At 58.2% G+C, this 56,958-nt stretch carries 50 protein-coding genes, 3 tRNA genes and 2 pseudogenes; 26 read left to right on the forward strand and 29 right to left on the reverse strand.

What is annotated here, in order from left to right:
• Positions 1-25: 25 nt before the first annotated feature.
• The 5 genes from AC1Q6I_RS28230 (at position 26) to AC1Q6I_RS28250 (ending at position 4,534) form a co-directional block, all read left to right on the forward strand.
• A complete protein-coding gene (locus AC1Q6I_RS28230) occupies positions 26-232 on the forward strand; it encodes a helix-turn-helix domain-containing protein (protein WP_256581293.1) in 207 nt (68 codons plus the stop codon).
• A gap of 105 nt (positions 233-337) precedes the next feature.
• A complete protein-coding gene (locus tag AC1Q6I_RS28235; RefSeq protein WP_102624942.1) occupies positions 338-1,294 on the forward strand; it encodes a TIGR03756 family integrating conjugative element protein in 957 nt (318 codons plus the stop codon).
• On the forward strand, positions 1,291-2,673 hold the full coding sequence (locus AC1Q6I_RS28240) for an integrating conjugative element protein (RefSeq protein ID WP_102624943.1): 1,383 nt from the start codon (positions 1,291-1,293) through the stop codon (positions 2,671-2,673). The genes AC1Q6I_RS28235 and AC1Q6I_RS28240 overlap by 4 nt, the downstream gene beginning before the upstream one ends.
• A gap of 3 nt (positions 2,674-2,676) precedes the next feature.
• Positions 2,677-2,985: a hypothetical protein gene (locus AC1Q6I_RS28245; protein WP_102624944.1), complete on the forward strand. Its 309-nt coding sequence runs from the start codon at positions 2,677-2,679 to the stop codon at positions 2,983-2,985.
• A 10-nt stretch (positions 2,986-2,995) separates the two neighbouring features.
• Positions 2,996-4,534 (forward strand): conjugal transfer protein TraG N-terminal domain-containing protein, encoded by a 1,539-nt coding sequence (locus AC1Q6I_RS28250; protein WP_102624945.1) that lies wholly within the window; start codon positions 2,996-2,998, stop codon positions 4,532-4,534.
• On the opposite strand, the gene AC1Q6I_RS28255 is transcribed toward AC1Q6I_RS28250, so the two are convergent.
• The gene (locus AC1Q6I_RS28255; protein ID WP_102624946.1) at positions 4,527-4,934 is read right to left on the reverse strand and encodes a DUF3742 family protein; all 408 of its coding nucleotides are present in this window, start codon (positions 4,932-4,934) and stop codon (positions 4,527-4,529) included. The two genes, AC1Q6I_RS28250 and AC1Q6I_RS28255, sit on opposite strands and share 8 nt — an antisense overlap.
• 156 nt (positions 4,935-5,090) lie before the next feature.
• On the opposite strand from AC1Q6I_RS28255, the gene AC1Q6I_RS28260 reads away from it, so the two are divergent.
• On the forward strand, positions 5,091-5,753 hold the full coding sequence (locus tag AC1Q6I_RS28260) for a DUF3085 domain-containing protein (protein ID WP_371858351.1): 663 nt from the start codon (positions 5,091-5,093) through the stop codon (positions 5,751-5,753).
• A gap of 368 nt (positions 5,754-6,121) precedes the next feature.
• On the opposite strand, the gene AC1Q6I_RS28265 is transcribed toward AC1Q6I_RS28260, so the two are convergent.
• Genes AC1Q6I_RS28265 through AC1Q6I_RS28275 form a run of 3 tightly spaced genes read right to left on the reverse strand, consistent with a single transcriptional unit; the run spans position 6,122 to position 9,127 of the window.
• Positions 6,122-7,153, reverse strand: coding sequence for an isopenicillin N synthase family dioxygenase (locus AC1Q6I_RS28265; RefSeq protein ID WP_102624947.1), 1,032 nt, complete (start codon positions 7,151-7,153; stop codon positions 6,122-6,124).
• 40 nt (positions 7,154-7,193) lie between these two features.
• Positions 7,194-8,249 carry a putative urea ABC transporter substrate-binding protein gene (locus AC1Q6I_RS28270; RefSeq protein WP_102624969.1) on the reverse strand — a complete coding sequence of 352 codons (1,056 nt, stop codon included), beginning with the start codon at positions 8,247-8,249 and terminating at the stop codon, positions 7,194-7,196.
• An 8-nt stretch (positions 8,250-8,257) separates the two neighbouring features.
• Positions 8,258-9,127, reverse strand: coding sequence for a sugar phosphate isomerase/epimerase family protein (locus AC1Q6I_RS28275; RefSeq protein WP_102624948.1), 870 nt, complete (start codon positions 9,125-9,127; stop codon positions 8,258-8,260).
• Between the two features lie 211 nt (positions 9,128-9,338).
• On the opposite strand from AC1Q6I_RS28275, the gene AC1Q6I_RS28280 reads away from it, so the two are divergent.
• The 3 genes from AC1Q6I_RS28280 to AC1Q6I_RS28290 all read left to right on the forward strand — a co-directional run bounded on the left by AC1Q6I_RS28280 (position 9,339) and on the right by AC1Q6I_RS28290 (position 11,587).
• Entirely contained in the window at positions 9,339-9,710 is a 372-nt protein-coding gene (locus tag AC1Q6I_RS28280) for a helix-turn-helix domain-containing protein (RefSeq protein WP_102624949.1), read from the forward strand.
• Between the two features lie 457 nt (positions 9,711-10,167).
• Positions 10,168-10,497, forward strand: a complete 330-nt coding sequence (locus tag AC1Q6I_RS28285) for a hypothetical protein (RefSeq protein ID WP_102624950.1) — start codon at positions 10,168-10,170, stop codon at positions 10,495-10,497.
• Between the two features lie 130 nt (positions 10,498-10,627).
• Positions 10,628-11,587 carry an ArdC family protein gene (locus AC1Q6I_RS28290; protein WP_102624951.1) on the forward strand — a complete coding sequence of 320 codons (960 nt, stop codon included), beginning with the start codon at positions 10,628-10,630 and terminating at the stop codon, positions 11,585-11,587.
• Between the two features lie 130 nt (positions 11,588-11,717).
• Here AC1Q6I_RS28290 and AC1Q6I_RS28295 read toward each other — a convergent pair whose 3' ends face one another.
• Positions 11,718-11,915, reverse strand: coding sequence for a DUF7740 domain-containing protein (locus AC1Q6I_RS28295; RefSeq protein ID WP_007901093.1), 198 nt, complete (start codon positions 11,913-11,915; stop codon positions 11,718-11,720).
• 321 nt (positions 11,916-12,236) lie between these two features.
• The gene (gene adhP / locus AC1Q6I_RS28300) at positions 12,237-13,247 is read right to left on the reverse strand and encodes an alcohol dehydrogenase AdhP (protein ID WP_102624952.1); all 1,011 of its coding nucleotides are present in this window, start codon (positions 13,245-13,247) and stop codon (positions 12,237-12,239) included.
• 489 nt (positions 13,248-13,736) lie between these two features.
• Between adhP and AC1Q6I_RS28305 the strand changes: the two genes are divergently transcribed.
• The gene (locus tag AC1Q6I_RS28305; protein WP_102624953.1) at positions 13,737-15,128 is read left to right on the forward strand and encodes an NAD-dependent succinate-semialdehyde dehydrogenase; all 1,392 of its coding nucleotides are present in this window, start codon (positions 13,737-13,739) and stop codon (positions 15,126-15,128) included.
• Between the two features lie 50 nt (positions 15,129-15,178).
• Complete coding sequence (locus tag AC1Q6I_RS28310; protein ID WP_102624954.1) at positions 15,179-15,634, forward strand: VOC family protein; 456 nt, start codon at positions 15,179-15,181, stop codon at positions 15,632-15,634.
• 153 nt (positions 15,635-15,787) lie between these two features.
• Here AC1Q6I_RS28310 and AC1Q6I_RS28315 read toward each other — a convergent pair.
• Positions 15,788-15,957 (reverse strand): annotated as a pseudogene (locus AC1Q6I_RS28315) (DUF7740 domain-containing protein); the annotation flags it as partial.
• 223 nt (positions 15,958-16,180) lie between these two features.
• Between AC1Q6I_RS28315 and mobH the strand changes: the two are divergent.
• Positions 16,181-17,905 carry a MobH family relaxase gene (mobH, locus tag AC1Q6I_RS28320; RefSeq protein ID WP_102624955.1) on the forward strand — a complete coding sequence of 575 codons (1,725 nt, stop codon included), beginning with the start codon at positions 16,181-16,183 and terminating at the stop codon, positions 17,903-17,905.
• A gap of 51 nt (positions 17,906-17,956) precedes the next feature.
• On the opposite strand, the gene AC1Q6I_RS28325 is transcribed toward mobH, so the two are convergent.
• The 10 genes from AC1Q6I_RS28325 to AC1Q6I_RS28370 form a co-directional block, all read right to left on the reverse strand.
• The gene (locus AC1Q6I_RS28325) at positions 17,957-18,214 is read right to left on the reverse strand and encodes a hypothetical protein (protein WP_046481738.1); all 258 of its coding nucleotides are present in this window, start codon (positions 18,212-18,214) and stop codon (positions 17,957-17,959) included.
• 91 nt (positions 18,215-18,305) lie between these two features.
• Positions 18,306-19,079, reverse strand: a complete 774-nt coding sequence (gene qatD / locus AC1Q6I_RS28330; protein WP_102624956.1) for a Qat anti-phage system TatD family nuclease QatD — start codon at positions 19,077-19,079, stop codon at positions 18,306-18,308.
• On the reverse strand, positions 19,079-20,446 hold the full coding sequence (gene qatC / locus AC1Q6I_RS28335) for a Qat anti-phage system QueC-like protein QatC (RefSeq protein WP_102624957.1): 1,368 nt from the start codon (positions 20,444-20,446) through the stop codon (positions 19,079-19,081). The genes qatD and qatC overlap by 1 nt, the downstream gene beginning before the upstream one ends.
• Positions 20,443-21,306: a Qat anti-phage system associated protein QatB gene (qatB, locus tag AC1Q6I_RS28340; RefSeq protein ID WP_102624958.1), complete on the reverse strand. Its 864-nt coding sequence runs from the start codon at positions 21,304-21,306 to the stop codon at positions 20,443-20,445. Before qatB ends, qatC begins: the two co-directional genes overlap by 4 nt.
• Positions 21,306-23,270 carry a Qat anti-phage system ATPase QatA gene (gene qatA, locus AC1Q6I_RS28345; RefSeq protein WP_102624959.1) on the reverse strand — a complete coding sequence of 655 codons (1,965 nt, stop codon included), beginning with the start codon at positions 23,268-23,270 and terminating at the stop codon, positions 21,306-21,308. Before qatA ends, qatB begins: the two co-directional genes overlap by 1 nt.
• A gap of 368 nt (positions 23,271-23,638) precedes the next feature.
• Positions 23,639-25,078, reverse strand: coding sequence for a UvrD-helicase domain-containing protein (locus AC1Q6I_RS28350; RefSeq protein WP_102624960.1), 1,440 nt, complete (start codon positions 25,076-25,078; stop codon positions 23,639-23,641).
• Positions 25,071-26,798, reverse strand: a complete 1,728-nt coding sequence (locus AC1Q6I_RS28355) for an ATP-dependent nuclease (RefSeq protein ID WP_102624961.1) — start codon at positions 26,796-26,798, stop codon at positions 25,071-25,073. Before AC1Q6I_RS28355 ends, AC1Q6I_RS28350 begins: the two co-directional genes overlap by 8 nt.
• Positions 26,799-27,298: 500 nt before the next feature.
• Positions 27,299-28,612 (reverse strand): tyrosine-type recombinase/integrase, encoded by a 1,314-nt coding sequence (locus tag AC1Q6I_RS28360; protein WP_102624963.1) that lies wholly within the window; start codon positions 28,610-28,612, stop codon positions 27,299-27,301.
• A gap of 233 nt (positions 28,613-28,845) precedes the next feature.
• A tRNA-Asp gene (locus AC1Q6I_RS28365) sits at positions 28,846-28,922 on the reverse strand.
• Positions 28,923-28,941: 19 nt separating this feature from the next.
• Positions 28,942-29,017: transfer RNA gene (locus AC1Q6I_RS28370), tRNA-Val, on the reverse strand.
• 159 nt (positions 29,018-29,176) lie between these two features.
• Here AC1Q6I_RS28370 and rdgC point away from each other — a divergent pair.
• The 3 genes from rdgC to sugE all read left to right on the forward strand — a co-directional run bounded on the left by rdgC (position 29,177) and on the right by sugE (position 31,590).
• On the forward strand, positions 29,177-30,097 hold the full coding sequence (gene rdgC / locus AC1Q6I_RS28375; RefSeq protein WP_069075603.1) for a recombination-associated protein RdgC: 921 nt from the start codon (positions 29,177-29,179) through the stop codon (positions 30,095-30,097).
• A gap of 107 nt (positions 30,098-30,204) precedes the next feature.
• Positions 30,205-31,170 (forward strand): bile acid:sodium symporter family protein, encoded by a 966-nt coding sequence (locus tag AC1Q6I_RS28380; RefSeq protein WP_102625525.1) that lies wholly within the window; start codon positions 30,205-30,207, stop codon positions 31,168-31,170.
• A gap of 105 nt (positions 31,171-31,275) precedes the next feature.
• Positions 31,276-31,590: a quaternary ammonium compound efflux SMR transporter SugE gene (sugE, locus tag AC1Q6I_RS28385; RefSeq protein ID WP_102625526.1), complete on the forward strand. Its 315-nt coding sequence runs from the start codon at positions 31,276-31,278 to the stop codon at positions 31,588-31,590.
• A 130-nt stretch (positions 31,591-31,720) separates the two neighbouring features.
• Here the strand turns inward: sugE and AC1Q6I_RS28390 are convergent, their stop codons facing one another.
• The 4 genes from AC1Q6I_RS28390 to AC1Q6I_RS28405 form a co-directional block, all read right to left on the reverse strand.
• Positions 31,721-33,589, reverse strand: coding sequence for an MFS transporter (locus AC1Q6I_RS28390; protein ID WP_102625527.1), 1,869 nt, complete (start codon positions 33,587-33,589; stop codon positions 31,721-31,723).
• A 57-nt stretch (positions 33,590-33,646) separates the two neighbouring features.
• Complete coding sequence (locus AC1Q6I_RS28395) at positions 33,647-34,795, reverse strand: TDT family transporter (RefSeq protein ID WP_024074361.1); 1,149 nt, start codon at positions 34,793-34,795, stop codon at positions 33,647-33,649.
• 107 nt (positions 34,796-34,902) lie between these two features.
• Positions 34,903-35,214, reverse strand: coding sequence for a cupin domain-containing protein (locus AC1Q6I_RS28400; protein WP_024074360.1), 312 nt, complete (start codon positions 35,212-35,214; stop codon positions 34,903-34,905).
• Between the two features lie 43 nt (positions 35,215-35,257).
• Positions 35,258-36,451 carry an MFS transporter gene (locus AC1Q6I_RS28405; protein WP_069075600.1) on the reverse strand — a complete coding sequence of 398 codons (1,194 nt, stop codon included), beginning with the start codon at positions 36,449-36,451 and terminating at the stop codon, positions 35,258-35,260.
• A gap of 91 nt (positions 36,452-36,542) precedes the next feature.
• On the opposite strand from AC1Q6I_RS28405, the gene AC1Q6I_RS28410 reads away from it, so the two are divergent.
• Positions 36,543-37,088: a TetR/AcrR family transcriptional regulator gene (locus AC1Q6I_RS28410; RefSeq protein ID WP_102625528.1), complete on the forward strand. Its 546-nt coding sequence runs from the start codon at positions 36,543-36,545 to the stop codon at positions 37,086-37,088.
• Between the two features lie 128 nt (positions 37,089-37,216).
• Here AC1Q6I_RS28410 and AC1Q6I_RS28415 read toward each other — a convergent pair whose 3' ends face one another.
• From AC1Q6I_RS28415 to AC1Q6I_RS28430, 4 genes are all read right to left on the reverse strand, one after another.
• The gene (locus AC1Q6I_RS28415; protein ID WP_024074357.1) at positions 37,217-37,996 is read right to left on the reverse strand and encodes an ABC transporter permease; all 780 of its coding nucleotides are present in this window, start codon (positions 37,994-37,996) and stop codon (positions 37,217-37,219) included.
• Positions 37,993-38,925, reverse strand: coding sequence for an ABC transporter ATP-binding protein (locus AC1Q6I_RS28420; protein WP_024074356.1), 933 nt, complete (start codon positions 38,923-38,925; stop codon positions 37,993-37,995). Before AC1Q6I_RS28420 ends, AC1Q6I_RS28415 begins: the two co-directional genes overlap by 4 nt.
• Positions 38,926-39,059: 134 nt before the next feature.
• Positions 39,060-39,677 (reverse strand): glutathione S-transferase family protein, encoded by a 618-nt coding sequence (locus AC1Q6I_RS28425; RefSeq protein ID WP_102625529.1) that lies wholly within the window; start codon positions 39,675-39,677, stop codon positions 39,060-39,062.
• A gap of 56 nt (positions 39,678-39,733) precedes the next feature.
• Complete coding sequence (locus AC1Q6I_RS28430; protein ID WP_024074354.1) at positions 39,734-40,393, reverse strand: transglutaminase-like domain-containing protein; 660 nt, start codon at positions 40,391-40,393, stop codon at positions 39,734-39,736.
• A gap of 201 nt (positions 40,394-40,594) precedes the next feature.
• On the opposite strand from AC1Q6I_RS28430, the gene AC1Q6I_RS28435 reads away from it, so the two are divergent.
• Both AC1Q6I_RS28435 and AC1Q6I_RS28440 read left to right on the forward strand, forming a co-directional pair.
• Positions 40,595-43,042 (forward strand): acyl-CoA dehydrogenase, encoded by a 2,448-nt coding sequence (locus tag AC1Q6I_RS28435; protein WP_102625530.1) that lies wholly within the window; start codon positions 40,595-40,597, stop codon positions 43,040-43,042.
• Positions 43,043-43,117: 75 nt separating this feature from the next.
• Positions 43,118-43,525: a PA2817 family protein gene (locus AC1Q6I_RS28440; protein ID WP_010567536.1), complete on the forward strand. Its 408-nt coding sequence runs from the start codon at positions 43,118-43,120 to the stop codon at positions 43,523-43,525.
• Positions 43,526-43,875: 350 nt separating this feature from the next.
• Here AC1Q6I_RS28440 and AC1Q6I_RS28445 read toward each other — a convergent pair whose 3' ends face one another.
• A complete protein-coding gene (locus tag AC1Q6I_RS28445; RefSeq protein WP_041161134.1) occupies positions 43,876-44,808 on the reverse strand; it encodes a LysR family transcriptional regulator in 933 nt (310 codons plus the stop codon).
• An 89-nt stretch (positions 44,809-44,897) separates the two neighbouring features.
• Here AC1Q6I_RS28445 and AC1Q6I_RS28450 point away from each other — a divergent pair, with 89 nt between their 5' ends.
• Entirely contained in the window at positions 44,898-45,524 is a 627-nt protein-coding gene (locus AC1Q6I_RS28450; RefSeq protein WP_024074351.1) for a serine-tRNA(Ala) deacylase AlaX, read from the forward strand.
• A 40-nt stretch (positions 45,525-45,564) separates the two neighbouring features.
• Here the strand turns inward: AC1Q6I_RS28450 and AC1Q6I_RS28455 are convergent, their stop codons facing one another.
• Together AC1Q6I_RS28455 and AC1Q6I_RS28460 are read right to left on the reverse strand one after the other, a co-directional pair.
• Positions 45,565-47,139 (reverse strand): alkaline phosphatase D family protein, encoded by a 1,575-nt coding sequence (locus AC1Q6I_RS28455; protein ID WP_102624114.1) that lies wholly within the window; start codon positions 47,137-47,139, stop codon positions 45,565-45,567.
• Between the two features lie 11 nt (positions 47,140-47,150).
• Positions 47,151-47,450, reverse strand: a pseudogene (locus tag AC1Q6I_RS28460) (GNAT family N-acetyltransferase); the annotation flags it as partial.
• A 190-nt stretch (positions 47,451-47,640) separates the two neighbouring features.
• Between AC1Q6I_RS28460 and AC1Q6I_RS28465 the strand changes: the two are divergent.
• The 7 genes from AC1Q6I_RS28465 to AC1Q6I_RS28495 all read left to right on the forward strand — a co-directional run bounded on the left by AC1Q6I_RS28465 (position 47,641) and on the right by AC1Q6I_RS28495 (position 56,781).
• Positions 47,641-48,048, forward strand: coding sequence for an ExbD/TolR family protein (locus AC1Q6I_RS28465; RefSeq protein WP_017254317.1), 408 nt, complete (start codon positions 47,641-47,643; stop codon positions 48,046-48,048).
• A gap of 2 nt (positions 48,049-48,050) precedes the next feature.
• Positions 48,051-48,755: an energy transducer TonB family protein gene (locus tag AC1Q6I_RS28470; protein ID WP_024074348.1), complete on the forward strand. Its 705-nt coding sequence runs from the start codon at positions 48,051-48,053 to the stop codon at positions 48,753-48,755.
• A 24-nt stretch (positions 48,756-48,779) separates the two neighbouring features.
• On the forward strand, positions 48,780-51,059 hold the full coding sequence (locus AC1Q6I_RS28475; protein WP_024074347.1) for a TonB-dependent receptor: 2,280 nt from the start codon (positions 48,780-48,782) through the stop codon (positions 51,057-51,059).
• A 17-nt stretch (positions 51,060-51,076) separates the two neighbouring features.
• Positions 51,077-51,724 (forward strand): MotA/TolQ/ExbB proton channel family protein, encoded by a 648-nt coding sequence (locus AC1Q6I_RS28480; protein WP_069075596.1) that lies wholly within the window; start codon positions 51,077-51,079, stop codon positions 51,722-51,724.
• Positions 51,725-51,778: 54 nt separating this feature from the next.
• On the forward strand, positions 51,779-52,996 hold the full coding sequence (locus AC1Q6I_RS28485) for a phospholipase D-like domain-containing protein (RefSeq protein WP_102624113.1): 1,218 nt from the start codon (positions 51,779-51,781) through the stop codon (positions 52,994-52,996).
• Positions 52,997-53,091: 95 nt separating this feature from the next.
• Positions 53,092-54,831: a dipeptidase gene (locus AC1Q6I_RS28490; RefSeq protein WP_102624112.1), complete on the forward strand. Its 1,740-nt coding sequence runs from the start codon at positions 53,092-53,094 to the stop codon at positions 54,829-54,831.
• A 213-nt stretch (positions 54,832-55,044) separates the two neighbouring features.
• Positions 55,045-56,781, forward strand: coding sequence for a dipeptidase (locus tag AC1Q6I_RS28495; protein WP_102624111.1), 1,737 nt, complete (start codon positions 55,045-55,047; stop codon positions 56,779-56,781).
• 100 nt (positions 56,782-56,881) lie between these two features.
• On the opposite strand, the gene AC1Q6I_RS28500 is transcribed toward AC1Q6I_RS28495, so the two are convergent.
• Positions 56,882-56,957: transfer RNA gene (locus AC1Q6I_RS28500), tRNA-Gly, on the reverse strand.
• Position 56,958: the final 1 nt, after the last annotated feature.

A 56,958-nucleotide genomic window follows, 5' to 3' on the forward strand; every position in this document is an offset into this window, starting at 1 on the left:
GCAGGTTTCTTTTTGGTTGGCATACATGCACCTCTTACTCATGTTATGCCCGAACACAAAATTTCTGACACCCCCGGCCGAGGTGGATCGCACCTACGTCAGTCAAATCGAACGATGCACGGGCAATCCGTCGCTGTTGGTCCTGTGCAAGCTCGCAAATACTCTCGAAATCACCACAGATCAGCTACTTGCAGAACCCGGTACCCTGCGCAGCGCCCTTCACGTCAAATAATAGTCTCACAACTCACAAATCCGATAGATCCGCCTTCATAATTTCCACTGACAGTCTTCAATCCGTAACCGAACCTGCCCAGGCCATACACCGAGAGCCTGGATCATGCCTATTGCCTGCTCGTCAATCCCGCCCACAAAGCTACGGCCTTTGGCGCTATGCATCCTGCTAGCGTGCGGCCCAAGCATGGCGCTGGATACCGGCAGCATCACCGCCTCTGTGCTTTCGCCAAATTGCCTCGCATACAAGGTCGTCGGCATTTGTTTCTGGCTGCTCTGCACGCCCTTCGGCTGCACAGTCAAAACCTCAACCAAGGTTCGTCATTTCATTCCTGAGCTCGTGGTCTCGAGCTACGCTACCACCGGTGGCAATCCCTGGACCGAGATGGCTGCCATCTCCGCTCCCATCAGCGGCGCGGAGGGTGGCGGGAACCTGATCACGCCGAACACCCGCCGCGAAAACCTGCCCCGCTTCAAGAACGTCGACGGGATCGGCCACCCCGGTGGCTGGGCCGCCACGCAACTGGCTTCGCAGTCCGGCTACGCCTGTGCCAGCGGTGCAACGGCGTTCATGCCCTACTACCTAAGTACCCTGGACTCACTGGCCTGGCGCCAGGGCATCCCGGAAAGTTTCTATCCCGAATCCCTCATGCCAGGCGTTCGCGAAATCGGTCGGCAGGCTTCGGGAAACATGTGGGGCAACGTCTATCCCCGGCAGGGCTTTCTGGTGCAGCTCGACGACTTCAAGGCGGCCGCCGTCATGGCGCAACGGGCCGGCGATGTGATGACCCGCAACTGGCAGCCGCATGTGTATGTACCGCTCACTCCCATACCACGCGACGGCTACTGGCCGCCTGGCCCGATCGTTGAAAACGACGCTTCGACCCACAAATGGCAATTGCTCTACCCCCAGGTTCAGCCCACGTGCGCCATCTTCCCCAGCGATCCAGTACAGAGCGCGGATGGCGGCTACGCATGGTCGTTGTGGCGTCCCTACAGCTGCTGCAAGCGCGAGGGGCAGACCTTTCTGTTCAGCATCGACTTCGAAGGCGGTGCGTCATGAGTCGGCTTCGCGCGCGCCCCTGGTTGGGCACGATGAGTCTGGTGTTCTACGGACTGCTCGCCGTGGCCGCTCATGCCCATGCCGCCGAGGGCGATTACCGCTTGGGCACCCAAGGCGAAGTGCTCGACGACCGAGTGATGTACACCATCGGTGGCGGCTCGGCAGTCGGCTCACCGAGTTCGCTCTACCGACCCAGTGGTCTCGGTGTCGGCGGCTCCTGGCGAGCGAACATGATGTGCGGAAACATGAGCCTCACCAACACCCTGCAAAACCAGCTGAACGGCGTCACTGAAGGTTTCCAGCAGATCATGGGCAGCATCGTACAGAACGCGACCCAAGCGGTGATGTCGCTGCCGGCGTTGATCATCCAGCGCGCCAACCCCGGTCTCTATGAGTTGTTAAGCAACGGGGTGATGCAGGGCCGTATCGACTTTGATCGTTCCAAACTCACCTGCCAAGCCATGGCCGAAAAAATGGCGGACAAGGTCGGTCAAGCCGGCTGGGGTGCGCTGGCCAAGAACCAGGAGATGCAGGGCAACCTCGAACAAACGGGTGGTGATGCGGTGGCCGCGGTGAAAAACACCGAGGCCCATAACGGCAACAATGGGGTGTCTTGGGTCGGCGGGCATAAGGCTGGAGGTAGCGGACAGACGCCCATCCGTGTGACCTCCGACGTAGTGCGAGCAGGCTACAACCTGCTGCATAACCGGTCGGTGGATGACAGTGCCTCGATCAGTAGCAGTGATTGCCTGGGCGGGGCTATTTGCCAGACCTGGGCTTCGCCCCAGGAGGAATCCGAATGGGCCGTCCGCGTGTTGGGCGAGACCGAAGTTGCGACTTGCGACACCTGCGAAACCCTGCGTGCGACCGCTGGCAGCGGATTGACGCCGCTGATCCAAGAGGCCTACAGCGAACGCCTCAAGGCCTTGCAAGGGTTGCTGTCTGGCTCCCTACCACCTACATCTGACAATCTGGCTAAAGCCTCCAGCCCGATGCTGCCGGTGACCCGGGCCGTGATCGAAGCCTTGCGCGACGATCCCGACCAGGATCTGCTGGCGCGACGCCTATCCAGCGAGACGGCCCTGTCCAGCGTTCTCGACAAGGCACTCCTGCTACTGCGCACGATGCTGGCAGGCAGTCACGAACCGAACATCGCCTCCGCCGAGCCGGCCCAGACCGCCTTGACGAAAAATATCGACGCCCTGGAGCGCGAAATCCGCCTGCTACAAACCGAGCTGCAGGTCCGGCAGATGCTGGCCACCAACACCGCCAGCCTGGTGCTCGATCGGCATGCCGGTGGTGCCGATGCTTCGCGTACCGTCGAGCAAGGTGACCCTGAGCCGGGTCGACTCAATGATGCTGACGCCCGGCGCAAGTGAGCCATGAAACGCTCACTGCTATTCACTTTGCTTTCGAGCCTGGGGATTGCCGCGGTGATCGTCCTGACCGCCGCACTGGTCGCCTGGATCGGCCGCACTGCGCTGGGTAGTTTCGAGGCCTGGCAGCAGGCATTCGAATCCGCACGACCTTGTCTGCAGTGGTGGCGGGTCCTGCTCTACAGCGCCCTCTTTGCGCTCTGGTGGGACCTACTTCGGCGCTACCGACATCGACCACAGGATCGACTGCGCGTGAAACGCATCGGGACATTAGGGCTCGTGCTCTTTACCTGCGTCGAGCTCACCCGACTGTGAGGTCACCACCATGCTCATGAGCACCAACAGCTATCTAGAGTTTTACCTCTCCCTGCTGGCCTGGATCATCAACAACGGCCTCTGGAGCGTCCTGTCCGACACTGGGCTGTTCGCCGCGCCCTTCGGCGCGATCATCTTGCAAGAGTGGTTGTCGGCCCGTCAGCAAGGTGCGGATGAGGGCAACAAGGGACTGCTCTCGGTGCCGCGGATCGAGAACCGGTTGTGGCTGGCCTACATCGTCGTGTTGTTCGGTTGCGCGCCGGTCTTTCCGTTGAGCCTCTCGTCAATGACGTTCGATGATGCGGCGAGCCAGCGCTGCGGCGTCAGTGTGGCCAAACCGACGGAAACCGCCTGGGGTGCCACTTTCAATACCATCGGCGAACGCTCTGCCAACGTACCGATCTGGTGGTTTCTGGTGCATGCCGTGAGCAAAGGTGTGACCGCCGCCGCCACCGCCTCCATCCCTTGCACACCGGATATCCGGCAAATGCGCATGGAGATCGACAGTTCGCGCATCGACAGCCAGGTCCTGCTGCAGGAAGTCGCCGACTTCACCCGCGACTGCTATGGCTATTCCCGTTCTCGGTTGTTTACCAATCGCCCGCAACTGGACAAGGCACAAAGTCACGACGCGTCCTGGATCGGCTCAAGCTATCTTCTCGACACGCCTGGCTACTACGATACGGATCGCTCACGCACACCGCGAGTCAGCTGGCCGTATGACGACAACCGCGATGTTTCCTTGCCGCGACTGGAGAATGGCGCGGGCTACCCCACCTGCAAGCAGTGGTGGAGCGACAGCGGTGTCGGCTTGCGCGAGCGCTTGATCGAGCAGGTCGATCCTTCGCTGCTGACTCAGCTGAAAGGTTGGTTGACTGGTCATTCGAGCAACGAGATCGAGGATGCCACCCTGCGCGAACTGGTCAGTCCGCGCCAGCAATCGATGTCCATGTCGCCCGGACAGGTGTACCAGGATTATGGCTCCAGCGCGCGCGGCGGTTCGATCAATCAGGGGCTCAATAACCTGGCCACCAATACCGGATTGGCACTGGGTTCCTTCAGTAATTTCCCCGCAATGAATGCGCCACGCGCCGCCTTGCCGATGGTGCAGGCTTTCCTGATCATGGGCATCATCATCAGCTTGCCGCTGATCTTGCTGGTCAGTACCTATCAGTTGAAGACCGTCATGACGGTGACGTTCGCGCTGTTCACCTTACACATGCTGAGCTTCTGGTGGGAGTTAGCACGCTGGGTCGACTCCAGCATGCTCGATACCTTGTACAACCAAGTGTCGGTGTCCAATCAAGTGCTGTTGTCGCTGCCCACATCCGGGTTTATGGATGGGACTGTCACCGCGCAGGTGATCGAGTATGTGATGGGGGCGATGTTCTTGGTGCTGCCTGGACTGTTTTTGGTCGCCATGAGCTGGGCTGGCTACTCAATCGGCAACAGCCTTGAGGGGATGCTAGGTGGTGCAAGCAAAGCCGCGCATGGTGCAGCGGGCAAAGGAACGGATCAGTTGATGGGTGCTACGAAGAAACTTATCTGACGTCATCAGATGATTTGAAATAACCTATGTAATGGCCACTGTCATCGTAGTTGCCAAGATAGGAGTTAGCCCCAAGGTAGTCAGGACCTGGATTCTCCTCTTCAAAATCCGTGTCGATGACAGCCTTGGACTGCAGAAGGGCAATCACAGCGATCACCACCACAACAGAAGCGACCAGCCAGAAACCGATGAAGAGCAGCCCTCCGACCAACGCCAACTTGGCAGTCAGAAAACTCCCGCGAACAAGTAATTTGCCTGCGGGCATTCCTACCGTCACCGCACGCTCAGCCACGCGGGACTCAAACGTTTTCAACTTACGGTAACCACGCTTCACCGACATACCACAGGCGTACGCCCAGCGGTGGGCACGTGAACTCTGAACAGGTTGCTGAGTCGGCATGGTCTCGCCCTCTTCTGAGCGTTTTCATGGTTAAGACAAGAGTAATAGCCTACTACTGAAAACGGCCCGTGCCTGACCGCTTATCAGTTTTCCCAGCCGAAAAATCTTCACTGGAAGTCAGAAGACAGTCCCAGTGAAACAGCGTCTTTACAGAGATTGACCCATATCAGTCATCCGGCTAAATACAAGGTACGGATCGCTGTTATCGACAGCACTTTCCCAGGTAGCCAGAACCTTCAAGGCTATGTCACTTCGGTGATGGCTCTCCCCAAGTGCGATGAGCGTTCGGTGGCTCGCACGATGACCGTTGCTACGGTGATGAACGCCTACTGCTCTTCTGAGCGCCTTTCGAGCACTGCTCGCCAGGCAAACCTTCTTGTTTTCTTCAACCCACCGCGGGGAAATCTTTCCCGCACGGGGACAGATTTCTTCGCACTGTCACCGGAGATATCAATCATGCTGCAATTTGCAGGCGTTGAACTACGGGCCGTCTTGTCCGAAGCCCTAGCAAACGATTGTCGAATCATTCTGGTCAAGGATCATGGGGTGTACCTCATGTCCGAGGTCGGTGAGACAAATACCGACGGCGGTCGCAAGGTCCTTGTTTATGCGATTGGCTGCAACCCGGACCTCGATGAGTTCGAGCAATGGTGGAACGTCGCTATCAGCGAATTAGGAGGAGACGACTTTAGCGAGTACTTGGACGTCAATGATGGACTGCTTACCGAGCTATTGGAGACAGGTGATGACTTGATTATTCGCGCGACCGACACGCACCTTTACCTGGAAGTATTGAAACCAAAAACGGGCATGCGATAAGGACCAGCAATCTTGCCACGACATACTGAATGCCTGATCAAGGCAGTTACCTGTGTCATATCCTGATCGATATCCTGACGGGAAATCCGTTCATAGCCCCTCCAACGAGGGGCTTTTTCTTTCAGATATAAGCAGCATTTTCGCATTCAGGTTGACCAGCACATATCGGCAGTGTCAGTTCTACAGTGGAGAAACAGTAGGAAGGAACCCACAATGTGTCCATTTCACAAACCGAAAAATCACCGCATCTTCTGCCTGACCGCCTACCAGATGTACATGCACTGATCTGGACGTGCATGCACATCGAGCCCTACGCCGCCAAGACATGCTGCATCTTTGTCTAAGACTCAGAAATTTGTGCCCAGGCGTTACCGATGCACAGCGTCCGCTTCGCGACCCAGAGAGTAATAGGGTAATGCGCCCTCAGGTAGAGTCACCTCTCCCTTTTTTACCCGGTCGAGCATATAGCGGAAGCTCTGCATGGTTTGCGCCCGCAGGTGCTCTCCCGATACCAGTGGCTTGGGGTCACCATCTTTTTTGAACTGCTCAAGTGGGGCGACCTCTGTGTCGTAGTCAACGGTAAAAAACAGCGGAAACGCATAGCGCTCTTCCTTGACCTTTTTCACCCGATGGCTAGTTGCTACGTAGTAACCATTGGTCCAAAGCTCGAGCAGGTCACCGATATTCAGTACCAGCGCTTGTGGATTGTACAAGACCGGAATCCACTCACCGGCGGTATTGAAGACCTCCAGTCCCGGTGCGGTCGGCTTGAGCAGGGTGAAACACTCGTAATCGGTGTGCTCGCCTATACCCGGCCGATCAACGACGGCTTCGTTGAGAGGATAATGCAACAGCCGTAGTTGCGACGGGGGAATGGTCACATAGCGCAAGAACAGCTCAGGGTCTTGACCAAGCCCGACGGCGAAGGCCCGGAAGATGGCTTTGCCCAGTTCAAACACTGCGTTGTAGTAGGCCATCACCGCATCCCTGAAACCCTCTAACTGCGGCCATTGATTCGGACCAATGAGCGGGGTTCCGGACAACACTGCAGGGTGATCGGCAGGCAGGTCGATGGAGAGATCGAATGCCTCCTTGGTATCTGGCAGGCCGGAGGCCATGATTTCTTCACCAAAGGGTACATAGCCCCGATGATTACTGGAGTTGCCAATGTACACCGCCATCTTCTGTGCCTCAGGAAGTGCAAAAAATCGCTTGGTCACCTCCAATAGATCGCCTTGCTGCTCCTCCAGTCCATGACCGATCAATTGCGCAAAACCGACATGATGTGCTGCGTCTGCGAGCTGCTGCACTGTTTGTTGGTAGGCTGGGTCTTGAGCCCCTGCGATCAAAGGCCCTACATCAATGGTAGGGATTTCAGAAAAAGACTTCTGGCTATTCATACGGCGTGTCCTTCATTCGTAGTCAAAACACGATGCCTTCTCAAAGTTCTTTGGCAATTGCCATGCGCAAGTAACGGTCATCGAAGCGCAGTTTTACGTTATTGCGATCCCCCCAGACCTTGCCGCCTGGATAGGTGATTCCGATCGCTTGCGCCGACGTCGCTCCATTACCGAGCAGGTTCTTTTCGAAGGAGAAATTAGCGATGCTGGCCATGGAGTCGTGTAATTGCTCACTATTGAACAGACGTACGACATCTTCGGGGGAGTAATACAGGTAGGTGTCCTTCAACTGCTGCTCATAGCCCGCCAGGTTGGTGCCAGCGGCCAGGCCCATAGATTCACGCGCCTTGCGCCCTTGTTCGTCGTCACGCTGCATGATCGCCAGGGTCTCGAACCAGGCACCCGTCAGTGCCTTGCCAAGTTCCGGGTGTTTTTCCAGGGTTTTGGTGTTGACGACGACGCTGTCGGTTAATTCGCCAGGCATTTTCTTTGAGTCGAACACATTAACGGCGTCGTTGCGCCCAAGAATAGCGCTGGCCATCGGATTCCAGGTCACCATGGCGCCCACCGAAGGCTGCGGATAGATAGCCACCATATCGGCGTCCGAGGTATTTACTAAGGTAACGTCTCGCTCGCTCATGCCAACACTTTCCAGAGCCCGAGCAAGGAAGTAGTGGGAGATAGAGAATTCGATCAGATTGACCTGCTTGCCACGCAGATCCTCGATACCCTTGCCATCCTTGAGGATGATCACATCGTTGCCGTTGGAGTAGTCACTAATGATCAGCGAAGTGGAATCCACACCGCCGGCAGCCGGGATGGTTAGTGCGTCCATGGTCGCCATCATGCAGACATCGAAGCCACCGGTGCTGTACTGGTTTATTGCTTCAATATAGTCGTTGACCTGTGTCACCTCGATCTCAATACCATACTTCTTGGCCCATTTATCGATGATGCCAGCGCTTCGGGCATAGTCCCAAGGCATATAGGCTGGATAAAGACTCCAGGCCAGGCGGAACTTCTCGGCGGCTTGAGCGCCACTGCCCAGCAGAGCCAGTAGAGTGATGAAGGTAAAACGACGCAGTGCGCTATACATATCCACGGTTAAATCTCGATAGATGAGGCATTGAGGGGGAAGTCGCTCCAGCATTGGAAGTGCGCTCGTTCGGTATCACCAACCCAGCGATTAATCTGCCAAAGATCGGCAACCGGCTGATCTGTGAACGGCAATGTGTGCAGGTATCCGTCCGGACCGAATTCTGGCGTCATACTGCTGACCACATAGTCACGACGGCGTTGGGAGCACCACACCGCCTCCCAGAAGCGCTGATGGAAAGCCAAACAATCTGCGTATTCCGGTGCTGCCGGATGTGGTACTTGCGGGCCTTGTGGATAGCCGACCCGACCATGCAGGTGATGAACGTGATCGGCGACTACCAGCAACAACTCCCAGTCGTCTTCCAGCAAACGTTCGGCGACCACCACCCAATGACTTATATCGGCGGTTAGACGCAGTTCCGGCAAACGGCGAATCAATGCCTCGGTAACCCATGGGTTGAACATCGACCGACTACGATGGGTCTCGAAGCTCAAGGTGACACTGTGTCGGGCGCCGATCTCCAGCGCTGCGGCGAAGAAGTCATACTGAACCTCCAGCGGCCACGCGTCACAGCCGGCCATGACGTTGCACAAGCGTGGTCGCAGCGGCAACGCATTGATGACCTTGCGTTCCAGGTCGGTCAGGTGTTCGGCTGGGGTGGCTTTACGATCTGGGACGTAGCTGCCACCGGTGCATATCTCTGCGATGTAGTCGAGTCGGTGTTCTTCCAATGAGGCGGCCAAGTCGCTACGAGCCATGAGATCATTAGGCGCTGGTCCCTCGATCCCATCGAAACCAGCCTCCACAGCATCGTATGCGGCTTGTCCCGGTGAGCCTGAGAATCCCCATAGGGGTTTGAATAACTTAAACTGCATGCCACTCTCCCCGCCCAGAAGGGGCGAACGAGGAGGCTATAGCAACCGGTGTGCCAGTATCTGGCGGCACCCTTTAACATGCTATTTTGCATGCATTTTTGCATATAGATTCGTGCAGCATGACTCCGATCAAAGACTAATAACGCCCCAGGAAAGTGCAATACATGCAACATTGCCCAATTTTAAATCAAGCGTATGGGACTGCCGGATAATGACACGCAACAGCGAGCGTAATCACCAAACCGTCGCTCAGGCATTGATCGCGATGGATGAAAGCTGGATCGCACTGTTCCGCGATGTAGGCCTCAGTGACCTGAGCTACAGCGATCTGTTCACTCATATGTGGCTGAGCCGTGATCAGGTCTTGCACAAGACCGATCTATACACATTCATGCCCAGTATCAGCAGGCGTACGGCGGTCAAGTATGTACAGCAACTGATTGACCAAGGACTGCTGCAGGAGACTGGCGCAGAGGAAGACAAACGGGTACGACGGGTAACCTTAACGGCGCCGTTGATAGAACGCTTGGAGCGATTCTATGACGAGACCATTAAGCACTTTTCCACCCTTGCCAAGAGCTAGTTAGGTATAGAACGCCCCCCTGCGCCCGGTCTGCATCAGCGCAATTGGCTGCGTCAGGTCAACGCAAGCATGCACTGACCGCCGATCAGTTAATTGGGCCAAAAACAGCGCTCTGGAAGTCAGCAGACAAGACCATTGGAATGGTATCGCCGATGTGATTGACCCGCGCAAACTGCTCGGTTAAATACAAGGTACGGATCGCTGTTATCGACAGCACTTTCCCAGGTAGCCAGAACCTTCAAGGCTACGTCACTTCGATGATGGTTCTCCCCAAGTGCGATTAGCGTTCGGTGGCTCGCACGGTGACCGTTGCTACGGTGATGAACGCCTACTGCTCTTCTGAGCGCCTTTCGAGCTCTGCTCGTTAGGTAAGCCCTCTTGATTTTCTTCAACCCACTGCGGGCAAATCTTTCCCCGCACGGGACAGGTTTCTTCGCGTTTTCAACGGAGACATACCATGCCCGACTCACTTACACCGGAAACACTGAACACCCTTCGGTTGCCCATCGTGTTCACTCCTGGCGCGTGGCAACGCGCAGTACTGCTCGAGCGCTCCGATCACTCTGAGAAGCTGAAGGTCAATCGGCTGAGCAACGTATTGCGCGCAGCCTTCGAAGCCCACCTAGCCTATCCACACGACCCCTATGTGCTGTTCGATGTAGTCCACATTGAACCAACAGATCACTTAGACCACGACCCGTTGCTGCAATTGAGTCTGAGCCTACTCCAAGAACCTGGTCAGCCTGGCGCCTTGCTGATAGCGCTTGCAGGAGAACACCAGCGCTAAGCGCAATTAGCGGCGCCACCTCCACATTCGGACGGCATGCAAGACCTGCATCAATCCAGTACATCACCCAACCGGGGAACCCTCCCCGACGGGCACGGCGTTCCTCCGTTTTTCCCTCGAGGAAATTGCCATGCGCGATATCTACCAAGACGTAACTGACAAGATCGTTACCGCGTTAGACCAAGGCGTTGCTCCCTGGATCAAACCCTGGTCCTCAAGTGGCTCAGTTGACATCGGTCATCAACCCTACCCCATCAACGCCATCACGCGACGTCCGTATTCGGGCATCAATTTACCGCTGCTCTGGGCCGAGGCCAGGTTGCAGGGGTTCACTCAAGATCGTTGGCTGACTTTCAATCAAGCCAAAAAAGCTGGCGGGCACATCCGTAAGGGTGAGCACAGCACCCTGGCGGTGCTCTACAAGCCGATGGAGCGCGAGGAACAGACCGAGTCAGGCCAACCCGTACTCGATGAAAACGGTCAGCCCAAGGTCACTCACTTCGGCATTCTCAGGACACATTCTCTGTTCAGCATAGAGCAAACGGAGGGGCTCGAAATGCTCAATGAAACCCTGCTCGAGACGGAACAAAGTGATCCCTTCCAGCCCAACAGCGCCGCGGAAAATCTGCTGTTAAGTTCAGGTGCACGCATCGTTCATCGGCCTGCCGACGAAGCCTTTTACCACCCGATCAGGGATCTCATCCAACTGCCGACAAAAGCACAATTTCACGATGAAGGCGGGTACTACGCCACGGCACTTCATGAGCTGACGCACTGGACCGGGCATCACTCTCGGTTGCAGCGCGAAGGCATGACGTCAGCCTGTCCGTTCGGCTCGCCAGGCTACGCGTTTGAGGAGTTGATCGCCGAGATGGGCGCTGCTTTTTTATGTGCCTACGCCGGTATACAGGGGGAGCTGCGACACGAGGGCTACATCGACTCCTGGCTCGGCCTGCTCAAGGCTGACAAACGCGCGATCTTTCGCGCCAGTGGTCAGGCCCGAAGCGCCTCGGAGTATGTACTCAACCTGGAGCAACAACTGAAGCAGATGGTAATGGATGACTCACGATGCATGAACGATGGAGTTTGATCGTTACCCCACCGCTGCAATCGCATCACAGGGCCCAACGCGAGTTGGACCCTTTTTTCTGCGCCCAGAAAACCCCATGCCGCGGGGCTCTGATGCAAAGAGTCAGGGATGGGCACACACCCGCAACCTGTCATTCCGCATCCAGGTTCTGCGCCAGAAAATCCACCAGCTCGAGCGGACTTCGGCTATCGATTACCTTGTAGATCAGATCACGCTTACTGCGCGGCAACTTCTTGACCACGCTCTTCGCCGAGGCCCGGACGGCTTCGTCGGTCCCATGGATACGTGCCGCGAGCAGCAGCACGAGCGTGGCGTCAGTAAGGTTCATGGCAAGACCCAGAAATTTGCCCTTCAGTGTACCGACAATTGTGCGCGCCGGAATCCCCGCAACAACCTTTGCCTGGTAGACTAAGGTCTCTTGCCTTCACCTCAATCAACCAGTCGGGGCGGTGACCATTTCTTGGAGTTGCCGGGTGGTTCCCACAAGATGCCGCATATGCCAGCGCATGCTTTGAATATGTGCAGATCAGGCACCTTATCCTTGCCAAGCGCAGCGAGCGAAATTGTGTGAAAGTTGAAAATCATGTAGCAATCAAAGATACGTGAACCAATGGAATTGGCAGCCGGTTTTGCGACTGCCAATGGCCCCTTAATTACTTAAATCAATCACCATACGACCTTTGATTTTACCCTGCTGCATTTCGTCGAAAATCTCATTGATATCCTCGATAGGGCGCAATGTCACTTTAGGCACCACCTTGCCTTGCGCGGCAAACTCGAAGGCTTCAGCGAGGTCTTGTCGCGTGCCGACCAGTGAACCAACCACCTCGATCCCGTCAAGCACCAACCGCGGAATATCGAGGCTCATGGCTTCAGGCGGAAGCCCGACTGCGACCAGGCGTCCACCGGCACGCAGGGCATCCACCGCAGAGTTGAACGCGACCTTGGCCACGGCTGTCACGACAGCGGCGTGGGCGCCGCCGACCTTCTCCTGAATAACTTTTGCGGCATCCTCGTTACGTGAGTTGATGACCAGATCGGCGCCCATTTCCCTGGCGAATTGCAGTTGATCGTCGTTGATGTCCACGGCAATCACTCTGGCGTTGAACACGTTTTTTGCATACTGCAACGCCAGATTCCCCAGGCCGCCCAGCCCGTAGATGGCGATCCATTGCCCGGGGCGAATATTGGAAACCTTCACGGCTTTATACGTCGTTACTCCAGCACAGGTCACGCTGCTCGCCGCAGCAGAATCAAGCCCATCAGGCACTTTTACGGAGTAATCGGCGACGACAATGCACTCTTCGGCCATGGCGCCATCCACGGTATACCCGGAGTTTTTTACCGCGCGGCAGAGTGTCTCGTTGCCGCTGTTGCAGTATTCACAATGCCCGCACCCTTGGAAGAACCACGCGACGCTGGCCCGATCGCCGGGTTTCAGCGAGGTGACACCTGGCCCTACCTCCTGCACGATACCGATGCCTTCATGACCCAGGATCACCCCGGTTTTGTCACCGAAATCGCCATTCTTGACGTGCAGGTCAGTGTGGCAGACGCCGCAGCACTGCATTTTGAGAAGCGCCTCACCATGCTTCAGAGGCCGTAATGTTTTTTCGGTCACATTCACGCGATGCCCTTGGGCAACAACTGCAGCTTTCATACTTATCTCCTTGTATTCGTGAGTGAGCTTGCGTTACAGCAGCTCCAACAAGTGCTAGAACAGTACAGCACCACCCTTCAAGCGGTCCGAGGTCTGGCGCAATGCCCGCAACCCGGCCCCAGGGTCGGGGAGTCAATGGATGCTATTGCTGCGCCATCGGGTCGCCGACGCTACCGATCTTATGGCACAAGTCGCGGAAAAGGGGGATGCCTACTAGTCAGGCAACCCGCGCAAGGGCGCCTCTTCTTCGCCTTTCTATGACAAAGATCAACTGGCGAGGCTGATCGGCAGAGCATCGTGGCCTCTTTCAGTGCCCGTCGCTGCAGCCCTTGAAGCCAAGTGATTTCCCAGGCATGTCGCGCTTACAGGCATGTGCGACCTTTCGTTCCATGCTTGAAACCCGTTACCGGTGTACCTTCGTCAGTCCCGGCACATGCACTCAGCGGCGGGTTGGCCCATTAGTCGAAACGGTTATGGAGTAGCGTTTACATGGCATACGCAACGATCAATCCCTATACGGGCGAGACACTGCAAACCTTTCCCGATGCCACCGATGCAGAGGTGACCGAGGCCATCGGCAAGGCCCATGAGGCGTTTCTGGTCTGGAAGGACACGCCTTTCGCCGAGCGTGCACGCATCCTGCAGAATGCGGCCGATCTTCTGCGCAAGGACAGCGACGCCTTTGCCAAGGTGCTGACGCTGGAGATGGGCAAGCTGTTTGCCGAGGCGAAAGCCGAGGTCGAGTTGTCGGCAAAAATCTTCGAATACTACGTGCGCAATGCCGAAACCTTGCTCAAGCCGGAGAAACTCCCGGTTCTCGATCCTGCCGAGGGCGAGGCGGTGGTCGTGTGTGAACCCCTCGGCGTGCTGTTGGCCATCGAGCCGTGGAATTTCCCTTATTACCAGATCGCTCGCATTCTGGCGCCGCAGCTATCCGCCGGTAATACCGTGCTGCTCAAGCACGCGGCGAATGTGCCGCAGAGCGCGGCGCGCTTTCAACAGTTGATGAAGGATGCCGGTCTGCCAGACGGTGCCTTCCGTAACCTGTACGCCACGCGCTCGCAGATCGAGCTGATCATCAACGATACCCGCGTGCAGGGCGTTGCCTTGACCGGCTCGGAAGGCGCCGGTGCGGTGGTGGCGTCACAAGCAGGCAAAGCCCTGAAAAAATCCACTCTGGAACTCGGCGGCGCCGACGCCTTCGTCGTGCTGGCTGACGCGGATCTGGTGAAAACAGCCAAATGGGGGGTATTCGGTCGCCATTGGAATGCCGGGCAGGTCTGCGTGTCCTCCAAGCGCATGATCGTGGTCGATGCGGTCTATGACGACTTCCTCGCGCTCTATCGCAAGGGCGTCGCGGAACTGGTGGCCGGCGATCCCTTCGATGCGAAGACGACCCTGGCGCCGCTCTCCTCGCAAAACGCCGCCAATGAGGTCAAGCAAAAGATCCTCGACGCCGTGAAGCTCGGCGCCAAGGCCGAAGAGGTCGGGCCGCCCGTGCCGGTCGAAGGGGCATTCGTGCAGCCGACGATCCTGACCGATGTCGCTGAGGACAACCCCGCTCGCTACTGGGAGTTTTTTGGCCCGGTTTCCCTGGTGTTCCGCGCCAAGGATGAAGACGATGCGGTGCGCATTGCCAACGACTCGCCCTTCGGCCTCGGCGGTTCGGTGTTCACCTCGGATACGGCGCATGGCGCAGAAGTCGCGAAGAAAATCTCCACGGGTATGGTGTTCGTCAACCACCCGACCAAGGTCGAAGCCGATCTGCCTTTCGGTGGCGTGCGCCGCTCGGGGTATGGCCGCGAGCTGATCGGGCTGGGGCTCAAGGAGTTCGTCAACCACAAGCTGATTGTCGTGGTCGATATCGACGCACCGTTCTGAGTTTCAATGCAGCCCTTTGTCCCTGGAAACCGAAATCGAGGAGACCTGACATGGTGAACGTCATCGGGATCGATCACTTGGCCATTCGTGTCAGTGATCTGGAACGCTCCAGGGCGTTCTACGATCAGGTACTCGGTTTCCTGGGATTCACCATCGAGTGGGAGTTCGACCGGGTTATTGGCTGGACCAACGGCGAAACCATGTTCTGGATCACCGAAGCCGATGCCCAGGGTCGCAAACATAAGCACCGGACCGGCGATGTGGGCTATCACCACTATGCGTTCGAGCTGGCCGCGCGTGAGGACGTCGACGCGCTCTACGCGTTCCTGCTGGATCAGGGGATTACGATTGTCGACGCACCCGCTGATTATCCGGACTATGGCGAGGGCTACTATGCGGTCTATTTCCTCGACCCCGATGGTCTGAAGCTTGAGGTGATGTTTTTCCTGGAAAAACAAAAGCGGCGCATGCTCGGAAAGTCGCGAAGAAGTGACCGTCAGAAATGAATATCTTTATTCACGTACGCTGTTGAAGACATCGATAAAACGCCCTCCCCCACAGTTCGTATTTCAAATTTACCAGGAAGAAAAAAGCCAGATTTGCCCCACTCGACATAAGTTTGTTTGACTACCGACAAGGACAGCTCTACTGCTGCGCCAGAATTCCACCAGATCGAGCGGCTTCGGCTGTCGATCACCTTGTAGATCAGATCGCGTTTACTGCGCGGCAACTTCTTGACCACGCTCTTCGCCGAGGCCCGGACGGCTTCGTCGGTCCCATGGATACGTGCCGCGAGCAGCAGCACGAGCGTGGCGTCAGTGAGGTTCATGGTTAGACCCTAGAAAACTCACACCGAATCGTACCGACTCTTCCCTTTTCCGTACCACCCCTCCAACAAAACGATGTCGAGCCGTATCCATATTCCGATTGCCGCGCAAAGGGACACGCGCCAAAAGGACGGTAAAGGTTGGAAAGGAATGGGGGGGCAAGGGTAAGAGCCCTATCCGAAAAGGCTAAAAGGCCACTGACCCAGCCACTTCCTGGAGGTCACGATGCTCAGCCTGTTTCGCCGCAAAGGGCAGAAGCCCCCTCCGCCACCGACCGTGAGCGTCGCCGAAGGTTACCTGCCCATCGAGTCGGCTCACAGCTTGTTAGCCGCGGAGCACCGCCGTCAGCTGCTCGATCGCATCTGGCAGTACACCGCCCTCTCCCACGCGCAGTTCAGCCAGCTCTATTTAAATCCGATCCATCGCTACGCCGAACAGGTCCAACAACTCCCGGCCAGCGAGACGCACCATCATGCGTATCTCGGCGGCATGCTCGACCATGGCCTGGAGCTGGTCGCTTGCAGTTTGAAACTGCGTCAGTCGTATCTGCTTCCCAGCGGCGCCGCGCCCGAAGACCAGGTCGCCCAAACTGACGCCTGGTCGGCGGGCATCGCCTATGGCGCCCTGCTGCATGACATCGGCAAGATCGCCGTGGACCTGCTGGTTGAACGCCAAGATGGCCGTCTTTGGCATCCTTGGCAGGGTCCCCTGGATGAGCCCTACCGTTTTCGTTACCTCAAGGGTCGTGACTACCACCTGCACGGGGCTGCCGCAGGTTTGCTCTACACCCAGATTCTCGACCGCCCGATCCTGGACTGGCTCAGTGGATTTCCGTCGCTCTGGGCCAGCCTGCTGTATGTCCTAGCGGGACAATACGACCGTTCCGGCGTGCTCGGTGAGTTGGTGATGCAGGCCGACCGCGTCTCCACCGCGCAGAACATCGGCGGTAATCCTAGCAAGGCGCTGCAAGCGCCGATTCATTCGCTGCAACACCACTTGATCAGCGGATTGCGTCATCTGGTTCAACATGAGCTGAAACTCAACCAGCCAGGTGCCGCGGGTTGGCTGACCCAGGACGCCCTGTGGCTGGTCAGCAAGACGGTCACGGACAAGCTGCGAGCCTATCTGCTGTCGCAATCGATTGAGGGCATTCCCTCCTCCAACATTGCCGTGTTCGACGAACTGCAATCCCATGGGTTGGTTGAGTCCACCCCAGAAGGCAAAGCTATCTGGACTGCGCTCGTGGCACAGGGAAACTGGCAGCAGACCTTCACCTTTCTGCGCCTTCAACCGGCACTGATTTGGGGGAGCGCAGACCGCCCCGAGGCTTTCAGCGGAACGGTGAGCGTGGCAGCCGATGACCATCCGAGTGACGCTCAGGCATCCCCAGCAACGCCTGAGACTGTCAGTACAGGATCGCATCAAAAGCCTTCGGTGGAAGATCCTATGGCGATGGAGGATTCCGACTACCTCGGAACATTGCTGGATATGTTCGAAATGGGAGAACCCGAGGTATGTGATCCGCCACCAGAAAATGCTCTCGAAGTCTCAAGCCGCCCTTCGGACAACCCTGGCCAGGCATTCCTGAATTGGGTCAAGGCAGGCATCCAGAGCCACAAGCTGATCATCAACGACAGCAAGGCTAAAATCCACACGGTGAGCGGTACTGTGTTTCTCGTGACGCCAGGCCTCTTCCAACGTTATGTCCAGGAGTTTCCTGGCATAGCCAAAGGGGTCGATCAAGAGATTGAAGAATGGCGTTGGGCGCAGAAGCAGTTTGAGAAACGGAAGGTCCACAGAAAGCGTGGTGACGGATTGAATATCTGGACGTGTAAAGTGCAAGGTCCCAGGAAGAAAACAACCTTGAAGGGTTACTTGATTGCGGAACCAATGTCACTTTTAGAATTGATACCGCCAGATAACCCATTTCTCGCACTTGATGATGGATGAATATGTATTTATCGCGAGGCTTAGAAAGAAAGACACAGCCCCCTGTCGCAGTCACAACTTTGCTGCTATAGCCTTCAACCTTTTACTTTCGCGTGCGATCTTAATCTGTGCCTTCCCTTCTTTGCTTACTCGAATCGAGGTGGCGTACTGAATGATGGCGTCATAAGCCTCCTTGCTCGTCGCCTCATACCAGCCGGCTTTATAGATCAGCAACCCCTCAGCAACCATTTCGTTTAGTCTAGGGTAGTTCGCTACTCGGTCCTTGATCAGCGTTTTCATATCTGCAACGTCTTTTTCTGTGAGTGGCATTGCCGCAATCCTCATCTTTTAAACAATTGATAGTAAGAGAGATTGGTCGCGAAAACAGATCCAGCCCCATCAGTGCATCGTAGATTCCTCTCTATCCCCTGTGTTCTAACAAGGTGCGTAGGTTATCCCGTACGGTCGCTGCGATCATGACAGGTGCAACGTTATGCAGGCGCGCGAGCTTTTCAACAACCACCTCAACATCTGCTGGCTTAGAAGACCTCGAACCGGTCTTGGTAAAAGGTCCATCTGTTTCCGTTAACAATCTGTTTATCGGGATCGTGGAGACCACGGTCACGTGTCTCGGGTTTTCCAGCATCGCGGCGTTTATCGAGAAATAGCATCCCAGTTCGAGCGCGCGTGCAGCCTCCGATTTCGTGCCCGTAAACCAGTGGAGTACCACTTTTCCTCGTAGTGGTGGCAAATAGGACTCGATGTGATCGAGTACGATCTTAGCCGATCGGACGCTGTGGACCGTGATGATCTTGCCCCCTGCTTCCGCGCAGCGCTGCAGAACATGCTGAAAGACTTGCTTCTGCAGATCAAATGACTTGTAGAAGCGCGGCCCCGCATCTAGGCCTACCTCCCCAACATAACGCGTCTCTGGCAGATATCGATCCCACAGATTGAGCTCGCCAAATCTTTCCTCAACCAACTGCGGATGAAGTCCCAGCGCGGCGCGCACGTAACGCGTGCGCTGGGCGAGCTCATGATTCCGTGGCCACGCTCGCGGAGTCGTCGTCACGGCCAACGTGAACACTCCCGCATTCTCCGCCTCTTGAACCGCGCCAGGATGATCCGGGTACAGATCCAAATGACAGTGAAAATCGACAAGGCCAGCTGTAGCTTTTCTATCCGATCCCGACATCAGCGTGGCCTCGTCTCAACGCCATCAATCAGCCGAGCAACTTCTTCAAGGCCTCGACGGTAAACATCGGCGAGCTGATCGAGGTGCGCAACCTCGTCGACGAGCGAGCCCGGCTTATGAATTAGGAGGTTTGCGAGTTGTGGCTGCCCACGCAGACGTTCGATCGCGTACTGAAAAGACCTTACTTGCTTGCCCGTAGACTCACGGGTGTCCAGGATATCGGCGCGAAGATCGGGCACCGTATAGGTCGTATTGTCCACTCCCACTCCCCATGCGCCATCCAATGCGGCACGTCGAATCAAACAGGGCAAACAGTACCCGCAATGCTCAATACCTAAACCCTGCCAGCGTCCTTTTGTCGGCGATGAGCACGACAGCGAATCCGGTGCGAGTTGGGTCAGCAATGGCTGATTACGGCAATTTGATGCCATTTCCCCTTTGGTTTTGTCCCAGCAAGGGTTACCGATACGTCCGTTGATATCCAGCTCAACAAGCAGCTCGTTCCAACGCGCCATATAGTAGGGATGAGTGGTGCGTGTGCTGTTCGAACCTAGGCGCAATGGGTCAAGAGGAACGTTCAACGCAATCAGCCCGTTCTCAGGCACCTGCAGTACGAAGGTCTTATCCAGACCGGTTCCAGCAAACACACCCAGTGCGAAGAACAGAAATGAACGGCCCCGCGTGCTGTTCTCAGATCCGACATTCTCAACCAACCCATCGTCGAATGTCATGCCCACGCGCAAACGCTCAAATGACGACTTGTTGTAGTGTTTCTTTAATACACCGAAAAGCTTACTTTGAGCATCGCTGGTTGCGCTTTCACCAAAGTGACTGACCAGGAGTGGTGTCGCTCCGGCCTCCAAAAGATCAATTGCGCCAATCAAACTATCCAGGCCACCTGAGAACAAACTCACGGAGTCGAACGGTGGTGCGATCAAGGTAGGAGGTGCTTCTTGCGCGATGAGAGCGAACTTGGGCGGCCGCGCCCGAAATCCGATTGTCCAGCGGTCGCCGGTCAAGAAATTCAATATTTTCGTCAGAGTTAGAACTGCGCCAGTCCAGCGCTCTGGTTCGCTAACTGGAATGACCAGGCGGATTTCCCGCGTCCACGAGTCCTGCGACTGTTCAACACGAGATATACGGGTGTCGGCCGCATGGACGTGCGCTGCGAGCACCAGCAGATCAATGCCAATCTCCGATGGGAAAATGCCCAGTTTCTTCAAACTCGTCAGGGCACTTCCAATGCCGTGATCAAGCAACTTATCCCCCACAACCATCTGCAGCAAGGTCCGCTGTTCGTCCGCGCCCATAGGAATGTCGGTATCGTCGTCAAGTCCGAGACGACCAGCAATGAGTTGTCGTTTCATTGGTCCGCCTCTGCATCACCGAGCGATTGTAGGATAGCGAACGCGGACTCGTACACAGTGTCCACGAATGACTGGATGCGCTCCGGGGTCAAATGTGGAGAATCGCTACGCGCCCTCGTGAGCGCATCGCTAACACCCCCTCGAATGAAATCGCGTAGTTGGGCTTCCACGCGGTGTGCCGCCTGCGCGCTTGTTGGCATCGTCACCGCCTTCGTGCCGATGTCGTTGCAGATTCTCGCTTCAATGGCGTGTGTTGCATACAGCTCGAACACTGTTTGCATTTGGTCAGGAGTGAAGGTTGAAAGGTCCGTTAGCCCCTCGGTGGTTAATTCAATGATTGTTTCGATGTACGCCTCACGCGCGATACCTTCGTCGACGGTACCGGCCCCAGGACAAATGTAGTCGGCCAAACCGACGAAGATCTCTGCTATAGGACGTCCTGCGAGTGACTCAAGATCCAACGAGCGTAGAGCTTCACGCACACCACGGGTTTGCGCATCTGCCAAAAAACCCAGCAATCTAGCTCCGGCGCCGCGTGAAGCCCCCATGCGCTGTGCCGCTTGCCGTGCGCCTCCCGAGGATGTGGAAACGTAGCGCGAGACAGCGCGTCCGAGGCTAGCGCGGTCAGTACCACCCGACCCGGCAAAACGGGTAAAGCTATTTCGTGCTCCAGAAAAACGTTGAGGATCCGCCGAAGCTGGAATAGCCGGCCGATTGGGTGCTACTGGAGGCGATACACCATCAGCCGGTGCAACGCCGTTGGCTTCCCCCCCTTCACCTGTGGCAGGCGACTCTCCCAACCATGAAGGCACCAGCGGCGTACCGCCGCCCGGACCACCGTATGCCGTCGACGTCCCCATTACCGAACTCCTTTCGTGTCTTTCAGTGCCAACTCGGCAGTCTGTTTCAGCAACGGATTGTCAGTCAGTTTGCTCCATTGTGTGAGCAGCGCTTTCAAGCGCGCTACGCACTCCGTGTCCTTAATGACGCCTTGCCAGCCGCGAACGGCCCATGGCCCACACTTACTGCTCGGTAGAGCCTCTAGGAAGTCCAGTAGTTTATTTTGAAGTCCAGGCTGCGCCTTGGCCAGTACGACGAGGCCATCTACACCCGCCGGCATGGTCTCAAAGGCACCAGCGCCCATGATTCGGGTACGCACTGCCTCGAAAACTTTGTCGGCTTCGGGCTGTACAAGAAGCTTCAGCTCGGCTTCATAGCCCTGCACCATCATTTTTCCACCGAACAATTTTTCCACCACGCTCGCCAAGTGTCCCAACACCGACACCGGACCGAAGTAGTCCTTTTTGTCCTTCGTCACGAAAAGATAGGGACGAAGATCAATCCCAGACAGCAGGGGCTTGACCTGCGCCCAGTCGCGTACCATTCCCGAAGAGCTCCACTCGGCAAATACGGCGCTCTCGGGAACGGGCAATACGGTTTCCATTGCTTTGGAGTCTTTACCTTTGTGAGTCCCAAGCGGTTTGCTGTTAACCTTCGCACCGGAATCATCGACAGCAAGGCTCTTCTCAAGTGTCTCAAGATCCTCGCAGCGCCCCTGAGGGTGGATAGCCGCTACAAATGCGATCTGCTCAAACAGTCGCGGAATGAAGCGCTCAGCGAGCATCAGTTTGGCCAACACAGGCAAGGTGATGTCGTCGCCGAATCCGCGCGCAGTGGCCATGCGCTCTCGCAACAACAGCGTGTTGAGAAAGCGTTTAATCTGGCGCGGATTGCCTTTGGCGCCACTTGCCAGGATGGGACCGAGCTGGTCGCTAAGCACGAGGGCGTTGTTGGCTTTCTCTGCCTGCTTTCCTAGCGTCGATTTGATCGTCGCGGCATCAAGGCCAGCGTTCTCCCATGGTCGTTTTAAGCATTCGCGCGCAACAGCAATAAGCTTCGCGTAACCCGCATCCTCTTCACCGACCTCAGCCCCCGTCAACAACAGCGTCACGTATATCCGCGTTTCTGTTTCACCTAAAGCCGGGATACGAAATGGCACCTGAATGAGTTTTTCTAGATAATTTCGAGCGTAGTCACGCGGTCCCGTCGTTTCTGGCAAGTCTGGAAAATGCTTACGCACCGCATACTCGATCATCGCCTCATCAGCGGCGACAACGAAGGCGGTGCGCGCGGTGAAGACGAACAGACGAATTGCTTCGAGTGTTTCGATAGCAGTATCTGGTAAACAGCGGTCAAGATCATCAATCAAGACGATGAGCTGATTGATTCCGGCTTCCTTCAAGAGCTTGTCAAAGGCCTTCCTAAAAGCTTCGACCTCCTCCGGAACGTTTTTTGTTTCAGCCGGCTTTAACATTGACTTCACGCCGTCGATTGCAGACGAGAGATTTTCTTTCGTCGCCAATTTGGCAGGATCGGCAAACATTCCTTCGAGCGTCCCCACGATGGCATTGATCTGGTCCGGCGTTGGGATGCCGGTAAATGCAGTGAGAGCCAGGCCTCCTGCACGCTTGGCAACCTTTAACCAATCAATTCGATTGAAGACATCCTTAACAGCCCCTCCAGCCTTCGTCAGAGCAGGACGTTTTTCAACCAGACCAGTAACTATTCCCTCGATCAGTGCGATCTTGGCATCCTCAAAGCCCTGGAAGCGCCAGCCGTTGAACTTGAGACAAAGCACATCGTCCTGTCCCAAAAAACCTGTCTCGATCATTTCCAAAACACTGGACTTTCCGGCGCCCCAATCTCCATGAACCCCAATCGTAACCGGGTGATCTGGCTTTTCACGCAACAACTCGATAATGGTTGTTGCGATCGCCTCATTGTTGAGCAAGTCAACTTTTGTTTCGTTGTCAGTCAGAATCACTCGCCTAGCTCTCCCAAGGTATTCCATTCAGAAATGCTGGCAGAAGGAAGCGGATACTGGTCAAAATCTCATCGCGCGATCCTTGCTGTCTAAGCACCAGGGTAATCTCCATTTGCGCCCTGCGCTCTATGACGCTCAAGATTGCAAATGTCTCAGTTCAGTTGCAAGACATAGACCTCCTCGTCATAGCCATTCGTAAATGCATCATTCGGACCAATGAATTGCATTCGCTCTGACCACCCAATTGCATGGATATGACCAGCGCTCACTAAGCTAAATGCCCTGCTGGTAAATCCCGTAGCGTTGAAGTTGTACCACTGGCTGGACCACAGAGGGCAGTCCGAAAAAGAACCTGCAAGCCATGGTTCTTAGACAATCCGAATGACAGGTTGCGAGCTGACGATCCTGATGGTTCTGGTTGCTCTTGTCAGGGCCACATACCAGTCCTTCGCGGACATATTGGCCGACTGCACGATCACTGCATGGTCGAATTCAAGCCCTTTCACTAGCAGCGTACTGCCGATGCAACGAAACGGCAGCTTGCGCCCCATATGACGTTGTCTATTCTGCACTTCCGCGACTGCGGACATTAGGGTATACCCCTCCACGGTCCCCCTCAGAATCAGCGCCGAACGCATCGAGTAAAACATTTCGCGCCTGAACAGATATGTCCCCGGCATGGCTTTGAGAGCATCCAGGAACGTTACCGCTGCGTCCCCAGTGTTGGTGCTGATCAGCGAATCAATGACAGGAAACAATGGGGCAAACTTCATCCCGGCTCGACCTCCCATCAGGCGAGAGGCAATAGCTTTTTCCATTGGGGTTTTGTCAGTACCCGTCATGCACTCACTGGCGAAATTCAGCAACGCTCCAAAAAGCTGCTGGCCCACAGCACCCTCGATTGCTTTTGCATTTTTGACCAGAGATTTACAGTTGATCGCTTCAATTGTGGAGAACGCTCTCTTTGAAAGCTTTTGAGCTAGTGATGCCCGGCTTGCCTCGTTGGTGCTATTCCCAATGACAACCACACTCTCACCGTCGTATATCGATTTCAGGCACTGAGCATAGATGACGGGCTGCTGATACATTGGATTATCAGGAAGCTCGAACCATTCGACACAAGCCGGAGCTGCCCTCAAATCGACTGCTATCCCAGCTTCAAGTTTTTTGCGTACATCTCGTAACCAATCAGCAAGGGGGGTGTTGTTCGATGCCTTCCACCGCCATGGTGTATTTAGCTCGGCTACCAACGGGAACGCGGGATAAACCTCCACCCCCCAGTTCACTGGATTCTGCCCTTTGAAATCAAAGATCGCTTGCAGTGGGTCACCGAAAATACAGGTGGGAAGTTGATTGGCTAAAAGACAAACCACCCGATGCTGTACAGGTGAGCAATCCTGGTACTCGTCTACAAACAAACCTTCGTAGGAAGCACCAATGATTTCGGCGACCGCCTTGGTCTGAAGGAGTCTCAGAGCGGCATCGTAGACGGCATTCCATTCTGCCGAAGTCGTCGGTCGAAGAGCTTTGATTTTTGAACGTAAGGGAAACGAAGTGGCGAACCTTAAACACCAGCCTGCTATGGTCTCGACCTTGAACTTATCACTAGGAACCGAAAGTTTGTTGAGTCTCGCGGTGATCGCATCTACCCCAGCGTGTGTATGGGTGAGAATTAAGCGCCGCTGACCTGAATAAGCCACCGCCCGCGCTATCTGCTCAGTTTTTCCACACCCCGCTGCGGCAACAATGCTTGCACGTTCCAAACCAGAAATGTACAGGCTGAGCGTATTCTCTGGCGACTCAAGCATCGATCCACTTCCGCAAATCGGAGATGATATTCGCGAAGGGCGTCACGTCGTTGGGAGGAAAATGGTTCACGATTATTTCCCCTAAACCTTCCCCTCTGGTGATGTCCTTGAACCAGCTTTCTTCCTTCGCTGTTTTGCCCAGGGCAAGTCTGAAGTTCGGCTCATCTCTCCAAGGAGGCAGGGCTAGGTCACCAATTTGCTCGATGCCCATGACTTTCAGTGTTTTGTTAATACCACTCAAGATACTGTCGGTGCTGGCACACCCACTCGCGTATTTGACTGCTGCCTCAACCCCGTCCCACGGCAAGTCAATAAACAGGCGTTCTTCAGTTGAATATTGTCCTGGCCACTGAAGGCAGCTAGCACCTTTGGCCTGTGCTCTCGCCATTGCGGCGGGGTTTGGCGGCTCGTCGGAGTCGAGCAACATCAACACTTCATAACCGAGGTCACAAAGATGCTCGGCGATCACCGGGGCACTGTCTTTGCCTGAACCATTGACCGCGACAACGCCTTGGGCGGCCAATGAGTCCATTCCTCGTTCAACCCAGCAGTTATCAAGGCCACGAACAATGCCTTGCTCTGTCCGGCCTTCTCCGACAACGATTCGTCTGGCGAGGAACGCTTCTGGTGCACCTCGCAGGTGCCGTTGTGCGGTGCCTAGCTTCCGTACTGCCGCGGATATGGATTTAACTTCGGTAACACCAGCAGATGACCTGACAGAAAAAATATCCTCTGCCTTCAGTTCGCAAATTACGACTGGCGAGTGCGTGGTGATGAATATCTGTGCCTGGCTCGCCCCTTCGCCTGCCGGAGCCGTTTTCAGAAGTTTCAGCAACCTGGCGATTCGATGAGGCTCAAGACCAAACTCAACCTCATCGATCATCGATATATGTTGGTGGCCTACCTCGTGCTGGAGAGCAGACACAATCAACCGGGAGGAACCGGTGCCAAGCATGCGCAGTGGTAATCCATCATCATGCAGAGAAACACCTCCAGCGGTGATGTTCACCCCATCGACGTCTAAAGCCGCAGCATAGCCCCCCCTAACCGGTACGGAAAATTTCCTGCTCAGAATCTCCACGCGATCGATTACTGACTTGAAAATATTCTGATTGGTGTCCCCGAATGCTTTCCTCGCAGCTCTTCCGGCATCAGCCAGCTGGAGCGAATACCCACTGTTGGATTCCCCCACTCGCGTCAATACAGATGACCGTCCCCAAGCCAAGTGTCGCTCTGCATAAGGGCCGAGACGTGTAACTGACAGCAGTTTCCAGTCCTTATAACGCAAGGTGGGCGGGTCTTTCTCGGCTGCGTTTATCCGATCGTTATAAAGCGACCAACGAGCCTCGAGTGATGCGTCAATAGTCATCCGCAGCGTTAGGGCGTAGTGCAGTCCCTCGTTTGGCTCGTCTTCAATTTTTAGCGTTTCGGTATTCCACCCTCGCATCTGCATCCCATAACGCTCTTCAGACAGGAATGCCGTGGGCAGGTCTACGAGCGTCACCATGATATCGACGGGTTTCAAGGTGTCCAAATTATAGAAATCGCAGTCGTCTGCCAGCGTATAAGGCTTCGGGTTAAGACAAAGCTCGATCGCATCAAGTATGGAGGTTTTTGTCGAGTCGCCGGGGCCGATCAGACAGTTCATGCCGGGAGCGGGTGACCAATGAAGAGATTCAATCCCGCGAAAATGCTCAATATCAACTGAAACGATGCGCATGACATTTCCCTATGCCCGTTGATGGCATTTTGCTCAACAGTATCCAAATGACGTCAGAACTGCTAGCGATCTGTTTAACGACACGCAGTCCGAGAACCTCATCGCGGTGGGCTATCTGGTGATCGGCCCAATTACAATTTCATCCACGCCGCGCTGGCGCTTGAAACTGTGGATATCCTGCTCTAGACACTTCTCTGTTCCCGAGAGGCGCTCGCCGTCCTTTGTGGCGATCCAACAAGCACGGTACTTACCGTAAAGGGATCCTGAATAGTCCGCAGCAAGCGCCTGCTCGACTCTCTCCTTTACTTGGGCGTTAAGCAGTAAAAAAACCACGTCTATCAGGTGGCAAAGCTATTTAGATCTAAGCAATTCGTGGGAGTCAATGTGGGAGTAATTTCCAAGACATGAAAAAGCCCAACCTTTGCAGATTGAGCTAAGTCATTGAAAAATATGGTCGGACGGAGTGATTCGAACACTCGACCCCCTAGCACTCCATACTACTAATCAGCAGATTCCCGCTGCGCTCTCAGAAAATCCGTTGGAACTCGGCCGATCTGCGGCATGTAAGCTTCAGGCGCAGGGGGCGGAACGCCGACCTCTAGTGCGTCTAATAAGTCCGCCCAGTATTGCATCATCCTACGTCTCGGCTCGACGTATTCTGCATGATTGTATGCAGCCCGAATTTGGTTGGCATCAGCGTGTGAAAGCTGCGCCTCAATCCACTCTTCTACAAAGCCAACCTCGTTGAGCACCGTTGAGATGGTGGCCCTGATGCCATGACCGGTGAGCCTCCCTTTGTAACCCATCCGGCTAATCGCGGTGTTAAGGGTATTTTCACTGATCATTTCCTGCGGTTCGTATCGGTGAACCAGCAGATACCGTGCACCGCGCGTCCTTAACTGCATCAGCCGCTGCACAATTGCAATTGCTTGAGTAGACAGCGGAATCACATAAGGTGGAATCTCATTTCCCTGTGTTCGCACACGACTTCGGAGCTGCTTCACACCCTCCGGCGGCACCAGCCAGATCCCCTTGTCGAAGTCGAATTGGTCTGGCGTCGCCGCCCGTAGCTCTCCTGTACGCACGCCCGTCAGCAGCAATAGACGAATACCAAGCCGTGTCTTTTCTGCACACTCATAGTGGGTGACGGTCCTGAGCAATCCTGGAAGTTCATTTACTTGGAGGAAGGGATTATGGCGAACTGGCCGCGGCGTCTCGGCAACGATATCTAGGTCCGCTGCAGGGTTCACATCAACTAGCCCTTCCGCCATAGCAAAACGAAAGATCTGGTTGAGCCATGTGCGCACCTTTCGAGCAGAGACCAGCGCCCCTCTGCGCTCAATTCGCCTGATGAGCTCCAGCACGTCACCACGAGAAATACCCGCGATTGGAAGATCGCCCAAACACGGCAGCATGTCCTTCTTCAGGTATTTGTTGGCTTGCCCTGCACTGCCCTTCTTACTTTTCGTCAGTTTTTTACTTCGGAACTCATGCCAGCGATCAGAAACCGCTTCAAACGTGTTGTTGACGGCGCGAGAGGCTTTCTGCCGCTCGGCACGACGATGCGATCGGGGATCGATATTGTTGGCCACCAGCGCACGTGCAGCCTCTCTCCGCCGACGAGCCTCCTTGAGACTCACGTCGGGATAGGTGCCGAGGGAAATACGCAATTGCTTGTCATGCCAATAGAAACGGAAATGCCAGCGCTTCGAACCCGTCGTGGGCACTTGCAGAGATAAGCCATCCCCATCGGTTAACGTATAAGGCTTGCTGGCGGGCTTGGCTTGCTTGATCGCTGTATCTGTCAGAGCCATCAGACACCTCCTTTTGCATCAAGGAGGGGAATACAACCCAGCGGTAGACGAACCAATACGAAAATTGATGCGCAAGGAATCGTAAAAGGCTGTGCCAGCGGTGTACTTAAATGTGTACTTAAAAACCGTGGCTGGAGATGGATTCCAGTGGAATTCAGAAAACGAAAAAAGCGGCTCAAGGCCGCTATTTCCGTGACTTCCAGGCGTTCAGTGGGCCTTAGTGGAAGCAAATATGGCGCAGCGGACGGGACTCGAACCCGCGACCCCCGGCGTGACAGGCCGGTATTCTAACCGACTGAACTACCGCTGCGCGTAACACTTGAAGCGAATGGTGGGTGATGACGGGATCGAACCGCCGACCCTCTGCTTGTAAGGCAGATGCTCTCCCAGCTGAGCTAATCACCCTTCGTTTCGGTGTGGCGCGCATTCTACGGAGCGACCCCAGGTCTGGCAAGCACTTTCTTAAATCTTTTTTTTGATAGCTTCCAATGGCTTAGGCAGGGTTGGCCTCAGCCGCTATCAAGAGAATAATGCCCCCCTTTGTATAAAGGAGAGACTCACCCCATGTGGTTCAAGAACCTGCTTATCTATCGCCTGACCCAAGATCTGCCTGTTGATGCCGAGGCGTTGGAAGCGGCCATGGCCACCAAACTGGCGCGCCCATGTGCAAGCCAGGAGTTGACCACTTACGGTTTCGTCGCCCCCTTCGGTAAAGGCGAGGACGCTCCCCTGGTCCACGTCAGCGGTGACTTCCTGCTGATCGCCGCGCGCAAGGAAGAACGCATCCTGCCGGGCAGCGTAGTGCGTGATGCCCTCAAAGAGAAAGTCGAGGAAATCGAAGCCGAGCAAATGCGCAAGGTCTATAAAAAGGAACGGGACCAGATCAAGGATGAAATCATCCAGGCGTTCCTGCCGCGTGCCTTTATTCGCCGCTCGTCGACCTTCGCCGCCATCGCGCCGAAACAGGGCCTGATCCTGGTGAACTCGGCCAGCCCGAAACGCGCCGAAGACCTGCTCTCCACCCTGCGTGAAGTGATCGGCACCCTGCCGGTGCGCCCACTCACCGTGAAAACCGCGCCAACCGCCATCATGACCGACTGGGTCACCACCCAGAAACCGGCCGATGACTTCTTCGTCCTCGACGAATGCGAACTGCGCGACACCCACGAAGACGGCGGCATCGTGCGTTGCAAGCGCCAGGACCTGACCAGCGAAGAAATCCAGCTGCACCTGAGCACCGGCAAAGTCGTGACCCAACTGTCCCTGGCCTGGCAGGACAAGCTGTCCTTCATGCTCGACGACAAGATGACCGTCAAGCGCCTGAAGTTCGAAGACCTGCTGCAAGACCAGGCGGAACAGGACGGTGGTGAAGAAGCTCTGGGCCAACTGGATGCCAGCTTCACCCTGATGATGCTGACCTTCGGTGACTTCCTGCCGGCGTTGATCGAAGCCCTCGGCGGCGAAGAAACCCCGCAGGGCATCTAAGCCGTGTGAAGATCAAATTGTGGGAGGGGCAAGTCGAATCGTCGCCCCGCCCCTCCCACATTTGATCGCATTTGCATTTCAAAAATCGAATAAAAAAGGACACCCCCATGCGCGCACTCGCCGCCTTGAGCCGCTTCGTCGGCAATACCTTCGCCTACTGGGTGTTGATATTTGCCGTTGTCGCGTTCCTCGAGCCCAACTGGTTCATCGGCCTGAAAAGCGCCATCGTCCCGCTGCTGGGCCTGGTGATGTTCGGCATGGGGCTGACCCTCAAACTTGAAGACTTCGCCGAAGTCGCTCGCCACCCGTGGCGCGTGGCCCTGGGCGTAGTCGCACACTTCGTGATCATGCCGGGCGTGGCCTGGCTGCTGTGCCAGGCCTTCCACCTGCCGCCGGAAATTGCCGTTGGGGTGATCCTGGTCGGCTGCTGCCCAAGCGGCACCTCATCCAACGTGATGACCTGGCTGGCCCGTGGCGACCTGGCGCTGTCGGTGGCCATCGCCGCCGTCACCACCCTCCTCGCCCCGCTGCTCACCCCGGCGCTGATCTGGCTGCTGGCCTCGGCCTGGTTGCCGGTGTCGTTCATGGAGTTGTTCTGGTCGATCCTGCAAGTGGTGCTGCTGCCGATCGTGCTCGGCGTTGTCGCGCAACGCGTGCTCGGCGAGCGGGTCCGCCACGCCGTGGACGTACTGCCCCTGGTGTCGGTGGTCAGCATCGTGATCATCGTCGCCGCAGTAGTGGCGGCGAGCCAGGCGAAGATCGCCGAATCGGGCCTGCTGATCATGGCCGTGGTGATGCTGCATAACAGCTTCGGCTACCTGCTGGGCTACTTCACCGGCCGCGTGTTCAAGCTGCCGTTGGCCCAACGCAAGTCGCTGGCGCTGGAGGTGGGCATGCAGAACTCCGGGCTGGGCGCCGCATTGGCCAGCGCGCACTTTTCTCCGTTGGCGGCGGTGCCGAGCGCGCTGTTCAGTGTCTGGCACAATATTTCCGGGGCGTTGCTATCGACCTACTTCCGCCGCATGAGCGAGAAGGAAGACCGTCGCGTGCTGGAGAACACCCCGCAAACTTGATCGCCTGATCCATTTTCGGCACTCTACCGAGCTTCGCGGGGACGACCTCGCGACGCTCTCGAGCGCACATCAGGGGACGACCCCGCTTTTGCAAGGGAGGTCATCATGTCCTGGATCATTCTATTGTTTGCCGGCTTGTTTGAAGTCGGCTGGGCCGTCGGCCTGAAGTACACCGACGGTTTCAGCAAGCCGCTGCCCACGGTGCTGACGATTGCCGCCATGGCCATCAGCCTCGGCCTGCTTGGCCTGGCCATGAAGGAGCTGCCGCTGGGCACCGCCTATGCCATCTGGACTGGCGTGGGAGCGGTGGGCACGGTGATTGCCGGGATTGTCCTGTTCGGGGAATCCATGGCGTTGTTCCGGCTGGCCAGTGTGGCGTTGATCATTTGCGGGCTTGTCGGGCTCAAGATCAGCGCTTAGGCCACTACCACCATCGGGGGCAAGTCGAATCGTCGCACCGCCTCCCACACTAGACCGCGATCGTCAGAACAACGTGATCAAATGTGGGAGGGGGCTTGCCCCCGATGAGGCCGGTACATCCAGCACAGAACTACCTGACACTCCCCCGCAAAGCGCCAACGACCTCCTGCAATCTCGCAGGCGTCGGACCCTCCACCGGCTCACCCGCCACCAGCACGACGCGCGACCAGATGCGATGGAAGAAGCCTTTGTTCGGATCGCGACTGAAGAAACTCCCCCACAACCCCTGCAACGCCATCGGGATCACCGGCACCGGGGTCTCCTCAAGAATGCGCGTCACGCCACCACGGAACTCGTTCATCTCGCCGTCAGCCGTCAACTTGCCTTCCGGGAAGATACACACCAACTCTCCGTCCTTCAGGTATTGGGCAATCCGCGTGAAGGCTTTTTCGTAGATCTGGATATCCTCATTGCGCCCGGCAATCGGGATCGCCCCCGCGGTGCGGAAGATAAAATTCAGCACCGGCAAGCGGTAGATCTTGTAGTACATGACGAAGCGAATCGGCCGACGCACCGCGCCGCCAATCAACAGCGCATCGACAAACGACACGTGGTTACACACCAGCAACGCCGCGCCTTCATCCGGGATCAGCTCAAGGTTGCGATGCTCCACGCGATACATGGAGTGGCTGAGCAGCCAGATCATGAAGCGCATGGTGAACTCGGGGACGATCTTGAAGATGTAGGCGTTGACCGCGATGTTGAGCAACGACACCACCAGGAACAGCTCAGGAATCGACAACTTGGCCACGCTCAGCAGCAGGATCGAGACAATCGCCGAGACCACCATGAACAGCGCGTTGAGAATGTTGTTGGCGGCGATCACCCGCGCTCGTTCGTGCTCGGCGGTGCGCGACTGGATCAGTGCATACAGCGGCACGATATAGAATCCGCCAAACACCCCCAGGCCGAGGATATCCAACAACACCCACCACGCCTGGCCGTAGCTGAGCACCGCCAGCCAGTCATTGGCCTGGACGTTCTGCGGGAAGCCGCCCGAATGCCACCACAGCAGCAGGCCGAACACGGTCAGGCCAAAGGAGCCAAACGGCACCAGGCCGATCTCCACCTTCCGCCCGGAGAGTTTTTCGCACAGCATCGAGCCCAGGGCGATGCCCACCGAGAACACCGTAAGGATCAGCGTCACCACGGTTTCGTCGCCGTACAACCACTCCTTGGCATAGGCTGGGATTTGCGTCAGGTAGATCGCGCCGACAAACCAGAACCATGAGTTACCGACGATGGAGCGCGACACCGCCGGGGTCTGGCCCAAGCCCAGGCGCAAAGTCGCCCAGGATTGGCTGAAGATGTTCCAGTCCAGGCGCAGTTGCGGGGTGGACGCCGCCGCGCGAGGAATGCTGCGGCTGGCCAGGTAACCCAGCACCGCCACGCCGACGATCGCCGCCGACACCACCGGCGCATAGTGAGTGGAAGACATCATGATCCCTGCGCCAATGGTGCCGGCCAGGATCGCCAGGAACGTGCCCATCTCCACCAGACCGTTGCCGCCCACCAATTCATCGTCGTGCAGGGCCTGGGGCATGATCGAATACTTCACCGGGCCGAACAGCGCCGAGTGCGTGCCCATGGCGAACAGCGCCAGCAGCATCAGTTCCAGGTGATTGAACAGAAAGCCCGTCGCGCCGACGGCCATGATCACAATCTCGCCAATCTTGATCGCGCGGATCAACGCATCCTTGTTGAATTTCTCGCCAAACTGGCCGGCCAGCGCCGAGAACAGGAAGAAGGGCAAGATGAACAACAGCGCGCACAGGTTGACCCAGATCGAGCGGTCACCGTCGATGGTGAGCTTGTAGAGAATCGCCAGGATCAGCGATTGCTTGAAGATGTTGTCGTTGAAAGCGCCCAGCAACTGGGTGATGAAAAACGGCAGGAAACGCCGTGTGCGCAGCAAGGTGAATTGTGAGGGGTGGCTCATCGTCCGTGTTCCTGCGTGGCCTGTTATTGATCAGGCCACGACTTTACCTAATCGCGCTTACTTATTCCCTAGTCCTGCAATACACGGCGAAACAAAAAGCTCACCTTTATAGGCGCCCTGCACAGTGCGCTTGGCAACGACCAGCCACATCAGCGTCAACGCGCCCACCAGCACACTGCCAAATGCGCTGAAGAAGCCCAGGTGCAACAGGCTCGACAGCTTCAACGTGGCCAGGGCATATACCCCCAGCGGGAAGGTAAAACCCCACCACCCCAGGTTGAACGGGATACCGGCGCGCAGGTAACGCAGGGTGATCAGCACCGCGATCAGCATCCACCACAAGCCGAAGCCCCACAGGGTCATACCCGCCACCAGGCCCAGGCCGTTGGCCATTTCACCGACGCCGGGCAAACCATTGGCGGCAAAGATAGCCGGCGCATCGCCGCCCAGCACCAACATACCCAGGGCACCGGTACCGATGGGGCCGAGGGCCAGCCAGCTCGATGCGGCCATATTGGCGTGAGGCAATTTATGCAAGGCCATGCGCAGCATCAGGATGGTCAGGATACTGAACGCCACCGGCAGGGAGAACGCCCACAGCACGTAACTGGTCACCAGCATCACCAGTTGCGAATGGGCGTCGACCAGGTGCGGCGCCAGCAGGCCACCGCTGGCCGCCGCCACTTCGGCCGCGACCACCGGCAACAGCCATACGGCGGTCATCTGATCGATGCTGTGTTCCTGGCGGGTGAACATCATGAACGGGATCAGCACGCCGCAGGCCAGGGACATGGCCACATCCAGCCACCAGAGCAGCTCGGCCAGGGGCAGCACATCACTCCCCCAGCGTGGCAGGCCGAACAACAACAATCCGTTAAGGATGGTCGCCAGGCCCATGGGGATAGTGCCGAAGAACATCGAGACGGTGGAGTGCCCGAAAATCCGCCGGGCCTCGTGGAAAAACATCACCCAACGCGCCGCATACAGGGCACTGAACAGCAGGAACAAGCCAATGGTGAACAGCCACAGCCCTTCGGCAATGGCGCGCAAACCCGGCAGGTCGAACGGTAATTGAGCCAGGGCCAGCGCAAGCACGCCGGTGCCCATGGTCGCGGCAAACCAGTTGGGGGTGAACTGGCGAATCACTTCCCGGGGACGGGCCAGGTGACTGAAGGGCTTGTAGCTGATGGTATTCGAGCAGGTCATGATGGCAATCCTCTTCCTCGCATGAGGTTGAGGCCATGGTAGAACCTGATCGAATATCTATATAACGGGTAATATCTCTAACTGTTATCTATTTTACCGATATGCGCTCAAACGCTGCCTTCGCTTTCGATCACCAGGATGCGCGCAGGGCCCTGGGGATGCGCCACATGTTCGGTGCCGACGCCGGCGTAGAAAATGTCGCCCACGGCCAACTCAGCCACCTGCTCCATGCCGCCGTCGCGGTAGTGCATATGCACCCGGCCATCGAGCACCACGAACACTTCCTCACCATCGTTGACGTGCCAGCGGTACGGCTGGTCGGTCCAGTGCAAACGGGTGGTGATGCCGTTCATGTTGGCGATATCCAGCGCCTCCCAGGCGCGGCTACCGGTGAAGTCCTTGCTGCGGATGATCTTCATGCTTGAATCTCAAGGCGGTCGGAGATCGCCGATTATGAGCGCATCACGGGCTCGATGTCGCCTTGGTGCGGGTGTAATCCTGCAGCAGCAGCGCCGCCAAGGCACTGAGTGCCAGCACGATCAGCGACACGCCATACGCATCGGTGGTAGCGATCAACCCGAAGGTGCGCGTCAGGTTGCCCGCCAACAGCGATGGCACACAGAACGCCAGGTAACTCAGGACGTAGAACGCCGACATCAAGCCGGCGCGCTCATGGGGCAAGGCCAACGGTACAACGCTGCGCAAGGCGCCGAGGAACCCGGCCCCAAAACCACTGCCGGCGATCAGCGTCGCAAGGAAAAACAACGGCAGGCTGGCAGCGTGCACGGCACTGAGGATCAGCGCGACGCCCACCGCCAGCAACACGGCGCCCAGGCGCAAGGTCTTGTCCGCCGGGCGATTGCGCAGGCTGAAAATCATCAGCGCACCGCTCAAGGTCAACACCGCTACCAGCCCGCCGCCGATCAGATTGGACGTCGACCCCGTGGCCGCCCGCACCAGCGAAGGCGCCAGGGACAGATAGAACCCGCCCATGGCCCATACGGCGATATCCACCGGCAGCGCAATCCACAGCGCGCGGCGCGCCTGGAGCGGCACATGCAAGGTGGGCCACAACGAGGCCAACGCGCCAGGGATCCGACTGACGGTTTCCGGCAGGCGCCACACATACACGGCCTGCAACACCATCAGGCTCAAGAGTGTCCAGTAGATCAAGGTGGTGGGAAACGGCGCGAATTCCACCAGCAGGCTGCACCCCATGGCGCCACACGCCATCCCCAGCAAGGGCGCGACGCTGTTGATCAGCGGCCCGTGCTGGCGGTCGGTATCGAGCAGCGCGGCACCCAGTACCGCCGTGGCCATGCCGGTGGCGAAACCTTGCAGGGTCCGCGCGGCGATCAGCCAGGCCACGCTGTCTTCATGGATAAACAGCAGCATCGCCAGCATCTCGAGGAGCAGTGCGGTGAAGATCACCGGCTTGCGCCCCAGGTGGTCCGACAGCGAACCTACGGTCAGCAACGCCACCAGCAGGCTCAAAGCGTATACCCCGAAGATCAGGGTCAGCATGCCCGCTGAAAAATGCAGGCCCTCCTGATACAGGTGATACAACGGCGTCGGCGCACTGGAAGCCGCCAGGAACGTCAGCAAAGTGATCGCCAGGAACACCAGGCTGGAACGGTGTGAAGTCAGGTTGGACATGGGCACGCTCCGCTAAAGCTAATATTTTGCTTTTGCGCAGTGTGCGACCGATCAGGGCTTAAAGCAAATTCTTTGTGTTAAGGTCACACCCATGGCGATAAAAGAAGGCCTCCGCCCGGGGGGCCGCAGTGCCCGGGTACAAGAGTCCGTCCATTCGGCGGTGCGTGAACTGCTGGAAACCCATGAGCGTTCCAGTGTCACCGTGCCGATGATTGCCGCGCGCGCGGGCGTCACCCCCTCAACCATCTACCGACGCTGGGGCGACCTCTCCGTGTTGCTCGCGGACGTGGCCCTGGCCCGCATGCGCCCCGACAGCGAGCCGGCCAACACCGGCAGCCTGCGTGGCGACCTGCAAGCCTGGGCCGAGCAATACCTGGATGAAATGAGTTCGGAGCCGGGGCGCAACATGATGCGCGATGTGCAGTGCCGGGCTACGCCTGGGTACTGCGTGAGCATCCTCAGCGGGCAGTTCCAGGCGATTGTCGATCGCTACCCGCACGACACGCCGCCACCGCCCAGCGTGGATCACCTGATCAACCTGCTGGCGGCACCGACGGTGTTTCGTATTCTGTTCTCGAGCACACCGCTGACGGTTGAAGAACTGCACGAGCTGATCGAGCTGGCATTGCAGACCTGACACACATCTAAATGTGGGAGGGGGCTTGCTCCCGATAGCGGCCTGACAGTCAGCCTTGCACTGACCGATCCACCGCTATCGGAGAGCAAGCCCCCTCCCCCCATTTTTCCCCACGTTCAGGTCGGTGCTCAGGTACGCATCCCGCGCCCGCTCACCAGCAACTTCGCGCAACCGATATACAACACCACCGTGGCCACGATCATGAAGGTGATCGCCACGCTGATCTTGATGTCCGACACCCCAAGGATGCCGTAGCGGAACGCGTTGACCATGTGCAGCACCGGGTTGGCCAGGGACACGGTCTGCCAGAACGGCGGCAGCAAGGTGATGGAGTAGAACACCCCGCCCAGGTAGGTCAGTGGGGTCAGCACGAACGTCGGGATGATCGAGATATCGTCGAAGTTGCGTGCAAATACTGCGTTGATAAACCCCAGCAACGAGAAGATCGTCGCCGTCAGCACCACCACCAACAGGGTGACTCCCAGGTGGTGCACTTGCAGGTGGGTGAAGAACAGCGACAGCAAGGTCACGATCACACCGACCATCAAGCCTCGCAGCACGCCACCCAGTGTGTAGCCGATCAGGATGGTGTGTGGCGACACCGGCGAGACCATCAGTTCTTCGATGGAACGCTGGAATTTGCTGCCGAAGAAACTGGAGACCACGTTGCCGTAGGAGTTGGTGATCACCGACATCATGATCAGGCCGGGCACGATGTACTCCATATAGGTGAAGCCACCCATGTCGCCGATCTGCCGGCCGATCAGGTTACCGAAGATCACGAAGTACAGGACCATGGTGATCGCCGGTGGCAGCAGGGTCTGCGGCCAGATCCGGGTGAAGCGCTTCACTTCGCGATAGACAATGGTCTGCAGTGCGACGAGGTTGGGTTGCAGTTCAGAACTCATACCGCCACCTTCGCCAGGTTTTTTTCCACCAGGGACACGAACAACTCCTCAAGGCGATTGGTTTTGTTACGCAGGCTCAACACTTCGATGTTCTGGGTCGCCAATTGGCTGAACAACGCAGTGATGCCCATGGCTTTGTCCACCTGGACTTCCAGGGTGTGGCCGTCGACCAGGCGAGTCGGGTAGCCAACCAGTTGCGGCGGTACCGACAGGTTGTTTTTCAGGTCGAGCACGAACGTCTCCACATGCAACTGGCTCAGCAGGTTACGCATGCTGGTGTTCTCGACGATGGTGCCGTGGTCGATGATGCCAATGTTGCGGCACAGCTGCTCGGCCTCTTCCAGGTAGTGGGTGGTGAGGATGATGGTGATGCCTTTCTCGTTCAGCTCGGTGAGGAAGGTCCACATCGAGCGACGCAGTTCGATGTCCACCCCGGCGGTGGGCTCATCAAGGATCAACAGGCGCGGTTCGTGCACCAGCGCGCGGGCGATCATCAGGCGCCGCTTCATACCGCCGGAGAGCGAACGCGAAGGCACGTCGCGTTTGTCCCACAGGCCCAGTTGGGTCAGGTACTGTTCGGCGCGTTCCTTGGCGATTTTCGCCGGAATGCCGTAGTAACCGGCCTGGGTCACGACAATGTCGAAGGTCTTTTCAAACTGGTTGAAGTTGAATTCCTGGGGCACCACACCGATGCAACGCTTGAGCGCCGCCGGGGATTGGTCCAGGTCATGGCCAAAAATATTCACCGTGCCGCTGGTCTTGTTGACCAGGGTCGAAAGGATACCGATGGTGGTGGATTTGCCGGCACCGTTGGGGCCAAGCAAGGCGAAGAAATCACCTTCGGCAACGTCCAGATCGATACCACTCAGGGCCTGGAAACCGTTGCCGTAGGTTTTGGTTAGCTGCCGGATGGACAGAGCGGAACTCATATCGGAATACGCACCAAAGAAGGGAATAGGAACAATAGATGAGGGCGCAGCCCACGTAGTTCAACGGCGGCGCATGACAAGCATGGTGCTTGCCCGCGCCGCACAAGTACAGTCACCTGTATTAATAGTCAGTATTAAGTCAACGCGGTCATGACCGCTTTGCGGTAGGCCGGCCGTTGTTGCAGGCGCTGGTACCAGGCCTCTAGATGGGGCATCGAAGGGCGTTCGATGGGCATTTCAAACCAGGCGTAGATAAAGCAGCCCAGGGGGATATCACCCATGCCGATCTCATTACCTGACAGGTAGGGTTGGGTGGCAAGGGCCCGGTCGACGGTTTTGAGCGCATCGATGCAGGCTTGGCGCCCGGCGTGGATGGTGTCCCAGTTCTGTTTGTCAGCGGGCGTGCGCACAATGCCCCAGAACACGCTCTTGAACGGTTCGGCGAGGGTCGACGTGGTCCAATCCATCCATTTTTCCGCGTTGGCCCGCGCCTTCAGGTCGCTCGGGTACCAGCTCGACGCCTGCTTGGCGCAGAGGTAACGCACGATGGTGTTGGACTCCCACAGGACAAAATCGCCGTCTTCGATCACCGGCACCCGGCCATTGGGGTTCAACGCCCGGTATTGCGGCGTGTCGACCACGCCAAAAGCCCCGCCCGCATCAATTGCCTCATAGTCCAGGCCGAGTTCCTCGGCGCACCACAGTGCTTTCCTGACGTTTGATGAATTTTTACGACCCCAGATTTTCAGCATGACCGTGCCTTATTGTGAATGAACATGGCTGGATGAACGCAGCAGCATACGCCGCTTCACGCGCGGCTTAAATCACTGCGCAGATCGCCCAGCAGGCTCGGCATGTCGTCGGTAAACAGGTGCGGGTAACACTGCTGGAGATGGGCGAAGAAGAAAGCCTCGGGCACATCGGGAAATTGCCCATGATCCACCACGTATTCCATCGAGCGTTGCCCCTGGCGGTTGAACGCATGGAAAACACTGTCATTGACCCCGTCGAACTCCAGCGGCGGCACATCGAACAGCTCACACAATTGCTGGTTGAACGCGGGCGTCGCCTTGACCCAGCGGCCGTTCAAATAAAGCTCGGTGTAGCCGTGCATGGCGAACACATCACTTTTGAGCAGCGCAATCAGGCGCGGCGTCGACAGATGATTGCGCACGTCCGCCAGGCCGATGCGCGCCGGAATGCCGCAGTGCCGCGCACAGGCGGCGAGCAAGGTGGCCTTGGGCACGCAATAGCTTTCGCCAGCCGCCAGGGCGAAGCTGGCGTTCAAGGTGCCTGGGTCGCGGCTGAAGGTGTAGGGGTTGTAGCGCACTGCCTCCCGTACGGCGTAATACAGGGCGACTGCCTGGTCACTTAAAACCGTGCGGGTACCGCGGTGTTTTTCGGCGAACTCCACCACGGCAGGGTGGTCACTATCGATGAAGCGGCTGGGACTCAGGTACGTATCCATGAGCTTGATCTCCGAGGGAAGCCTGGAGTTTAACGACAGGTGTGCCATGGAGATAACGACGAATCGGCCAAATGTCGGCGCCTGGTGATCGGTGATCCCACGGTGTTCCCAGTACCACTCGTAACGCCTGATCACCGCGCTTTCTCGGATGCCGACTAAGCTCAATGGTGGTTTTGCCCCTGGTTTCATGGAGGATTGAATATGCTGTTGTTGTGGATACTGGTTCTGGTGGTCGGCATTGCCTACCTGGCACACCGCCGCACCGCGCCCCTGCCCGCCCTGGGCGTGGTCGCCGTTTACCTGCTGGCGATGGGCGCCTGGAGCCACGCACCGGGTTGGCTGCTGCTGATCTTCTGGGTGCTGATCGCCCTTGTCGCCGCGCCGCTGCTGCTGCCAGACCTGCGCCGCCAATACTTCACCAAGCCGCTGTTCAGCTGGTTCCAGAAAGTCCTGCCGCCGATGTCCGAGACCGAGCGCGACGCGATCGATGCGGGCACCGTGTGGTGGGACGGCGAACTGTTCAGTGGTCGCCCCGACTGGGACAAACTGCTGGCCTACCCCAAGGCGCAACTGACCGAAGAAGAGCAGGCCTTCATCGACGGCCCCACCGAAGCACTCTGCGCCATGGTCAGCGACTGGGAAATCGGCCAGGCCATGGACCTGCCACCCGCTGCCTGGGAGCACATCAAGACCCACGGTTTCTTCGCCCTGATCATCCCCAAGGAATATGGCGGCAAGGGTTTCTCTGCCTACGCCCACTCCCAGGTGGCCATGAAGCTCGCCACCCGCAGCGGCGACCTGGCCTCCACGGTGATGGTGCCCAACTCCCTCGGCCCGGCCGAACTGCTGCTGCACTACGGCACCGACGAACAACGCAACCACTACCTGCCACGCCTGGCCCGTGGCGACGATATTCCGTGCTTCGCCCTCACCGGCCCGCTGGCGGGCTCCGACGCCGGCGCCATGCCCGACACCGGGGTGATCTGCAAGGGTGAATGGGAAGGCAAGGAAACCCTGGGCCTGCGCCTGAACTGGGAAAAACGCTACATCACCCTCGGCCCTGTCGCGACCCTGCTCGGCCTGGCCTTCAAGGCCCATGACCCGGACCACCTGCTGGGTGAAGAAGAAGACCTCGGCATCAGCCTGGCGCTGATCCCGACCGATACGCCCGGGGTCAACATCGGCCGCCGCCACCTCCCCCTGGGCGCGGCATTCATGAATGGCCCCAACTCGGGCAAGGATGTGTTCATCCCCCTGGAATTCCTGATCGGCGGCCAGGAAATGCTCGGCAAGGGCTGGATGATGTTGATGAACTGCCTGTCGGTAGGCCGCTCGATCTCCCTGCCCGCCGTCGGCACCGGCGCCGCCAAGTTCACCAGCCTGGTCACCGGCCAATACGCCCAGGTGCGCGAACAGTTCAACGTACCGCTGTCGGCCTTCGAAGGTATCCAGGAAGCCCTGGCACGTATCGGCGGCAATGCGTGGCTGATGGACAGTGCGCGGATGCTCACCGCCAATGCCGTCGACCTCGGGGAAAAACCCTCGGTGCTGTCGGCGATCCTCAAGTACCACCTGACCGAGCGCGGCCGCGAGTGCATCAGCCACGCCATGGACGTACACGGTGGCAAGGGCATCATCATGGGCCCGAACAACTACCTGGGTCGCAGCTGGCAGGGTGCACCGATCTTCATCACCGTGGAGGGCGCGAATATCCTCTCGCGCAACCTGATGATCTTCGGCCAGGGCGCGATTCGCTGCCATCCCTTCGTGCTCAAGGAAATGGCCCTGGCCGGTCGCGAAGACCACGACCAGGCCCTGAAGGAGTTCGACGGCCTGCTGATGCAGCACATCGGGTTTGCCGTGAGCAACGCGGCCAGCACCCTGGTACTCAACCTCGGTGTCGGGCATTTCGAAAAAGCCCCGGGCAACCGTTTGAGCCAGCGCTACTTCCGTGCGCTGAACCGCCAGGCCGCCGCGTTCGCGCTGCTCGCCGACCTGAGCATGATGCTGCTGGGCGGCGAATTGAAACGCCGCGAACGCCTGTCGGCGCGCCTGGGTGATGTGCTGAGCCATATGTACCTGGCCTCGGCGGCGCTCAAGCGTTACCACGACCTGGATTCGCCGGACCACCTCGAACCGCTGTTCACCTGGGCCATGGAAGAAAGCCTCGGCGAGTCGGAGCGCGCACTGGATGAACTGCTGAGCAACTTCCCGAGCAAGGTGCTTGGCTGCCTGCTGCGGGTGATCGTATTCCCGTTCGGCCGTCGCCATACGGGGCCATCCGATGCGCTGGATGCCGAGGTGGCCGCGGTCATCGGCCGCGCCAAGGGCGACCCGACGCTCGAGGAGTTGCTGGCCGGCTGCTATCGCCCGCAATCGGTGGACGATCCCGTAGGCGCCCTGCAACACGCCTACGACCTGCTCGGCGCCAGTCATCCGTTGCAAAAGAAACTGCATGCTGCGCTCAAGAGCGGCCAGGTCAAGCCGACGGCCGGCGAGCCTGCCATCGACGCGGCGCTGCACGCCGGGGTGCTGCAACCGGCCGAAGCGCAGACCCTGCGCGACGCCGAGGCGGCACGGCGCAAGGTGATCGACGTGGATGATTTCAGCAAGGAAGAACTGGCCCAGGCAGAGGGCAAGGTCCGCTGAGTCCAGCGGTCATATAAAAACGGGCGCTGGGGCTATATACTCCTGCGCCCGTTTTTGCTTTAGAGGACTTATCTCGTGTCCAACGTCGTTGCCGATCATCTCGTCTTGCTCGACCACCTGCGCAGTATCCTGGTTGCCGTCGGCGAAGCCGAACAGGTGCCCGAGGAAAGCCACACCCTGTTCCTCGAACGCTTTGACGAACTGCGCGCCCTGCTGCCGATCGACCCGATCGAAAGCCAGTACCTGGGCCAGGACCTGATGAGCCAGGTCATCCTGCGCTACCCGCAGATCGCCCACCTCGTGCCGCGCGACCTGCTGTGGTTCTTTGGCGGCGACTGCCTGCACTTCATGCCCGACGAAGAATTGGACCTGTACCAGGCCCTGGAAGAACGTCGCTTCGAAGCCGAACAGAACGACGAACCGTTCGACTGGAACCAGGAAAAGCAACTGCTGGCCATGCCACAGGACCAGAGCAAGCACTGATCCTTCAAGGCACTGCTGAACTGAATGTGGGAGCAAGCCCCCTCAACCCTCAAATAAGTCACTGATGATTAAGAATTAAAATATCTTCTTAAATGACGGCTTTTTTACGGCGAGGGGCCCGTTGTGGCAAGCGGGCCTGTTGTGGCGAGCGGGCTTGCCCCGCGTTGGGCTGCGAAGCAGCCCCAATAAGGCCACCGCATTTCTTCTGGTAGAACTGGGAGACTGGTATTAGGGCCGCTACGCGCCCCAACGCGGGGCAAGCCCGCTCGCCACAACAAGCCCGCTCGCCACAACGGGCCCGCTCGCCACAGGGTTTCCAGTTTGCTGTGCGACAGCGCTGAGTCAGAGATTCAGCGGGGGCTCAACGTCGGCTCCTTCGCCATGCACGCCACCAGATAATCGATAAACACCCGCAACTTCGGCGGCAGATACCGCGTTGGCGAATGCAGCAACCACGCCTGGCCATGGTAGGACGCAATAAAATCCCACGCGGGCAACACCTGCACCAAGCGCCCTTCCTCCAAGGCATGCCGCGCGGTGAAATACGGCAAGCTGCCAATCCCCACATGCTGCAACACGGCATCGAGCCGCACGCCCGTGTGGTTTGCCGCATAACGCCCACGCACGCCGACCGTCACCGCCCTGCCGCCCTGGCGAAATTTCCAGCGTGAATCCCCTGGGGTTTCCCCCAGGTAGATACAACTGTGTCCTAACAAATCCTGGGGATGGCCAGGCGTGCCGTGCTCGGCCAGATACTGGGGTGTCGCGCACAGCAAGTGCTCGATGGGCAGTAGTTGCCGCCCCACCAGCCCAGGCGGCGGGCTGTCGGTGATGCGGATGCTCAGGTCGACGTTGTCGTCAATCAGGTCCACATGCCGATCCTCCAGGATCAGTTGCACATCCACCTTGGGATAACGCCGCAGAAACTCCGGCATATGCGGATGCACCACAAAACGCCCCACCGCCTTGGGCACGCTGACCCGCACCAGGCCCTCGGGCTCGTGGGTGAACTGGCCGCTGATTTCCATCACCGAGCGCGCCGCGTTGACCATCTCCTGGCAACGCTTGAACACTTCTTCGCCGCCCTCGCTCAAACGCAACTTGCGCGTGGTGCGCTGCAACAGGCGAGTCGCCAGCGCCTGTTCGAGTCGCGAAATACTCCGGCTCACCGCCGACGGCGAAACACTCAATTGCCGCGCCGCTGCGGAGAAACTGCCGGCTTCCACCACTTTGACGAAGATCGCCATTTCACCCAGCAGCGGCAAGGGAAGATTGATGCTCATGACGCACAGGTCCATTGATAATTCAGCGGATTATCACTCATTCACGCACTATTTATACTGCCCGCAGAACCTTGATGCGGATGTAGAGAATGACCGAGCGCCTGTTTTTCACCCACGACCACCTCACCGCCGAGCTTGAAGTGCTGAGCTGCACGCCGCACGCAGGGCAATTTGCCGTCATCCTGCTATCGACGATTTTCCACCCCCAGGGCGGTGGCCAACCGTTCGACACGGGCTGGCTTGGCGGCAGTCAGGTAGTGCGGGTCACCCAAGAGGCCGATCGCGTGGTGCACTATGTCGACCAGCCGGTGGAACCGGGCCCGATCACGGCGCGGGTCGATGAGCAACGTCGCACCCTGCATACCCGCCTGCATTCCGCCGGCCACTTGATCGGCAATGTCGGCGAAACACTCGGCTGGATGCCGATCAAGGCGCACCATTGGCCAGGCGAAGGCAAGATCACGTTTATTCGTGGCGAACAGGCCCAGACCATGGACGCCGAAGCCATTCAGCAGCAGGTCAACCAATGGATCGCCGCCGACTTCCCGCGCCATATGACGCTGGAAGATGGCACCCGGGAAGTCGGCTTTGGCGAACTGCCCGCCTATGCCTGCGGCGGTACCCATGTGCAAGCGTTGAGCGAGCTGGGCCAGGTGACGATCCTGGCGCTGTCGGAGAAAAAGGGCGCGTTGTCCGTTCGCTACGAAATCAACTGACACAACGCATCAGCGGCAAACTCAGCGATAAAAGCACGCCCTAGACCATGATCGCCCCCGCCCGCCCCGGCTCCACTACAAACGACTTGAGCGTCGAAACGGTGGCTGCCGGGTCGCGCGGATCGGTAATCACCCGAAAGTTCGTCAGCATCTTTCGCGCCTCCAATGCCACCGACACATAGCCCCGCTGGCGACTGTCGAAAAACTTCACATGGGGGTTCAGCGGCAGGATCTGGGTGAAGGCGTCATAGGGCGGCCCGTCGGACGTCACCGACGTGCCGACAAACTCGGTGGCGACGACCGGTGAATCCGGGCGATCGCCATCGGCATGCAGGTCCGTGGCCCAGAACGAATGGATATCGCCGCCCCAGAACACCGGGTTCTTGACCCGATGACGCTCGATGGACGCCAGCATCCGCGAACGATTAGCCATATAGCCATCCCACCCATCGGTCCAGCGCCCAGGCATGTGGCTGGTCAGGTCGCGTTGGGTCAGCGGTGCCACCAGCAGGTCCTGGGCGATCACATTCCACTGCGCCTTGGACTGGGCGAAGCCCTGGTCCAGCCAGGCCTCCTGCTGCCACCCCAGCATCGTGCGCCCTGGGTCACGCAAGTCGGCGCAAGTATTGGCCGCTACATGCCCCTGGTGGCTGCCATTGGCGAGGATGCACGGTTGTTCGGAGCGATACTGGCGGCCGTCGAGTACGTGGAAACGCGCCAATCGTCCGTAGTCCAGGCGTCGGTAGATACGCATGTCCGAGCCGTGGGGCAGGCTGCTGGCGCGCAGCGGCATATGTTCGTAGAACGCCTGGTAGGCCGCTGCCCGTTGCTGGAGAAATTGTGCCACTGGAATCCTGGGGTCCTGGGACCAGCGGTTGGCGTAGTCGTTCTGCACCTCATGATCGTCCCAGGTGGCCACGCTGGGGGCCGCGGCGTGCAGCGCCTGCAGGTCCGGATCGGTCTTGTACAGGGCGTAGCGGTTGCGGTAGTCCGTCAGGCTCACCGCATTGCCACTGCCATGGGGACGAATGATCTTGCCCGAATCGGCCGCATAGGAATTGTCATAGATGTAGTCGCCGAGGAAGAACACCAGGTCGGGTTGCTCCGCCGCCAGGTGGCGATAGGCGCTGAAATAACCACGCTCCCAGTGCGAGCAGGAAACAAACCCCACATGCGCCGATGCCATCGCATCCCGTGGCGGCGCCGTACGCGACTGCCCCACCGGGCTCTGCGCCCCCAGCCCCTCGAACTGGTACCAATACGGCCTGCCCGCCACCAACCCCGCGACCTCCACATGCACCGAATGGGCAAACCGCTCGGTGGCCATCACCTCGCCCTGGCGCACAATGCGTGTCATCGCCGCATCGCTGGCCACTCGCCAACGCACCGGCACCGCACGCCTCAAGCCACCCTGGCCATCGACCGCATTGAACAACGGCGCCAGGCGTGTCCAGATCACAAAGCCATCTGGCAGCGGATCGCCAGACGCCACGCCCAAGGTGAACGGATAGTCGACTCCCGCACTGCGGGCGAACGGGCTGAGAATCGAAAACGTGGTAGCCACCGCCAGCCCGGCAAGTACCCGGCGGCGGCCAAGATCAATCTCGCCGCTCATGACCGAGACTCCCAGCCACCCAAGTGCCCGTAGTGATGAGTAGCGTTGATGCGCAGGCTAACGATGCCCACCAACGCGTCTATGTCACGCCGATGCATGCCCAGGCTAATCAAGCCCAGGGAACGAAATTTTTCCTGCATGCCGTCGATAAAACCATGGGCGTCTTCCAGCGTGTACGGCGACGGAATGCTGGCCGTGTTGTCGGCAACGTTCGGCCCGTTGGCAAGGGCGCACAACGTCTCGGCCTGGGCTTTTTCCAGCGCTCGCAACAGCAGTCGCGAGGTGGAGAGATGTGGCAATTGGCTACTCATTCCAGGGGCGCCTCGATGTAAATTTTTTGAGAATGCCCCCGGTGAGTGTCAGTTTGGTTACACCCCGTAAATGACCGGTAAGTCGTCTGTAAGACGCGTCCTAGAGCCCTCAAAACGTCAACTAAAGTTAACCGTTCGGTCATTTTTCATTGCTAGCGTGTCGCCCCTAATTCAATAACGGGGTAGCGGAATGAGAACCTGGGATGAACCCAAGAAGCGCAAGGCACACATCGAACTGATCCCGATGATCGACGTGATGATGTTCCTCCTGGTGTTTTTCGTACTCGTGAGCCTGAACGTGATTCCGGCGCTCGGTATGAAGACCCAGTTGCCCAGCGCCAGCAGCTCACAACAGCTCAAGCCACAGAACAAATTCATCCTGACCTTGGGCCTGGAAGGCCAACTGCAACTCGACGGCAAAGACCTTACGGTCGACGCTCTGGTACCGGCGCTGAAGGCGGCAGAAAAGCCCGATACCAAGTCGACGATCATCGTCAACAGCGACAAGGGCGTGGAAGTGTCGCGCCTGGTCGAGGTGATGGACACCCTGCGTATGGGTGGCTTTACCTCCGTGTCCATTGCCACGCGTAAGTCCTGATCATGTACGTCCTGTTTCGTGCGCGTCAGCTGCTCGGCAGTGTGCCGGCCCTGATCGCCCTGGTGCTGATTGCACTGGGTATCCAGTCCCAGACGTTGAAAGTCGAGCCGGTGTACGACGAGTCGGCGGTCGAGTTGGCATTGGTCGAACCGGAGCCCGAAGTGGTGCCGGAACCGGTGGTGGAACAAGAGCCGCCACCCCCCGTGATCGAGGACGAAGAGGCCCCACCGCCGCCACCGCCCAAGCCGGAACCCAAGCCCAAGCCAAAACCGCAACCCAAACCGGTGATCACCAAAACCGCGCCCACCGCGCCACCGGTAGCCGCCGCCAAACCGGCACCCCCCGTGATTGCCCCGGCGGCGCCGACACCCGCACCGCCTGCGCCACCGAAAGTCGACAGCCAGGCCCTGGAAGGCGGTTACCTCAAGGGTTTGCGCAATGAGCTGGACACCTACAAGCAATACCCCACCGGACGCCAGGCCTCCCTCGAACGCCCCACCGGCGAGGTCGTGATCTGGCTGCTGGTAGACCGCCAGGGTCGGGTACTCGACTCCGGCTTGCAAACCCAGGCCTCGAGCATGTTGCTCAACCGGGCCGCCACCAACAGCTTGCGTCGTATCAAGCAAGTCAAGCCGTTCCCCGAGCAAGCCTTCGGGGGGCGCAATGAGCAGCGCTTCACCGCCACCTTCAACTACAGCGTGCAATAAGCACCCGACACCAGGACGACAGTGATGAGGTTCACACGGATTCATCTGGCACTCGTTGCCGCAAGCATGGGCCACGGCATGGCCATGGCCGACACCAGCGACAGCGATGTCGGGACCATTGGGGTTCAGGGCAAAGCCACTGCCGGTGGCGGTTATATGGTGCAGGAAGAAAGCATCAAGGCTCGCTCCACCGTGACCAAGGAGGCCCTGGATAAACAGACCGCCACCGGCAATGCGATCGACAAGCTCAAGTACACCCCGGGCTTGAATATCTCCAGTGAAGACAACACCGGCCTCTCGGGCTTTCGCTTCACCATGCGCGGGCTTAACTCCGATCAGGTGGGGATGTCCGTGGACGGTATGCCGATCAACGATTCCGGCAACTACGCGTTGTATTCCAACCTGCTGGGCGACCCGGAAAACATCGACCAGATCTTCGTCACCCAGGGCTCGGCCGAATCCGACGGCCCGCACATCGGTTCCAGCGGCGGCAATATCGGCATCGTGACCATTCGCCCGACCAAGGAAACCGGCGCGTTCGTCAAACAGATCATGGGCAGCAACGCCACGCGCAAGACCTTCGCCCGTCTCAATACCGGCGAGGTCAATGGCCTGAGCAACTGGCTATCGGTGTCCCACACCGAAGGCGAGATGTGGCGTGGTTCAGGTGCCGTGCGGGCGGACAAGGTCGAGTGGAACAGTTTCTTCGATGCGGGCAACGGCAACACCGCCAACCTGATCCTCAAGTACCACGAGCAGGACAACAACAGTTATAGCCAGTTGACCAAGGCCCAATTCCAACAGAACGGCCCTAAGTACGACCCCTACCCCGCCACGCCGACCGTGGGTAGCAACGGTAAGCTCAATAGCTACTACGCCCTGGCGCAGAACCCGTTCCAGACCTTTACCGGCGTGCTCAACACCCAGTTCAAACTGGCCGATAACCTGGCCCTGTCGGTGATCCCGTATTACTTCTGGGGTAACGGCAGCGGCGTCAACTCGTCGAGCTACGCACTCAACCGTGGCTCGAACGCTGGCGGCGTATTCGACCTGAGCAACCTGCCTACCGCAGCGCAATACAACGCCGACGGTTCCTCCACCACCGGCGTGTACTACCGCCCTTCGCGCACGCAGACGTGGCGACCAGGGATTACCACCAAGCTGAACTGGGACCTGGAAGAACACAGCCTGCAATTCGGCTACTGGTACGAACGCGCGCGGCAGAGCCAGACCCAACCGTTCATTGCGCTCAAGAACAACGGCAAACCCACCGACACCTGGCCGGACGGCGACGCCGTGGTCGATGCCAACGGCAATACCGTGCAGGGTCGCGACCGCTTCACCGTCACGCCAGCACAGAAAGTCTGGGCACAGGACACCTGGTATTTCGCCCCCGACTGGACCCTGGTGGCCGGCCTGGCGTACATGAACGTCAAGCGTGACGGTACCAACCACGGCAGCCTCACCGAACAAGCCGAAAAACGTAACCAGAGCTACAACAAACTGCTGCCCAACGCTGGCCTCAAATACCAGCTCGATGAACGCGACCAACTGTTCTACAGCCTGTCGCGCAACATGCGTATCCCGCAGAACTACGTGCTGTACGACAAGGGTGTGGACTCGATCAACTCCAAGCCGGAAACCAGCTGGAACCATGAGTTGGGCTGGCGCTTCACCGGCGACGACATGACCGTGGCCGCCACCTTGTTCTACATGCAGTTCAAGGATCGCCAGGTGTCGTCCAAGGACATCAACGGCGACTTCGCCGACATCAACGCCGGCTCCGTCAACAACAGCGGGCTGGAGCTGGAGTGGAGCGGCCTGCTGCCCAACCACTTCAACTATTACACCTCCTACACCTACACCAAGGCCGAGCAGCAGGATGACCTGACCGTCTACAACGCCGGCAAAGCGATCCTGTTGCCCACCAGCGGCAAGCAGTTCGCCAACGTGCCGAAAAACATGCTGGCAGCCAACATCGGGTATGACGACGGGCGCTTCTACGGCACCTTCGGCGGCAAATACACCAGCAAGCTCTATGGCGACCTGACCAACGACGAAGCCATCTCCGGGCGCACCGTGTTCAACGCCGGCGCCGGTATCTACCTGCCGGTGGACAAGAAGGTGGTCAAGGACGCGACCCTGCGCCTGAACGTCGACAACCTGTTCGACAAGAAGTACCTGGACGGGGTGTACACCACCAAGACCAACGCCGCCACCTACGGTGGTTTCCGCGACGGCGACCCGGCCTACATCGTCGGCCTGGAACGCACCGTGACGGTGTCCCTGGAAGCCAATTTCTAACTGCGAGGTAAGTGAACATGGACATGAACCTGCTCCACGACATCACCTTCTATGTGATGTATGCCGCGATGGCCATCGCCATCTTCATCACCATCGAACGAGGCATCTACTTCGCCTACGTCCGCCGCCAGGCACGCGCCTTGACCGCGGCACTGGGCGCCCAGGTGCACAGCGAGCGCGACTTGCCGGATAGCTTGACGCGTCGCGACAGCCTGCCATTAAGCATGGTGGTGCCGGTGCTGGCACAGAAGGCCTCCCACGGTTCGCGCAAGGACCTGGATGACGTGATCGAAACCCAATACCTGACCACCCGCGCGCCACTCGCCCGCAGCCTGTGGATCATCGAGACCATCACCACCGCCGCGCCGCTGCTGGGCTTGCTGGGCACCATCCTCGGCATCATCGACACGTTCAAGGCGCTGGCCTCGGCGGGTGTGTCCGACCCAGGGCAGATTTCCGGTGGCATCGGTACCGCGTTGTTCGCCACCGGTTTGGGGATCGCCATTGCACTGTTCTGCGTGGTCTTCCACAACTTCTTCCAGGACAGCCTGGAGCGCATCAACGATCAGTTGAAGATCCTGCTGATTCGCGCCGCCACCGGTGCCCGTGTGCAGGGTGAAGTGCCGCATCTGGTGCCTGCGGCGTTGCACAGCCGTACTGCGTAAGTGTTGGGACGGGCGCGTGATGCGCCCGTCTTCTTTTTCTGACTCGAGACCGCTATGTCCCTCTCCTTGAAAGTGCGCATCGCAGGCCTCGCCGGCTTGCTCATGAGTCCGCTGGTCCAGGCGGATTTTTCGATTCCGGGGTTTGAACTGGTGCACACCGTGCCGGTGGATACCGCGTTGGGCACCGCCGATCTGCGCCAGCCGGGCCCAGTGTGGATCGAGCTGTTCGACGGCGCCAAAAGTACGATCGATATCGGCCAGTTCTACGCGGTGGATCACCCCAGCTCGGTGATGGACAGCGTCATCGAACGCTTGGAAGCCGCTGGCAAACGCGGCGTGAAGATTCGCTTCCTGCTGGAGGAAAAAGGCATTCGCTTGTCAGAAGCCTCCACCTTGGAACGCTTACGCGCGATTCCCAACCTGAGCTTACGCGTGTTGTCGTACGGACAACTGAGCGGCGGGATCCTCCACGCCAAATACATGGTGGTCGATGGCAAACAGGCGTTTATCGGCAGCCAGAATTTCGACTGGCGTTCTTTGGAACATATCCATGAAACCGGACTGCGGATCACCGACGCCCCGGTGGTAAGCCAGGTACAGGCGATCTTTGACCAGGACTGGCGAGCGCAGGCCGCCCTCACCGAGCACCAACCCGTGCCCCTGCCGGCCGCCGGTACAGCACCCGCGCGCACCGGCAACTACCTGGTGGCCAGCCCGCAACGCTATAACCCGCCGGGCGTGGGTGATTCACAACTCGAACTGCCACGCCTGCTCAGCGAAGCACAACACGAAGTCCGCGTGCAGTTGCTCGACTACGCGCCGTTGTCCTACGGCCCGGATAAAACCCGCCCGTATTACGCCGTGATCGACAACGCCGTGCGAGCGGCCGCCGCGCGGGGGGTGTCGATCAAGCTGATGGTGTCGAACTGGAACACCGACGCACTGGAGCTGCCGTACCTGAAAAGCCTGGCGGTACTGCCCAACGTGCAGATCAAGATCGTCACCCTGCCCGAGGCCAAGCAAGGGTTTATTCCCTACGCGCGGGTCATCCACAGCAAGACCCTGGAGATCGACGGGAAAGTGGCGTGGGTGGGTACCAGCAATTGGCTGGGTGGCTACCTGGATAACTCGCGCAATCTGGAAGTGGTGATGCGCAGTGAAACGATGGCCAGGCGTATAGGGGATCTGCATGAGCAGCTGTGGGACGGGCCCTACGCAAGAGCCTTGAACGTCACCGATGAGTACCCGGCGCCCCATCCTGGCCAGCATTGACCAGGGACACCTGAGTAATGGTAGTGTGTGGAAATGTTTCTGACAGATCGATCAGAAACGTCCTACTCACTACCTGCAAAGGAATGCGTCCCTCCATGCACTTTCCACTTAAGCAATTGGCCGTTGCGACCCTGTTCGCGGCCAGTCTTTCGGCCTTTACTTCGCCCGCCTTCGCCAACATCACCGCGCAACAGAGCACGGCGATTCTCAAGAGTTTCAGCGAAACCTCCGTCACCGATTTTCGTGGTTTCCTCGGCACCCTGGCCAAGGGCGAGCTGGGCAAAACCAGCGACGTGGGCCCGGCCATCAGTGCATTTCTCGACAGCAAGCCCCTCACCGCCGAGCAGCAAAATGAAATCCATCGCCTGCTGGGTATCTACACCCGCGTGAAGTACGGCAAGGCCGCCCTCGAAACCCTGCGCGAGCTGGTGGAAATCCCGACTTTCAACGTGGATGGCCTGCCGCAGTACAAAAACCCGCAATTCCTCAAGATCGCCGACAAGCTCCAGGGCCTGGCGAAAGCTTTCAACCTGAGCTTCCGCAATGTCGACAACCGCGTGTACGAAATCTCTCTGGAGGGCAGCGGCGATGAAGTGGTCGGTATTCATGCCCACGCCGACGTCGTGCCAGTCACGCCAGAAAACTGGGTACTCAAGGACGGCACAAAGCTCGATCCGTTCAAGGTCACGCTGATTGGCGACCGCATGTATGGCCGCGGCACCGAGGATGACAAGAACGGTATTGTGGTGGCGATGTATGCGATGAAGGTGATCAAGGAGGAGAAACTGCCACTGGCGCGCAATTTCAAGCTGCTGGTGGACACCACCGAGGAAACGTCGGGGGATGCGATCCCGTATTACTTCGAGCGCAACCCGACGCCGCAGTACAACCTGGCACTGGATGGCGGTTACCCGGTGGTGATTGCCGAGAAAGGCTATGGCACGGTCATGGCCACCTTCCCGCGTCGCAAAGGGGAAGGCAAAGGCGCGGAAATCATCTCGATGACCGGCGGCATGGCCACCAACCAGATTCCGTCGGCTTCAGTCGCCACCCTGGTCAGCGACAAGCCGGCCGAATTGGCCGCCAGCCTGCAAAAGGCCGGGGCTGAATACGCCAAGCGCAACGGCGGCGATTTCGAGGTCACCGCCAAGGTCGACGGCAAAGACGTCAAGCTGACCGTCACCGGCGTGTCCGCGCACTCGTCCGAACCGGAGTCCGGTGTCAACCCGGTGGCGCGCATGCTGGAATTGATCCACAGCGTCGACGGCACGATCGCCCTCAAGCACAACCACATCACCGACGCCGCGCGGTATGCCTCGGATAACTGGGGCCTGGATTACCTGGGGGGCAAATTGGGCGTAGGTTTCGCCGATGACTTCATGGGCCCGCTGACCACCTCGCTGACGTTTGTCGGCCTGGATGACAAAGCCTTCAAGCTGGCGGTGAACCTGCGCGTGCCGAAGGGCAAGTCGCCGGAAAAACTCAAAGCCGAGATTGCCGACAAGCTGAGCGCCTGGGACAAGAAAACCAAAGTCAAAGTGGACTTCACCTACTCGATCGCCGAGCCGATGTACCGCAACCCCGAAGGCGAGTGGGTCAAGGCCCTGCTGGCGGTGGCCACCGAAAACCTGGGCATGGAACACAAGTTCGGGACCTCGGCCGGCGCGACGTCGGTGCATGAGCTGCCGAACGGCGTGCAGTTCGGCTTGGCGCGCCCGGAAGTGAAATACACCGGCCACACCGACAATGAGTTCAAGACCGTCGACCAGTTCTTGCTGGACCTGCAGATCGTTACCGAAATGATGGGCCGTATCGGGCAGTTGCCGAAGCTCTGACCCCCCTCGGATCCGCCGTCCTGGCGGGTCCATCGCGCTGGCTGCCTGGCCGCGCACAAACAAAAACGCCGCCCTTGACCGAGCGGCGTTTTTGCATGGGTAAGACGCTCGTAGGAAACATCTCATTTTGTTTTGAGCACCCGTCCTTCTACCTCACGGTGTTAGCTTCGGCAGGCAATCTCAACTGCCTACGAAGATAGGAGTGCCACAACAATGAAGTCATCACTTAAGCACCTGCTCATCGCTGCCCTGGTAGTCCCCCTTGCAGCATTCACCCTGCCCGTACAGGCCAATATTTCCCCGCAACAAAGCCGCGCCATCCTCACGCACTTCAGCGAAACATTGCCCACTGACTTCCGTGAGTTCCTGAGACAGCTGGGCGTGAGCGCCCCACCCATGAGAAGCGACCTCGGCGCGGCAATCAGCGGTTTCCTTGACGGCAAGGCACTTTCCACCGCACAGCAAAACCAGATTCATCGCCTGCTTGGCCTCTATGCCCGATTGAAGTACGGGGACGCCGCCATTGGCACCCTGCGCGAACTGGTGGCCATTCCGACATTTCGTGTGGAGGGGGTTGCCCAGCACGATAACCCCGAATTCATCAAGATGGGCAACACACTCAAGACGTTGGCAGAATCATTCAACCTCTCCTTTCGCAACATCGACAACCGCGTTTTCGAGGTCTCGCTCAACGGCGCCGGCGATGAAGTCGTGGGCATTCACGCGCATGCCGACGTCGTGCCTGCCAATCCGCAGGACTGGGTATTGGAAAACGGCACCCGGCTCGACCCATTCGAGGTTTCCCAGGTCGGCAACCGCTTGTATGGCCGAGGCACGGAGGACGACAAGAATGGCATCGTGGTGGCGCTCTACGCCATGAAGGTCATCCAGGAGGAGCGGCTACCGCTGGCGAGAAGCTTCAAGCTGCTGGTCGATACCACTGAGGAAATCGCCGGCGATGCAATCGCCTACTACTTTGAACGCAACCCTACGCCCCACTACAACGTGGCTCTGGATGGCGGTTATCCGGTGGTCATTGCCGAGAAAGGCTATGGCACTGTCACCGCGAACTTTGCCCGACGTACTGCACAGGGCGACGGCGCCGAAATCATCTCCATGACCGGAGGTCTCGCCGCCAACCAGATCCCGCTGACCTCGGTTGCCATACTGGTGGGGGAAAATCCGATTGAATTGGCAGCCCGCCTGCAAAAGGCGGGTAACGAATATGCGAGGCGCAATGGCGATAATTTCAACGTAAACGCCCAAGTCGTCGGCAAGGAAGTCCAACTGACCGTTACCGGCGTGTCCGCGCATTCATCAGAACCCGAATCCGGTGTGAACCCCGTCTCCAGGATGTTGGGCTTCATCCACAGCCTGGACGGGAACATCGCACTCAAGCAAAACCATATTTCCGATGCCGCGCGTTACGCTGCCGACAACTGGGGGCTGGATTACCTGGGAGGCAAACTGGGTATTGGCTTTTCGGACACTTTCATGGGGCCTCTGACTACATCACTGACCTTCATCGGAATGAACGAAAAGACCTTCACGCTGACGGTCAACCTACGCGTACCAAAGGGAAAACGTTTGGACGTGCTGAAAGCCGAGATTGCCGACAAGTTGGGCGCCTGGAGCACGAAGAACGCCATTGCAATGGACGTGGACTACTTGATGACCGAACCGATGTTCCGCGACCCCGAGGGCGAGTGGGTCAAGGCTTTGCTGGACGTAGCCAGCGAAAACCTCGACATGCCGCGAAAATTCGGCGCCTCTGCCGGCTCAACCTCGGTGCATGACCTACCCAATGGCGTGCAGTTCGGCCTGGCCAGGCTCGACGTTAAGTACACCGGCCACACCAATAAAGAGTTCAAGACGGTCGACCAGTTCTTGCTGGATCTGCAGATCGTTACTGAAATGATGGGGCGTATCGGGCAGTTGCCGAAGCTCTGATAGCCGAATGAGGCCGCCGCGATGGCGGGCTTTTTCGGCCGGCATAAATCCCACGCAAACAAAAACGCCGATCATCACTGATCGGCGTTTTCATTGAATATGGAGCGGGAAACGAGACTCGAACTCGCGACCCCGACCTTGGCAAGGTCGTGCTCTACCAACTGAGCTATTCCCGCA

The sequence above is a fragment of the Pseudomonas sp. MPR-R2A5 genome, assembly GCF_058793055.1.

Excerpts from the sequence above, each read along its gene's own strand:
- AC1Q6I_RS28245 (WP_102624944.1), top strand. The coding sequence starts at position 2,677 with ATGAAACGCTCACTGCTATTCACTTTGCTTTCGAGCCTGGGGATTGCC.
- AC1Q6I_RS28400 (WP_024074360.1), bottom strand. The coding sequence starts at position 35,214 with ATGAAGATCATCCGCAGCAAGGACTTCACCGGTAGCCGCGCCTGGGAG.
- AC1Q6I_RS28310 (WP_102624954.1), top strand. The coding sequence starts at position 15,179 with ATGGTGAACGTCATCGGGATCGATCACTTGGCCATTCGTGTCAGTGAT.
- AC1Q6I_RS28490 (WP_102624112.1), top strand. The coding sequence starts at position 53,092 with ATGCACTTTCCACTTAAGCAATTGGCCGTTGCGACCCTGTTCGCGGCC.
- AC1Q6I_RS28405 (WP_069075600.1), bottom strand. The coding sequence starts at position 36,451 with ATGTCCAACCTGACTTCACACCGTTCCAGCCTGGTGTTCCTGGCGATC.
- AC1Q6I_RS28445 (WP_041161134.1), bottom strand. The coding sequence starts at position 44,808 with ATGAGCATCAATCTTCCCTTGCCGCTGCTGGGTGAAATGGCGATCTTC.
- AC1Q6I_RS28230 (WP_256581293.1), top strand. The coding sequence starts at position 26 with ATGCACCTCTTACTCATGTTATGCCCGAACACAAAATTTCTGACACCC.
- AC1Q6I_RS28480 (WP_069075596.1), top strand. The coding sequence starts at position 51,077 with ATGGACATGAACCTGCTCCACGACATCACCTTCTATGTGATGTATGCC.
- AC1Q6I_RS28390 (WP_102625527.1), bottom strand. The coding sequence starts at position 33,589 with ATGAGCCACCCCTCACAATTCACCTTGCTGCGCACACGGCGTTTCCTG.
- AC1Q6I_RS28450 (WP_024074351.1), top strand. The coding sequence starts at position 44,898 with ATGACCGAGCGCCTGTTTTTCACCCACGACCACCTCACCGCCGAGCTT.
- mobH (WP_102624955.1), top strand. The coding sequence starts at position 16,181 with ATGCTCAGCCTGTTTCGCCGCAAAGGGCAGAAGCCCCCTCCGCCACCG.
- AC1Q6I_RS28410 (WP_102625528.1), top strand. The coding sequence starts at position 36,543 with ATGGCGATAAAAGAAGGCCTCCGCCCGGGGGGCCGCAGTGCCCGGGTA.
- rdgC (WP_069075603.1), top strand. The coding sequence starts at position 29,177 with ATGTGGTTCAAGAACCTGCTTATCTATCGCCTGACCCAAGATCTGCCT.
- qatB (WP_102624958.1), bottom strand. The coding sequence starts at position 21,306 with ATGGGGACGTCGACGGCATACGGTGGTCCGGGCGGCGGTACGCCGCTG.
- AC1Q6I_RS28425 (WP_102625529.1), bottom strand. The coding sequence starts at position 39,677 with ATGCTGAAAATCTGGGGTCGTAAAAATTCATCAAACGTCAGGAAAGCA.
- AC1Q6I_RS28470 (WP_024074348.1), top strand. The coding sequence starts at position 48,051 with ATGTACGTCCTGTTTCGTGCGCGTCAGCTGCTCGGCAGTGTGCCGGCC.
- AC1Q6I_RS28280 (WP_102624949.1), top strand. The coding sequence starts at position 9,339 with ATGACACGCAACAGCGAGCGTAATCACCAAACCGTCGCTCAGGCATTG.
- AC1Q6I_RS28325 (WP_046481738.1), bottom strand. The coding sequence starts at position 18,214 with ATGCCACTCACAGAAAAAGACGTTGCAGATATGAAAACGCTGATCAAG.
- qatD (WP_102624956.1), bottom strand. The coding sequence starts at position 19,079 with ATGTCGGGATCGGATAGAAAAGCTACAGCTGGCCTTGTCGATTTTCAC.
- AC1Q6I_RS28360 (WP_102624963.1), bottom strand. The coding sequence starts at position 28,612 with ATGGCTCTGACAGATACAGCGATCAAGCAAGCCAAGCCCGCCAGCAAG.
- AC1Q6I_RS28420 (WP_024074356.1), bottom strand. The coding sequence starts at position 38,925 with ATGAGTTCCGCTCTGTCCATCCGGCAGCTAACCAAAACCTACGGCAAC.
- AC1Q6I_RS28270 (WP_102624969.1), bottom strand. The coding sequence starts at position 8,249 with ATGTATAGCGCACTGCGTCGTTTTACCTTCATCACTCTACTGGCTCTG.
- AC1Q6I_RS28250 (WP_102624945.1), top strand. The coding sequence starts at position 2,996 with ATGCTCATGAGCACCAACAGCTATCTAGAGTTTTACCTCTCCCTGCTG.
- AC1Q6I_RS28395 (WP_024074361.1), bottom strand. The coding sequence starts at position 34,795 with ATGACCTGCTCGAATACCATCAGCTACAAGCCCTTCAGTCACCTGGCC.
- AC1Q6I_RS28485 (WP_102624113.1), top strand. The coding sequence starts at position 51,779 with ATGTCCCTCTCCTTGAAAGTGCGCATCGCAGGCCTCGCCGGCTTGCTC.
- AC1Q6I_RS28275 (WP_102624948.1), bottom strand. The coding sequence starts at position 9,127 with ATGCAGTTTAAGTTATTCAAACCCCTATGGGGATTCTCAGGCTCACCG.
- AC1Q6I_RS28455 (WP_102624114.1), bottom strand. The coding sequence starts at position 47,139 with ATGAGCGGCGAGATTGATCTTGGCCGCCGCCGGGTACTTGCCGGGCTG.
- AC1Q6I_RS28240 (WP_102624943.1), top strand. The coding sequence starts at position 1,291 with ATGAGTCGGCTTCGCGCGCGCCCCTGGTTGGGCACGATGAGTCTGGTG.
- AC1Q6I_RS28430 (WP_024074354.1), bottom strand. The coding sequence starts at position 40,393 with ATGGATACGTACCTGAGTCCCAGCCGCTTCATCGATAGTGACCACCCT.
- AC1Q6I_RS28355 (WP_102624961.1), bottom strand. The coding sequence starts at position 26,798 with ATGCGCATCGTTTCAGTTGATATTGAGCATTTTCGCGGGATTGAATCT.
- AC1Q6I_RS28415 (WP_024074357.1), bottom strand. The coding sequence starts at position 37,996 with ATGAGTTCTGAACTGCAACCCAACCTCGTCGCACTGCAGACCATTGTC.
- AC1Q6I_RS28290 (WP_102624951.1), top strand. The coding sequence starts at position 10,628 with ATGCGCGATATCTACCAAGACGTAACTGACAAGATCGTTACCGCGTTA.
- AC1Q6I_RS28380 (WP_102625525.1), top strand. The coding sequence starts at position 30,205 with ATGCGCGCACTCGCCGCCTTGAGCCGCTTCGTCGGCAATACCTTCGCC.
- AC1Q6I_RS28465 (WP_017254317.1), top strand. The coding sequence starts at position 47,641 with ATGAGAACCTGGGATGAACCCAAGAAGCGCAAGGCACACATCGAACTG.
- AC1Q6I_RS28475 (WP_024074347.1), top strand. The coding sequence starts at position 48,780 with ATGAGGTTCACACGGATTCATCTGGCACTCGTTGCCGCAAGCATGGGC.
- AC1Q6I_RS28435 (WP_102625530.1), top strand. The coding sequence starts at position 40,595 with ATGCTGTTGTTGTGGATACTGGTTCTGGTGGTCGGCATTGCCTACCTG.
- AC1Q6I_RS28495 (WP_102624111.1), top strand. The coding sequence starts at position 55,045 with ATGAAGTCATCACTTAAGCACCTGCTCATCGCTGCCCTGGTAGTCCCC.
- AC1Q6I_RS28295 (WP_007901093.1), bottom strand. The coding sequence starts at position 11,915 with ATGAACCTTACTGACGCCACGCTCGTGCTGCTGCTCGCGGCACGTATC.
- AC1Q6I_RS28265 (WP_102624947.1), bottom strand. The coding sequence starts at position 7,153 with ATGAATAGCCAGAAGTCTTTTTCTGAAATCCCTACCATTGATGTAGGG.
- AC1Q6I_RS28255 (WP_102624946.1), bottom strand. The coding sequence starts at position 4,934 with ATGCCGACTCAGCAACCTGTTCAGAGTTCACGTGCCCACCGCTGGGCG.
- sugE (WP_102625526.1), top strand. The coding sequence starts at position 31,276 with ATGTCCTGGATCATTCTATTGTTTGCCGGCTTGTTTGAAGTCGGCTGG.
- AC1Q6I_RS28305 (WP_102624953.1), top strand. The coding sequence starts at position 13,737 with ATGGCATACGCAACGATCAATCCCTATACGGGCGAGACACTGCAAACC.
- AC1Q6I_RS28235 (WP_102624942.1), top strand. The coding sequence starts at position 338 with ATGCCTATTGCCTGCTCGTCAATCCCGCCCACAAAGCTACGGCCTTTG.
- AC1Q6I_RS28350 (WP_102624960.1), bottom strand. The coding sequence starts at position 25,078 with ATGCTTGAGTCGCCAGAGAATACGCTCAGCCTGTACATTTCTGGTTTG.
- adhP (WP_102624952.1), bottom strand. The coding sequence starts at position 13,247 with ATGAAAGCTGCAGTTGTTGCCCAAGGGCATCGCGTGAATGTGACCGAA.
- AC1Q6I_RS28285 (WP_102624950.1), top strand. The coding sequence starts at position 10,168 with ATGCCCGACTCACTTACACCGGAAACACTGAACACCCTTCGGTTGCCC.
- qatC (WP_102624957.1), bottom strand. The coding sequence starts at position 20,446 with ATGAAACGACAACTCATTGCTGGTCGTCTCGGACTTGACGACGATACC.